Annotated in this window: 55 protein-coding genes and 1 pseudogene (1 of these 56 running past the window's edge); 52 read left to right on the top strand and 4 right to left on the bottom strand. The window is 36.9% G+C overall.

The features are described 5' to 3' along the window. The 36 genes and pseudogenes from pnp to BMZ04_RS00105 form a co-directional block, all read left to right on the top strand. Positions 1-1,808, top strand: partial view of a polyribonucleotide nucleotidyltransferase gene (pnp, locus tag BMZ04_RS00295; protein ID WP_093263054.1) — the 3' portion only. The gene continues 313 nt to the left of window position 1, outside the view; 1,808 of the gene's 2,121 nt are visible here — the last part of the coding sequence; its start codon lies beyond the left edge, outside the window; it ends in the stop codon at positions 1,806-1,808. 284 nt (positions 1,809-2,092) lie between these two features. Next, complete coding sequence (locus BMZ04_RS00290) at positions 2,093-3,355, top strand: M16 family metallopeptidase (protein WP_369802606.1); 1,263 nt, start codon at positions 2,093-2,095, stop codon at positions 3,353-3,355. Positions 3,356-4,498: 1,143 nt separating this feature from the next. Beyond that, positions 4,499-4,771 (top strand): YlmC/YmxH family sporulation protein, encoded by a 273-nt coding sequence (locus BMZ04_RS00280; protein WP_093263045.1) that lies wholly within the window; start codon positions 4,499-4,501, stop codon positions 4,769-4,771. Further along, positions 4,768-5,556 carry an NAD(P)-dependent oxidoreductase gene (locus tag BMZ04_RS00275; RefSeq protein ID WP_093263041.1) on the top strand — a complete coding sequence of 263 codons (789 nt, stop codon included), beginning with the start codon at positions 4,768-4,770 and terminating at the stop codon, positions 5,554-5,556. Before BMZ04_RS00280 ends, BMZ04_RS00275 begins: the two co-directional genes overlap by 4 nt. Positions 5,557-5,572: 16 nt before the next feature. Continuing rightward, positions 5,573-6,160: a dipicolinate synthase subunit B gene (locus BMZ04_RS00270; protein WP_093263036.1), complete on the top strand. Its 588-nt coding sequence runs from the start codon at positions 5,573-5,575 to the stop codon at positions 6,158-6,160. A 78-nt stretch (positions 6,161-6,238) separates the two neighbouring features. After that, the gene (locus BMZ04_RS00265) at positions 6,239-7,285 is read left to right on the top strand and encodes an aspartate-semialdehyde dehydrogenase (RefSeq protein ID WP_093263032.1); all 1,047 of its coding nucleotides are present in this window, start codon (positions 6,239-6,241) and stop codon (positions 7,283-7,285) included. Between the two features lie 4 nt (positions 7,286-7,289). Next, positions 7,290-8,171: a 4-hydroxy-tetrahydrodipicolinate synthase gene (gene dapA / locus BMZ04_RS00260; protein ID WP_093263027.1), complete on the top strand. Its 882-nt coding sequence runs from the start codon at positions 7,290-7,292 to the stop codon at positions 8,169-8,171. 155 nt (positions 8,172-8,326) lie between these two features. Continuing rightward, positions 8,327-9,994 carry a ribonuclease J gene (locus BMZ04_RS00255; RefSeq protein WP_093263024.1) on the top strand — a complete coding sequence of 556 codons (1,668 nt, stop codon included), beginning with the start codon at positions 8,327-8,329 and terminating at the stop codon, positions 9,992-9,994. Positions 9,995-10,384: 390 nt separating this feature from the next. Further along, a complete protein-coding gene (locus tag BMZ04_RS00250) occupies positions 10,385-12,676 on the top strand; it encodes a DNA translocase FtsK (protein ID WP_093263020.1) in 2,292 nt (763 codons plus the stop codon). A gap of 338 nt (positions 12,677-13,014) precedes the next feature. Then, entirely contained in the window at positions 13,015-13,743 is a 729-nt protein-coding gene (locus BMZ04_RS00245) for a GntR family transcriptional regulator (protein ID WP_093263017.1), read from the top strand. A gap of 47 nt (positions 13,744-13,790) precedes the next feature. Continuing rightward, complete coding sequence (locus BMZ04_RS00240; RefSeq protein ID WP_093263014.1) at positions 13,791-14,873, top strand: BMP family lipoprotein; 1,083 nt, start codon at positions 13,791-13,793, stop codon at positions 14,871-14,873. A 192-nt stretch (positions 14,874-15,065) separates the two neighbouring features. Further along, a pseudogene (locus tag BMZ04_RS00235) lies at positions 15,066-15,773 on the top strand (DNA translocase FtsK); the annotation flags it as partial. Between the two features lie 154 nt (positions 15,774-15,927). Continuing rightward, a complete protein-coding gene (locus tag BMZ04_RS00230; protein WP_093263009.1) occupies positions 15,928-16,656 on the top strand; it encodes a GntR family transcriptional regulator in 729 nt (242 codons plus the stop codon). Positions 16,657-16,703: 47 nt separating this feature from the next. After that, positions 16,704-17,783 carry a BMP family lipoprotein gene (locus BMZ04_RS00225; RefSeq protein ID WP_093263004.1) on the top strand — a complete coding sequence of 360 codons (1,080 nt, stop codon included), beginning with the start codon at positions 16,704-16,706 and terminating at the stop codon, positions 17,781-17,783. A 133-nt stretch (positions 17,784-17,916) separates the two neighbouring features. Then, the gene (locus tag BMZ04_RS00220; protein ID WP_093262998.1) at positions 17,917-19,455 is read left to right on the top strand and encodes an ABC transporter ATP-binding protein; all 1,539 of its coding nucleotides are present in this window, start codon (positions 17,917-17,919) and stop codon (positions 19,453-19,455) included. A 1-nt stretch (position 19,456) separates the two neighbouring features. Next, a complete protein-coding gene (locus BMZ04_RS00215) occupies positions 19,457-20,503 on the top strand; it encodes an ABC transporter permease (protein WP_093262993.1) in 1,047 nt (348 codons plus the stop codon). A gap of 1 nt (position 20,504) precedes the next feature. Further along, positions 20,505-21,464: an ABC transporter permease gene (locus BMZ04_RS00210; RefSeq protein ID WP_093262988.1), complete on the top strand. Its 960-nt coding sequence runs from the start codon at positions 20,505-20,507 to the stop codon at positions 21,462-21,464. 214 nt (positions 21,465-21,678) lie between these two features. Then, positions 21,679-22,956 carry an EF-P 5-aminopentanol modification-associated protein YfmF gene (gene yfmF, locus BMZ04_RS00205; protein ID WP_093262983.1) on the top strand — a complete coding sequence of 426 codons (1,278 nt, stop codon included), beginning with the start codon at positions 21,679-21,681 and terminating at the stop codon, positions 22,954-22,956. Continuing rightward, positions 22,949-24,253, top strand: coding sequence for an EF-P 5-aminopentanol modification-associated protein YfmH (gene yfmH / locus BMZ04_RS00200; RefSeq protein WP_093262978.1), 1,305 nt, complete (start codon positions 22,949-22,951; stop codon positions 24,251-24,253). The genes yfmF and yfmH overlap by 8 nt, the downstream gene beginning before the upstream one ends. Further along, positions 24,246-24,977 carry an elongation factor P 5-aminopentanone reductase gene (gene ymfI, locus BMZ04_RS00195; RefSeq protein WP_093262973.1) on the top strand — a complete coding sequence of 244 codons (732 nt, stop codon included), beginning with the start codon at positions 24,246-24,248 and terminating at the stop codon, positions 24,975-24,977. Before yfmH ends, ymfI begins: the two co-directional genes overlap by 8 nt. Positions 24,978-25,103: 126 nt before the next feature. Next, on the top strand, positions 25,104-25,910 hold the full coding sequence (locus tag BMZ04_RS00190) for a DUF3388 domain-containing protein (RefSeq protein WP_093262969.1): 807 nt from the start codon (positions 25,104-25,106) through the stop codon (positions 25,908-25,910). 16 nt (positions 25,911-25,926) lie between these two features. Then, complete coding sequence (locus BMZ04_RS00185; protein WP_093262964.1) at positions 25,927-26,784, top strand: helix-turn-helix domain-containing protein; 858 nt, start codon at positions 25,927-25,929, stop codon at positions 26,782-26,784. A gap of 50 nt (positions 26,785-26,834) precedes the next feature. Beyond that, entirely contained in the window at positions 26,835-27,413 is a 579-nt protein-coding gene (gene pgsA / locus BMZ04_RS00180; RefSeq protein WP_093262960.1) for a CDP-diacylglycerol--glycerol-3-phosphate 3-phosphatidyltransferase, read from the top strand. A 13-nt stretch (positions 27,414-27,426) separates the two neighbouring features. Then, positions 27,427-28,674, top strand: a complete 1,248-nt coding sequence (locus tag BMZ04_RS00175) for a competence/damage-inducible protein A (RefSeq protein ID WP_093262956.1) — start codon at positions 27,427-27,429, stop codon at positions 28,672-28,674. 215 nt (positions 28,675-28,889) lie between these two features. Continuing rightward, positions 28,890-29,927 (top strand): recombinase RecA, encoded by a 1,038-nt coding sequence (gene recA, locus BMZ04_RS00170; protein WP_093265394.1) that lies wholly within the window; start codon positions 28,890-28,892, stop codon positions 29,925-29,927. 1,073 nt (positions 29,928-31,000) lie between these two features. Further along, a complete protein-coding gene (gene rny / locus BMZ04_RS00160; protein WP_093262950.1) occupies positions 31,001-32,563 on the top strand; it encodes a ribonuclease Y in 1,563 nt (520 codons plus the stop codon). Positions 32,564-32,615: 52 nt separating this feature from the next. Next, positions 32,616-33,413: a TIGR00282 family metallophosphoesterase gene (locus tag BMZ04_RS00155; protein ID WP_093262947.1), complete on the top strand. Its 798-nt coding sequence runs from the start codon at positions 32,616-32,618 to the stop codon at positions 33,411-33,413. A gap of 85 nt (positions 33,414-33,498) precedes the next feature. Next, the gene (locus BMZ04_RS00150; RefSeq protein WP_093060206.1) at positions 33,499-33,765 is read left to right on the top strand and encodes a stage V sporulation protein S; all 267 of its coding nucleotides are present in this window, start codon (positions 33,499-33,501) and stop codon (positions 33,763-33,765) included. Between the two features lie 335 nt (positions 33,766-34,100). Then, complete coding sequence (locus BMZ04_RS00145; RefSeq protein ID WP_093262944.1) at positions 34,101-35,843, top strand: 2-oxoacid:acceptor oxidoreductase subunit alpha; 1,743 nt, start codon at positions 34,101-34,103, stop codon at positions 35,841-35,843. Beyond that, a complete protein-coding gene (locus BMZ04_RS00140; protein ID WP_093262941.1) occupies positions 35,843-36,709 on the top strand; it encodes a 2-oxoacid:ferredoxin oxidoreductase subunit beta in 867 nt (288 codons plus the stop codon). Before BMZ04_RS00145 ends, BMZ04_RS00140 begins: the two co-directional genes overlap by 1 nt. A gap of 568 nt (positions 36,710-37,277) precedes the next feature. Beyond that, positions 37,278-38,825, top strand: coding sequence for a tRNA (N6-isopentenyl adenosine(37)-C2)-methylthiotransferase MiaB (miaB, locus tag BMZ04_RS00135; protein ID WP_093262938.1), 1,548 nt, complete (start codon positions 37,278-37,280; stop codon positions 38,823-38,825). Further along, positions 38,825-39,259 carry a YlbF/YmcA family competence regulator gene (locus BMZ04_RS00130; protein WP_093262934.1) on the top strand — a complete coding sequence of 145 codons (435 nt, stop codon included), beginning with the start codon at positions 38,825-38,827 and terminating at the stop codon, positions 39,257-39,259. The genes miaB and BMZ04_RS00130 overlap by 1 nt, the downstream gene beginning before the upstream one ends. A gap of 143 nt (positions 39,260-39,402) precedes the next feature. Next, entirely contained in the window at positions 39,403-40,419 is a 1,017-nt protein-coding gene (locus BMZ04_RS00125; RefSeq protein WP_093262931.1) for a LytTR family transcriptional regulator DNA-binding domain-containing protein, read from the top strand. A 119-nt stretch (positions 40,420-40,538) separates the two neighbouring features. Continuing rightward, on the top strand, positions 40,539-41,387 hold the full coding sequence (locus BMZ04_RS00120; RefSeq protein WP_093262928.1) for an ABC transporter ATP-binding protein: 849 nt from the start codon (positions 40,539-40,541) through the stop codon (positions 41,385-41,387). Beyond that, positions 41,384-42,091, top strand: a complete 708-nt coding sequence (locus tag BMZ04_RS00115) for an ABC transporter permease (RefSeq protein ID WP_093262924.1) — start codon at positions 41,384-41,386, stop codon at positions 42,089-42,091. Before BMZ04_RS00120 ends, BMZ04_RS00115 begins: the two co-directional genes overlap by 4 nt. Positions 42,092-42,601: 510 nt before the next feature. Further along, positions 42,602-43,426, top strand: a complete 825-nt coding sequence (locus tag BMZ04_RS00105; protein WP_093262918.1) for an alpha/beta fold hydrolase — start codon at positions 42,602-42,604, stop codon at positions 43,424-43,426. 109 nt (positions 43,427-43,535) lie between these two features. On the opposite strand, the gene BMZ04_RS22645 is transcribed toward BMZ04_RS00105, so the two are convergent. Next, positions 43,536-44,456 carry a hypothetical protein gene (locus BMZ04_RS22645; protein WP_255367739.1) on the bottom strand — a complete coding sequence of 307 codons (921 nt, stop codon included), beginning with the start codon at positions 44,454-44,456 and terminating at the stop codon, positions 43,536-43,538. 230 nt (positions 44,457-44,686) lie between these two features. Between BMZ04_RS22645 and BMZ04_RS00095 the strand changes: the two genes are divergently transcribed. The 8 genes from BMZ04_RS00095 to BMZ04_RS00055 all read left to right on the top strand — a co-directional run bounded on the left by BMZ04_RS00095 (position 44,687) and on the right by BMZ04_RS00055 (position 49,840). Continuing rightward, positions 44,687-45,310 carry a trimeric intracellular cation channel family protein gene (locus tag BMZ04_RS00095; protein WP_093262915.1) on the top strand — a complete coding sequence of 208 codons (624 nt, stop codon included), beginning with the start codon at positions 44,687-44,689 and terminating at the stop codon, positions 45,308-45,310. Between the two features lie 184 nt (positions 45,311-45,494). After that, positions 45,495-45,692: a hypothetical protein gene (locus tag BMZ04_RS00090; protein WP_093262912.1), complete on the top strand. Its 198-nt coding sequence runs from the start codon at positions 45,495-45,497 to the stop codon at positions 45,690-45,692. A 550-nt stretch (positions 45,693-46,242) separates the two neighbouring features. Continuing rightward, positions 46,243-46,446, top strand: coding sequence for a hypothetical protein (locus tag BMZ04_RS00080; protein WP_093262906.1), 204 nt, complete (start codon positions 46,243-46,245; stop codon positions 46,444-46,446). 172 nt (positions 46,447-46,618) lie between these two features. Next, entirely contained in the window at positions 46,619-47,536 is a 918-nt protein-coding gene (locus tag BMZ04_RS00075; protein WP_093262902.1) for an MBL fold metallo-hydrolase, read from the top strand. Between the two features lie 28 nt (positions 47,537-47,564). Beyond that, complete coding sequence (locus BMZ04_RS00070) at positions 47,565-47,948, top strand: hotdog domain-containing protein (RefSeq protein WP_093262898.1); 384 nt, start codon at positions 47,565-47,567, stop codon at positions 47,946-47,948. Positions 47,949-48,401: 453 nt separating this feature from the next. Beyond that, positions 48,402-48,848, top strand: coding sequence for a hypothetical protein (locus tag BMZ04_RS00065; protein WP_093262895.1), 447 nt, complete (start codon positions 48,402-48,404; stop codon positions 48,846-48,848). A gap of 1 nt (position 48,849) precedes the next feature. Next, positions 48,850-49,083: a helix-turn-helix transcriptional regulator gene (locus BMZ04_RS00060; RefSeq protein ID WP_093262892.1), complete on the top strand. Its 234-nt coding sequence runs from the start codon at positions 48,850-48,852 to the stop codon at positions 49,081-49,083. A gap of 31 nt (positions 49,084-49,114) precedes the next feature. Then, on the top strand, positions 49,115-49,840 hold the full coding sequence (locus BMZ04_RS00055; RefSeq protein ID WP_093262888.1) for a DUF4386 domain-containing protein: 726 nt from the start codon (positions 49,115-49,117) through the stop codon (positions 49,838-49,840). 554 nt (positions 49,841-50,394) lie between these two features. On the opposite strand, the gene BMZ04_RS00050 is transcribed toward BMZ04_RS00055, so the two are convergent. Both BMZ04_RS00050 and BMZ04_RS00045 read right to left on the bottom strand, forming a co-directional pair. Next, on the bottom strand, positions 50,395-50,757 hold the full coding sequence (locus BMZ04_RS00050) for a hypothetical protein (protein WP_093262885.1): 363 nt from the start codon (positions 50,755-50,757) through the stop codon (positions 50,395-50,397). A 95-nt stretch (positions 50,758-50,852) separates the two neighbouring features. Next, positions 50,853-51,419 (bottom strand): hypothetical protein, encoded by a 567-nt coding sequence (locus tag BMZ04_RS00045; RefSeq protein ID WP_093262881.1) that lies wholly within the window; start codon positions 51,417-51,419, stop codon positions 50,853-50,855. A 373-nt stretch (positions 51,420-51,792) separates the two neighbouring features. Between BMZ04_RS00045 and BMZ04_RS00040 the strand changes: the two genes are divergently transcribed. From BMZ04_RS00040 to BMZ04_RS22630, 5 genes are all read left to right on the top strand, one after another. Beyond that, on the top strand, positions 51,793-52,329 hold the full coding sequence (locus BMZ04_RS00040) for a DUF3967 domain-containing protein (RefSeq protein ID WP_093262878.1): 537 nt from the start codon (positions 51,793-51,795) through the stop codon (positions 52,327-52,329). A 230-nt stretch (positions 52,330-52,559) separates the two neighbouring features. Next, a complete protein-coding gene (locus BMZ04_RS22640; RefSeq protein WP_255367738.1) occupies positions 52,560-52,862 on the top strand; it encodes a hypothetical protein in 303 nt (100 codons plus the stop codon). Positions 52,863-52,884: 22 nt separating this feature from the next. Then, positions 52,885-53,367 carry a GNAT family N-acetyltransferase gene (locus tag BMZ04_RS00030; protein ID WP_093262874.1) on the top strand — a complete coding sequence of 161 codons (483 nt, stop codon included), beginning with the start codon at positions 52,885-52,887 and terminating at the stop codon, positions 53,365-53,367. Positions 53,368-53,545: 178 nt separating this feature from the next. After that, positions 53,546-53,932, top strand: a complete 387-nt coding sequence (locus tag BMZ04_RS22635; protein ID WP_255367737.1) for an aminoglycoside phosphotransferase/kinase family protein — start codon at positions 53,546-53,548, stop codon at positions 53,930-53,932. An 83-nt stretch (positions 53,933-54,015) separates the two neighbouring features. After that, a complete protein-coding gene (locus BMZ04_RS22630) occupies positions 54,016-54,642 on the top strand; it encodes a phosphotransferase (protein ID WP_255367736.1) in 627 nt (208 codons plus the stop codon). Positions 54,643-54,915: 273 nt separating this feature from the next. On the opposite strand, the gene BMZ04_RS00020 is transcribed toward BMZ04_RS22630, so the two are convergent. Further along, positions 54,916-55,755, bottom strand: coding sequence for a tyrosine-type recombinase/integrase (locus tag BMZ04_RS00020; RefSeq protein WP_093262871.1), 840 nt, complete (start codon positions 55,753-55,755; stop codon positions 54,916-54,918). Positions 55,756-56,005: 250 nt separating this feature from the next. Here BMZ04_RS00020 and BMZ04_RS00015 point away from each other — a divergent pair, with 250 nt between their 5' ends. The 3 genes from BMZ04_RS00015 to BMZ04_RS00005 form a co-directional block, all read left to right on the top strand. Beyond that, the gene (locus BMZ04_RS00015; protein WP_177184263.1) at positions 56,006-56,923 is read left to right on the top strand and encodes a serine hydrolase domain-containing protein; all 918 of its coding nucleotides are present in this window, start codon (positions 56,006-56,008) and stop codon (positions 56,921-56,923) included. A gap of 223 nt (positions 56,924-57,146) precedes the next feature. Further along, positions 57,147-57,464 (top strand): helix-turn-helix domain-containing protein, encoded by a 318-nt coding sequence (locus BMZ04_RS00010; protein ID WP_093262864.1) that lies wholly within the window; start codon positions 57,147-57,149, stop codon positions 57,462-57,464. After that, a partial coding sequence (locus BMZ04_RS00005; RefSeq protein ID WP_143128249.1) for a helix-turn-helix domain-containing protein occupies positions 57,449-57,671 on the top strand: 223 nt, incomplete at its 3' end. The genes BMZ04_RS00010 and BMZ04_RS00005, both read left to right, overlap by 16 nt.

Below are 57,671 nucleotides of genomic sequence, written 5' to 3'. Positions count from 1 at the left end.
GTTTCCGTAATGAAGTACAAGTAATCTCGATCGTAATGTCCGTCGATCAAAACTGTTCATCTGAGATGGCTGCGATGCTAGGCTCTTCTTTAGCACTTAGTGTGTCAGATATTCCATTTGACGGACCAATTGCGGGAGTTCAAGTTGGTTTAATTGATGGCGAGTTCATCATTAATCCAACGGTAGAGCAAATGGAATTAAGTACTTTAGATCTAGTTGTTGCAGGAACAAAAGATGCGATTAATATGGTAGAAGCAGGAGCGAAAGAAGTTTCGGAAGAAGTCGTATTAGAAGCAATTATGTTCGGTCATAACGAAATCATTAAATTGATCGAGTTCCAAGAGCAAGTTGTCGCTGAAATTGGTAAAGTGAAAAAAGAAATCCCTCTTTTTGAATTAGATAAAGAGCTTTTTGAGGAAGTAAAAGGCATTTGCGAAACAAAACTTGTACAAGCTATTCAAGTACAAGAAAAACATGCTCGTGAAGATGCTATTACGGAAGTAAAAAATGAAGTATTAGAACAATATACAGAAAAAGAAGCAGATGAAGCAACGTTTAAACAAGTAAAAGAAATTTTGGATGCAATGGTGAAGGAAGAAGTTCGCCGTCTAATTACGGAAGATAAAGTTCGCCCAGATGGTCGTGGGGTAGCAGAAATTCGTCCGCTTTCTTCAGAAGTTGGCGTTTTACCTAGAACACATGGTTCCGGATTATTCACGCGAGGACAAACACAAGCATTGAGCATTTGTACATTAGGTCCGCTTGGAGATGTGCAAATTATTGATGGGCTTGGTTTAGAAGAAACAAAACGTTTCATGCATCATTACAATTTCCCACAATTCAGTGTTGGGGAAACGGGCCCAATTCGTGCTCCGGGTCGTCGTGAAATCGGACATGGTGCCCTTGGTGAGCGTGCATTAGAAGCGGTAATTCCAGACGAAACAGATTTCCCATATACACTTCGTTTAGTAGCAGAAGTATTGGAGTCAAATGGTTCTACGTCTCAAGCAAGTATTTGTGCTTCGACACTAGCAATGATGGATGCTGGGGTTCCGCTAAAAGCACCGGTTGCTGGTATTGCAATGGGTCTAGTGAAAAAAGGCGAACATTACACGATTTTAACGGATATTCAAGGTATGGAAGATCATCTTGGAGATATGGACTTTAAAGTAGCTGGTACATCTAAAGGGATTACAGCACTTCAAATGGATATTAAAATCGATGGATTATCTAAAAACATTTTAGAAGAAGCACTAGAACAAGCAAAAATCGGTCGTTTGCAGATTTTAGAAAGTATGCTTGCAACAATTAACCAACCACGTGAGAAATTATCTAAATACGCACCAAAAATTACAATGATTAAAATTAATCCGGACAAAATCCGCGATGTAATTGGACCTGGTGGAAAACAGATCAATAAGATCATTGATGAAACTGGAGTGAAAATCGATACAGAACAAGATGGTACGATTTATATTGCATCTCCAGATGAAGAAATGATTGCACGTGCGAAACAAATCATTGAAGATATCGTTCGCGTAGCCCAAGTTGGCGAATATTATTTAGGAAAAGTAAAACGAATTGAAAAGTTCGGTGCTTTCGTAGAAATATTCAACGGCAAAGATGGACTGCTACACATTTCAGAAATTCAAGAAGAACGTACGAAAAATGTAGAAGATGTACTTAAACTAGGGGATGAGCTTCTAGTAAAAGTAATCGAAATTGACAATCAAGGTCGCGTAAACCTATCTCGCAAAATCGTATTAAAAGAAGAAAAAGAACGCGAAGAGCAAAAAGAACAACAATAAATAAATTGTTTATTGTAACAAAATAGGTTGACCGTAGGCATATAATAACTACGGCAACTTTTTTTTGAATTGATTTAACAAAGAATTAAACCCTTGTTGAATCAATCCAAAGCCTCCGGCGGATGTCACAGGTTTTGAAAAGGATGGGAAAGGATGCTAGCCTAAATAAGTTGTATCCATGCAACTTATTTAGGCTAACTGACCTGCATCACCTCGGCCTAAGCGCGGGTTCAAAATCTGCACGCAAATACGCCAGGGTGTATTTGATTGACAAGAATAACTTAATGAATAACAAAGACAGAGGTGCAATATTGATAAAGAAAATTACTTGTAATAACGGACTTCGAATTGTTGCAGAACATATTCCACATGTACGATCTGTAGCAGTTGGAATATGGGTGCAAGCTGGTTCTAGATATGAACTGCCAGAAGAGAATGGGTTAACGCATTTTATCGAACACATGTTATTTAAAGGGACAGAAAAAAGAACGGCAAAACAAATAGCGGAGGAATTCGACCGCATTGGTGGAAATATTAATGCATTTACATCGAAAGAAAATACTTGCTATTACGCAAAGGTGTTAGATCATCATGCAACCCATGCCGTGGAAATACTTGCAGACATGTTCTTCCATTCTGTATTTGACCCAATCGAAATTGAAAAAGAACGACAAGTCGTTTTAGAAGAAATAAATATGGTAGAAGACACGCCAGATGATATCGTGCATGAATATTTATGGAAAGAAATGTATGGAGATCATCCATTAGGTGCACCAATTTTAGGAACAGAGGAAACGCTAAATAGCTTTACTAAAGAAATGATTTTGTCGTATATGGAAAAGCATTATATCCCTGAAAATGTCGTTATTTCCGTAGCAGGTAATATTCCAGAAGATCTTACGGAATACATTGAATCGCTATTTGGTCAATTTACGTATAAGAAGTCACAGGATAATGCAGACTTTGCTACTCCATTGATGAACCCCATTTTTACGCAAAATAGTAGAGAAACAGAACAAGCACATATTTGTTTAGCCTATCCTGGATTAGCAGTAAAGGATGATAATATTTATAGTTTAGTCATCCTTAATAATATTTTAGGTGGAAGTATGTCATCTAGATTATTCCAAGAGATCCGAGAAGACAAAGGGCTCGCTTATTCCATTTATTCGTATCATTCGTCATATGAGGATACGGGGATACTCGCAATTTATGGAGGTACTTCTAGTAATCAATTAAACGAATTAAAGACTTCTATTTCGGATACGATTCAAACGATTGTTCAGAATGGTTTCACAGAAAACGAAGTTGCAAGTGCAAAAGAGCAATTAAAAGGGAATTTGTTATTAGGTCTAGAAAGTACCAATGCACGGATGAGCCGCAATGGTAAAAATGAGTTATTATATGGAAAACATCGCTCACTAGATGAAGTGAGTGAAACAATAGATGAAGTAACGCTAGCATCTGTGATGGATTTAGTAAAAGAAATCTTTTCACATAAACCTGCCATATCCATTATTATGCCAAAAAACGCCGATCAACAATGATCGGCGTTTTTTTATACTATTTGAAAGTTTATCTTATCTAATAAAGAAAAACGATGGTTTGTAGTTATATGCTTCGGTTCGCTTTGTAGAATAGTACGCAACAAATAGATACCACTAGGATTTCCGCTACAGGCGGACGATTTCCGCGGGGTGAGCGATGAGCCATCACCACAGCTCTCGCGTACGTTGTGATGGCTCATCTGTCTCAACAGAGGAACGAAGGCTAAATGCGCCACATCGTGTGGCAACGCCTTCGTGACCAACATCCTGTTGGCCTCCGCTGGAGTCGCCGCCCTTCCGCTCCAATCAATGAGAACTTCTTGCTAATTGAGCGTCTGCAGTTATCGGAGATTAAAATTTATCAGGTCAACTTCGCAATGGTCATTAAACCTAATTAGAAAATGCCGTTTCCAAATAAGAAGAGTTTTGTTCAACCATCTATTGGAATTGTACCTCGTAATTATCGTCGTCTTACTTCATGTAAATTTGTTATTATAAGAAATTAGTGCTTTCACTCGCAATTTGGTTGTTCTCCGAATAGAACTGGTAGCTTTCCATAACTGATTGATTGCTCTTAGCCATTTACTGGATTCTTACATATCAAAATACTACGTATAGAATAATGTGTCTAATCATTGGCGTCTCACTTTATGTGAACTTGTTATTTTAAGAATTGGTTGCTCTCTTGCTGATTTAGTTGCTTTCCGAATAGAATTGATTGCTTTCAATGACCGGTTTGTTGCCCTAAGCCATTTTCTGGATTCACAGAACTGAAAAATTGTTTAATATTTGTTTTTAGTGAGTTGTTATTAATAAGTAAGCAATTTTCTTGGTTGAAGCGCAAGGTGGCGACTCCAGCGGGAATAGCATGAGCTGAAGATCCCGCAGGAGCAAAGCGACGAGGAGGCTGAAGCCATGCCCGCGGAAAGCATCCGCCTGGAGCGGAAACCCTAGTGGACACTTAATAGAGCCACTTTAGTGCGCATTATTTGTATTTAGCGCAACATTTATCAAGCAGCCGAATCTTCGCCCGCTTAGCTTCAGACATCAAGTTGCACTTAAAGTGTGATTGCTTTATTTCTTATTCACTTTGCTTAATTATATGGCATATACATAAATAGAAAGAAATAAGGAGGGAAATGATTGTTACTTTCGGAACTGGCAGAAAAAGAATTAATCCAAGTGAAAGACGGCGCGAGATACGGAAAGCTAGCAGACACAGAACTACTTTTCAACCCAAAGACAGGGAAAATTGAAGGTTTTGAAGTGTTACAGAAGACAGCATCATTTTTCCAAGCAAACAAAGCAAATAAGAAAAAAGAATTTATTGCTTGGGAAGAAATCATCCTTATTGGAAAAGATCGTATTCTATTCAATGAAACAGATTCTTCCAGTGAAGCAAGTGAATTTTCATGAAAAAGAAGTGTGTCATTATTGGAACTGACCTACGCTTGTCCTACTTTCACACTGCGATTAGCAGAGACTTAAATACAAAATTAGTTGCCACGATGACGTGGGATGAAGAACTAAAAGATGCGATCAATCAATTTGAACCACAAATTCTATTCTTGCCAATTCAACCACTTAAAATGGAACGTCCCTTTATCCTACCTGATTCATGTGAAGTACTATTTGTTGGCAAAAAAAATGAAGAAATCAACCAAGAAATAGAGCGTAGAGGAGACATTCAAGTTTTTTCCTATTTAGAAGATGAGCAGTACATTTGGGATAATGCGAATCTGACTGCTGAAGGATTTATTAGTTATTTTTATACACATGAAAAACAAGCGATTTATAATAAGCAATTTATCATTACAGGCTATGGGAGAGTAGGGAAAAGGCTTGCTTATGCTTTGCATCACTTAGGGGCAAAAGTGGTCATTTCTGTGCGATCAGAACATCAATTATTTGAAGCAAAAAGCTACGGTTATGCTATAGAAACGTTAGAAAATTTATTGGATAAACCAAAAAATAAATCTGCCTATTTGATCAATACGATACCATCCAGATGGTTAGAAAATACACAGGCGGCTTCCTTTAAACGAGTTTTCGATCTTGCTTCTAATCCGGGGTGTTTAATCGATTCAGAGGGAAATATCCCGACCAATTACTCAATTTCTACTAGTTTACCAGGCATGTATTTCCCGCAAGATGCAGGTTTACTTATCGCCCAATCGGTTCAAAATCATTTGTCTTTTTAAAAGGAGGAAAAATCTAGTGTTGAAAGATCTTAGAATAGGTCTTGGCATTACGGCATCTCATTGTACGTATGAGGAAGTAATACCAATGATTAAACAATTTACGGATTTAGGCGCTACTGTAGTGCCTATTATTACGTATTCTGTGTTAACAGCAGCGACCCGTTTTGGAACGGGAGAAGAATGGATTGAAAAAATTGAAGGAGCAAGTGGCAGTAAAGTAATTTCTAAAATTGTAGAAGCAGAGCCTTTTGGGCCGACGAATCCACTCGATTGTATGGTCATTGCGCCGATGACTGGAAATTCAATTAGTAAACTTGCGAATGCGCAAACCGATTCACCGGTATTAATGGCAGCAAAAGCAACATTACGAAATGGAAAACCAGTAGTCCTGGGTATATCCACAAATGATGCATTAGGATTAAATGGGATGAATATCATGAAACTTTTATCTACTAAAAATATTTATTTTATTCCTTTTGGTCAAGACAATCCTCACTCCAAACCAAACTCGCTAATTGCTGATTTCACAAGGATTGTACCTACTGTGGAGCACGCTATTCAGAAAAAACAACTGCAACCTCTACTCATTACACATTCATTATAAATATAAATAGAGATGTATTTTCATGTATAATATGATACAATATCGCCAATATGTTTTGATTTTAGGAGGAGAGCTTTTATGTCACAAGGTTATACAGTAGCAGTAGTAGGAGCGACAGGTGCTGTCGGTCAAAAAATTATCGAAAAGTTAGTAGAAAGAAGCTTTCCATATTCAGAGTTAAAGCTTTTAGCTTCCAAACGATCTGCAGGTAAAGAAGTGGAGGTTAACGGTTTAACATATACGCTTGAGGAAGCAACACCAGCATCATTCGAAGGAGTAGATATTGCCTTTTTCTCGGCAGGTGGCTCTATTTCGAAGGTACTTGCAAAAGAAGCAGTTAGTCGTGGAGCAATCGTAGTAGATAATACTAGTGCTTTTCGAATGGATAAAGACACACCGCTTGTTGTTCCAGAAGTAAATAAACAAGCATTACATGAGCATCAAGGGATTATTGCTAATCCAAATTGTTCTACTATTCAGATGGTTGCCGCTCTTGAACCAATTCGCAAACAATATGGTTTGAATAAAGTCATCGTCTCCACTTACCAAGCGGTTTCAGGTGCAGGTGCAGCGGCTATCGATGAGCTAATAACACAAAGTGAAACGATTAAAGAAAAAAATCCGAATCCAGCTATTTTACCAGTGAAAAGCGATGAGAAGCATTACCCAATCGCAGGTAATGTAATTCCACAAATTGATCTGTTCGAGGAAGATGGATTTACATTTGAAGAGCATAAAATGATGAATGAAACGAAGAAGATTATGACACTTCCGGGGCTTTCAATTGCGGCAACTTGTGTCCGGGTACCTGTTGTAACAGGTCATTCTGAATCTGTATATATTGAGATAGATAAAGAGAATGTAACAGTGGATGAGTTGAAACAATTACTTTCGAATACAAAAGGTATCACTTTGCAAGATGCGCCTGAAAAACAACAATATCCGATGCCTTATTTTGCAACAGATAAAGACGATGTTTTTGTCGGCCGTATAAGAAAGGATCCTTCTAATAATAACGGCTTCCACATGTGGATCGTATCTGATAATCTATTAAAAGGAGCAGCACTTAACTCCATTCAAATTGCAGAAGCATTAATTGAGGAACGTATTTTAAAAGAGGTGTAAGAAAATGAATATTGGTCATATTTCAACAGCGATGGTTACGCCGTTTTCAGAAGATGGTTCCATTGATTTTATCGCAACAGAAAAGTTAATCGAACATTTACTAGCGACTGGAACGGAATCACTCGTTGTTTGTGGAACAACTGGAGAATCTCCAACATTATCAACGGATGAGAAGTTAGAACTCATTCGGTTTGTAGTAGAGAAAGTAAATAAACGAGTTCCCATTATTGCAGGGACGGGGAGTAATAATACTGCAGCATCGATTGACTTGTCGCAAAAAGCAGAAGCGCTTGGTGTTGATGCCTTGATGCTTGTTACCCCTTATTACAATAAACCAAATCAACGTGGAATGATTGCACATTTTGAAGCAATTGCGCATGCTACAACATTGCCGATTGTTGTGTATAATATTCCAGGACGTTCGGTAGTAAATTTAGAAGCGGACTCCATGATTGCGTTAAGTAAAATTCCATCCATTCGAATCGCAAAAGAAGCGAGTGGGAATTTGGATCAAATGACTAAAATTTTAGCTGGTACAGGAGACGACTTCCGGGTATATAGTGGAGATGATGGTTTAACTTTACCGCTACTTGCACTAGGGGGTTCTGGTATTATTTCGGTTGCTTCTCATATTATTGGGAACGATATGCAAGAAATGATACAAGCATTTCTTGCTGGAGATCAACAAAAAGCTTCGAAGATTCATCAAGCGATCTTACCAGTTATAAACGGATTGTTCGTACATCCTAATCCAGTAGTAGTGAAATATGCACTTTCCAAAGTAGGAGTCGAAGTAGGCTCACTTCGATTACCACTCGTAGAAATGACAAATAACGAGAAAAAAGCATTCGATTTAATCTGGGAAGAATATTTGAAAAATAAATAATTTCTACTAAAAAGACTGAGGAAAGCTAAAGTGTACCCTTCGCTCGGGGCATTTTAATTTTCTTTCCGTCTTTTTTTTATTTGTGTGATTCGTTGTCGTTCGATATAATAAAAAATAGTGGATGTTGGTCGGGTTAATAATTAGGAGGAAAAGATTTGGTTAAAGTAAAAAATGAACTTATTCGCATTATCCCACTCGGTGGAGTTGGGGAAGTCGGAAAAGCAATGTATGTAGTAGAAATAGATGAAGAAATATTTGTCGTAGACAGTGGGCTTATGTTCCCTGAAAATGAAATGCTGGGAATTGATATTGTCATTCCAGATATTACGTATTTAGAAGAAAACAAGGACCGGGTAAAAGGAATCTTTTTAACGCACGGACATGAAGATGCAATTGGATCTATTTCGTATTTATTGCAAAAAGTACAAGCACCTGTCTATGGTTCTAAATTGACGATTGCTTTAGCAAAAACGCATATAAAAGCATTACCTACGAAACAAGCAGTAAAATATTTCGAAGTAACAAATAAAAGTCGTATGAATTTTCAAAGTACGCATGTAACATTCTTCCACACAACACATAGTATTCCAGATTCACTTGGAATTGTTTTTCATACGTCGGAAGGTGCAATCGTACACACAGGCGAATTTAAATTTGACCAATCTGCCAAAGGGAAGTATCGCCCGGATATCGCTAAAATCGCTGGGTTAGGAGAAGAAGGAGTATTCATTCTTCTATCTGATTCAACCGAAGCAGAAAGACCAGGTTATACAACTTCTGAAGCTGTTATTGAAAACCAGTTATCCGAAACATTCCACGCTGCACGTGGTCGTATTCTAGTAGCTTTATATGCATCTAATTTTATCCGTATTCAGCAAGTATTAGATAAAGCAGCTGAAACAGGTAAAAAAGTAGCGATTGCTGGAAAAACGTTAGAAAATACTTTCCAAATTGGATTGGATCTAGGGTATTTCACTGTGCAAGAAGATACACTTATTTCAATAAAAGAAATTTCGAAGCTTGAAGATGAAAACGTCGTTGTTATTGTCTCTGGCAATCAAGGTGAACCATTAGAGGCACTTGAAAAAATGATTCGTAAACACCACAAAGATATTAAAATTAAAGACACAGACACTGTGCTAATTACTTTCACTCCTTCACCTGGTATGGAAGTAGGCATGTACCAAACGATGAACCAAATTGCAAAAGTAGGCGCAAAAGTATTAACTGCTAGCAAAAATGTTCATGTATCTGGACATGGTAGCCAAGAAGATTTAAAGATGATGCTAAACTTAACGAAGCCAACGTATTTTATCCCGATTCAAGGGGAGTATCGTATGTTAATGGCTCACTCGAAAGTAGCGCAAGACATTGGTATGACAAAATCTGAAATATTTATTGCGGATAAAGGAGATATTGTCGAATATAAAAACGGTAAAATGCGAATGAGTGGCAGAGTTCAAGCCGGTAACGTACTAATTGATGGAATTGGTGTAGGAGATGTTGGGAATATCGTTTTACGTGATCGTAAGCTTCTTTCCCAAGATGGTATTTTTATCGTAGTAGTTACATTGCACCGTGCGCAAAAGAAAATAGCGTCCGGTCCAGAGATTCTTTCGAGAGGTTTCGTCTATGTACGAGAATCAGAGGAACTAATGGAGGAATCGGCGCAACTAGTTCGAACAATTGTTGAAAAATATGTGAATAAAGAAACGTTTGAATGGACAAACATAAAACAAGAAATCCGTGATACGCTAAATTCATATTTATTCCAACAAACTAAACGCCGTCCAATGATCATCCCGATTATTATGGAATATTAATATGAATAATAGAGGGATTTCCTTTCCGAACTCGGAGGGAAATCCCTTTTTATAAGAGATAAGAAAGTATAAACTTTTTTACTCAGTATCTATCCAGCTCCAGCGCCTTGCTCCAGCGCACAGCTCGTCGCAGGAGAACGTTCCCCCTCGGGGTCAAATGGAAAAAAGCTGTGGTGGCTGAGGAGTTGCCTCATGGGGCCCCACGATGCGGGTCATGCATCCATTGCCACGGGATGTGGCGTACTTAGGATGCCTTCCCACCCCATTTGCCTGTGGGAGGGCTGCACGAAGCAGGTCATACAGTCGTTGCGACACGACGTCGCGAACTTAGACTGTATTCCTCTAGTATAGGCGCTTGCGCATTTTTTATTAGGAAAGCAGGTGTTATCGATGGCACAACAGAAAAGAAAAACAACTAAAAAAACAGCACCGAAAAAAAAGTCCATGCATCCGCTAATGTTTGAAATTATCGGATTACTCGTAATAGGACTAGCCATCATTGCCTTTTTTGAATATGGTTTAGTCGGTCGGGGACTCGCTTATATGGGTTATTTCCTATTTGGAAACTGGCATATCGCTATTCCATTTATCTTTATCGTATATGCACTTATTATTATGATGAAGCAAACTTTTCCCCCATGGAATCACCGTCTCTTATTGGGAAGTGGGTTTATTTTAAGTAGTTTATTGCTATTTAGTCATTTAGCTCTATTTCAACAGTTATTTGAAGGAAAAGGATTAATGACAAATTCGGTTTTAAGGGAGAGCTATCGTGTATTAGTGGAAAGTGGAGGTATTACAAATCAAACGAGTTCCCTTGGCGGAGGCATATTAGGGGCTATTTTATTTGCTTCGTTTCACGTTTTATTTGATTCCGCTGGAGCGAGGATTGCCGGATGGCTTTTGTTATTAATAGGAATAATTTTATGGACTGATAAAGCGCTTGTACCGTTAGTTATGGAATTAGTACCGAAACTAAGAGAAAAGTTAATAAATCGAAAGAAAAAGAAAAAACCAGCACCAGCTAAAAAGACAGGAAGACGTTCGAAAAAAGAAACACTGCAGGAAGAAGCGGTGACCGTCCACGAAGAAATACTCACGATTCAGGAACAAGAGGTGGAACAAGTTACAGCACCTATCATATCTGCCTTTACAGAACGGATCGTGAGAAAAGAAGAAAAAGTTATAGAACCAGAAGAAATAATTGAACCAATTGAGATTAATATGGATGCAGAAGTAGTAGAAAATGAAGATTATCAGTTACCGCCAATCACTTTGTTAGATGCACCTGCACATAGTGATCAAAGTGGCGAGTTAAATGCACTCCAAGCAAACGCACTAAAACTAGAAAAGACGTTTTTAAGCTTTGGCGTTAAAGCAAAAGTAACGCAAGTACATTTAGGTCCGGCAGTGACAAAATACGAAGTGCTACCTGATGTTGGGGTAAAAGTGAGTCGTATTGTTAGTTTACATGATGATTTAGCGCTGGCGCTTGCTGCAAGAGATATTCGAATTGAAGCGCCTATCCCTGGTAAATCGGCTATTGGGATAGAAGTGCCGAACACAGAAGTGGCAATCGTTAGCTTGCGAGAAGTATTAGAATCGGAAGAAAATGATAAACCAAATTTAAAACTACTCATTGGATTCGGACGAGATGTAACAGGACAGGCAGTGCTAGCGCAGTTAAACAAAATGCCGCATCTACTTGTAGCAGGCTCGACTGGTAGCGGAAAAAGTGTATGCATCAACGGAATCATTACAAGTATTATGATGAGAGCAAAGCCACATGAAGTTAAAATGATGATGATTGATCCGAAAATGGTAGAGCTAAATGTATATAATGGAATACCGCATTTACTCGCTCCAGTAGTGACGGATCCTCGGAAAGCATCACAAGCATTAAAAAAAATCGTATCCGAAATGGAACGAAGATATGAGTTATTCTCCCATACCGGTACACGGAATATGGAAGGCTATAATGAGTATATTAACAAATGGAATGATGAAAATGATGAAAAACATCCGAAGCTTCCATACATTGTTGTCATAGTTGACGAGTTAGCCGATTTAATGATGGTTGCATCCAGTGATGTAGAAGATTCCATTACACGTTTAGCACAGATGGCACGTGCTGCTGGTATTCATTTGATTATTGCAACACAAAGACCGAGCGTAGACGTTATTACTGGAATTATTAAAGCGAATATTCCTTCTCGTATTGCGTTTGCTGTATCTTCCGCTATCGATTCGCGCACCATACTGGATATGGGTGGAGCAGAAAAGCTATTAGGACGAGGAGATATGTTATTCTTACCAGCAGGAAGCTCAAAACCGGTTCGTGTGCAAGGTGCTTATTTGTCAGACGCAGAAGTAGAACGCATGGTAGACTTTGTCATTGAACAGCAAAAAGCAAATTATCAGGAAGAAATGATTCCGGATGAAGTGGAACAATCGCAAGAACAAGTAGATCGAGATGAGCTTTATGATGAGGCTGCACAATTAGTGACAGATATGCAAACTGCATCGGTTTCACTTATCCAAAGACGGTTTAGAGTAGGCTATTCTCGAGCGGCAAGAATCATCGATCAACTCGAATTGGGTGGAATAGTAGGGCCATATGAAGGAAGTAAGCCACGTCAAGTACTCGTTCCAAAAAACGCAATAGATCAGGATCCTATCTGACAAGTCGATACAATTTAGTAAATTCAATTTTTAAAATAATGATAAAAGTATTTATTTCACCCATTCGAGAGCGGCAAGGATCATCGATTAACTCGAAATGGGTGGAATAGTAGGTCCTTATGAAGGAAGTAAGCTACGCCAAGTACTTGTTGCCAATAATGCATTAGATTAGGATTCTATATGACAAAATGATTACAATTAGATGAAGTTTCTGTAAAGTCAATAGTTAAAATATTTATAAAAGTATTTATTTTGAAGATTTAAAGTGTTATAGTATGACTGATTAGTAGGAATGTTTTACATCAGAGGTCTGCTCTCAAAAAATGGTGGTGTTTTATATGACAATAAAAGTAGATCATCGTCCTTTATATCTTCAAGTGATTGATCGAATCAAAGAAGACATTGAAAATGGCATATTCAAGGAAAAGGAAAAGCTTCCTTCTGAATTTGAATTAGCAAAATCACTAGGTGTTAGTCGTGCAACTTTAAGAGAAGCTCTACGTTTATTGGAAGAAGAAAATGTAATTGTCAGACGACATGGAGTTGGGACATTTGTCAATTCAAAGCCTGTTTTTACTTCGGGCATCGAACAGCTTACAAGTGTGTCCTCCATGATTAGAAGCGTGGGGATGGAACCTGGTACTATTTATTTGAGTTCTATGCAATCGCTTCCAACTGAAGAAGATATTAAGCGCTTCCAATGTAAAGAGGAGCAATCAATTATTTCAATGGAACGAGTCCGTACTGCAAATGGAGAACCAGTTGTGTATTGTGTCGATAAAGTTCCAAAGAATTACTTGCCTAATGATTTTCTCATTAGAGAAGCCGGCTCTATTTTTACTGCCCTGGAGGAATCTGGTGATATACGTGTATCTCATGCGGTCGCATTTATAGACCCTGTTGGATACCATGAAGTTGCTTCACCGACTTTGAATTGTGAACCGGAAACTTCTTTGCTTGTGTTAAAACAACTTCATTATGACGAAAACGATCGTGTTGTTTTGTATTCGAAAAATTATTTTCGAGCAGATAAATTTAGCTTTCATGTTGTTCGAAAAAGGGTGTAAAATGTTTTCAATTACTGCTAATAAGAAAATTAACGGAGGTTTTCATTTTGACAAAACGTAAATTTGGTTTAGGTCTATCATTTGTATTAGCTGCCGGTACTATCCTTGGAGCTTGTGGTACAAAAGACGAAGAAACAAAAACTTCAACAGGTTCAGAAGGCACAGATACTGGAACTACAGAAACAAAAGATTTCTCTATCGCTATGGTAACGGACGTTGGTGGAGTAGATGATAAATCTTTCAACCAATTAGCATGGGAAGGTATTGAAGCATTCGGTAAAGAAAATGGCCTTGAAAAAGGTGACGGTGGCTATGATTATCTTCAATCTAAAGGCGATGCTGATTATATGACAAACTTAAACAGCTTAGTACGTCGTGATTTCGATGTAGTTTATGGAATCGGTTTCTTAATGGAAGAACCAATTGGTACTATTGCAGACCAACAACCGGAAGCACAACTTGCTATCATCGACGGTATTGTTGATAAACCTAATGTTGCTTCTGTAATGTTTAAAGAGCAAGAAGGTTCTTTCTTAGCGGGTGTTGCAGCTGCATTGATGTCTGAATCGAAACATGTTGGTTTCGTTGGTGGAATGGAGATTCCAGTTATCGAACGTTTCCATGCAGGTTTCGTTGAAGGTGTAAAAGCTGTAGATCCAAGCATCAAGGTAGATGTTCAATATACAGGTAAATTTGATGATGCAGCTCTTGGTAAAACAACTGCTAACCGTATGTATTCTTCAGGCATTGATATTATTTTCCACGCAGCCGGTGGTACTGGTAACGGAGTATTCGCGGAAGCAAAAGAACGTAAAACAAAAGATGCGAATGCAAACGTATGGGTAATCGGAGTTGACTCTGACCAATACGAAGAAGGTGCGGTTGGTGATACTAACATTACACTTACTTCCATGCAAAAACGTGTAGACGTTGCAGTACAAACAATTGCAAAAGAAACAATGGCTGGAAACTTCCCTGGTGGGAAAACAGTAACTTATGGTTTAGCAGAAAAAGGGGTACAGCTTGCTGACTCTCGCGGAGCTATCCCACAAGATATTCTAGACCAAATTGAAGAATACTCTAAAAAAATCATTGATGGCGAAATCACTGTTCCTGAAACAGTAGAATAATTTGTTTTTCTAACATCATAAAGGCCGATGCTTATCGGTCTTTATGATGTTTTATTTAATAGAAGAAAGACTTTAAAAATTTAAAGTATTCATTGAATTTTATAGAACTTTAACTTTAACTTACAAGATTTAAGGTCTTTCCTGTATTAATTTTGTACTAGTATAGTAGGGAGTGAATTCATTGGATTATGTAATAGAAACGCTAGGAAACTACTCATTGGATTCGGTCGAGATGTAACTGGGCAAGCTGTGCTTGCGCAATTGAACAAAATGCCCCATCTACTAGTGGCAGGTTCTACCGGTAGCGGTAAGAGTGTTTGTATTAACGGCATCATCACAAGTATTACGTGCAGCTGGTATTCATTTGATCATTGCGACTCAAAGACAGAGCGTTGACGTTATTACTGGAATTATTAAAGCAAATATTCCTTCTAGAATTGCATTTGCTGTATCATCTGCGATCGATTCGCTCACAATATTAGATATGGGTGGAGCAGAAAAACTTTTAGGAAGAGGAGATATGTTATTCTTACCAGCAGGAAGCTCGAAACCGGTTCGGGTGCAAAGGGCTTATTTGTCTGATGTAGAAGTAGAGCGTATGGTAGACTTTGTTATCGAACAGCAAAAAGCGAATTATCAGGAAGAGATGATTCCAGATGAAGTGGAAGAATCAAAAGAACAAGTAGATCGGGATGGGCTTTATGATGAGGCTGCACAATTAGTGGCAGATATGCAAACTGCATCGGTTTCGCTTATCCAAAGAAGGTTTAGAGTAGGCTATTCTCGGGCTGAAAGAATCATCGATCAACTCGAATTGGTGGAATAGTAGGACCTTATGAAGGAAGTAAGCCACGTCAAGTACTTGTTCCCCAAAATGCTTTAGATCCTGATTCTATATGACAAAATGATTACAATTAAATGAAGTTCACGTAAATTCTTTATTCAAAAAATTAATAAAAGTATTTATCTCGACCATTAAAAGTGATATAGTATGACTGATTAGTAGGAATGTTTTACATCAGAGGTCTGATCTCTAATAATGGTGGTGTTTTTTATGACAATAAAAGTAGATCATCGTCATTTATATCTTCAAGTGATTGATCGTATAAAAGAAGACATTGAAAAAGGTATATTCAAGGAAAAAGAAAAACTTCCTTCAGAATTTGAATTAGCAAAATCACTCGGTGTCAGTCGTGCAACATTAAGAGAAGCTTTACGTCTTTTAGAAGAGGAAAATGTAATCGTTAGAAGACATGGAGTTGGGACTTTTGTCAATTCGAAGCCGGTCTTTACGTCGGGCATCGAACAGCTTTCCAGTGTTTCTTCGATGATTCGAAGTGCAGGCATGGAACCAGGTACTATTTACTTAAGTTCGATGCAATCGCTTCCAACTGAAGAAGACATGAAGCGTTTTCAATGTAAGGACGAGCAATCGATTATTTCGATGGAGCGTGTCCGTACGGCAAATGGCGAGCCAGTTGTGTATTGTGTTGATAAAGTTCCAAAGAATTACTTGCCCGGGGATTTTCTCATTAGAGAAGAAGGTTCTATTTTTACAGCGTTGGAGGAATCTGGGGACATTCATGTATCCCATGCGGTTGCATACATCGACCCTGTTGGATATCATGAGGTAGCTTCACCCACATTGAACTGTGCACCAGAGACTTCATTGCTTGTGTTAAAACAACTTCACTATGACGAAAATGATCGTGTGGTTTTGTATTCGAAAAATTACTTTCGAGCAGATAAATTTAGCTTTCATGTTGTTCGGAAAAGGGTGTAAAATGCTTTAAATTCCTGCTAATAAGAAAATTAACGGAGGTTTTCATTTTGACAAAACGTAAATTTGGTTTAGGTCTATCACTTGTATTAGCTGCTGGAACTATTCTCGGAGCTTGTGGTACAAAAGACGATGAAAAAACATCAACAGGTTCAGAAGGTACTGAATCTGGTACAACAGAATCAAAAGATTTCTCTATTGCAATGATTACAGACGTTGGTGGAGTTGACGACAAATCATTCAACCAATCAGCTTGGGAAGGAATCCAAGCATGGGGGGCAGAACATGGTCTTGAAAAAGGCGATGGCGGATATGATTATCTTCAATCAGCTGGAGACGCTGACTATGTAACAAACTTAAATAACTTAGTCCGTCGTGACTTTGACTTAGTATATGGAATTGGTTTCTTATTAGTAGAACCGATAGGAACAATTGCTGACCAAAAACCAGATAATAAATTTATCATTGTTGATGGTGTAGTAGAAAAACCAAACGTAGTTTCTGTAATGTTTAAAGAACAAGAAGTAGCATACCTTGCTGGTGTTGCAGCTGCTCTTATGTCTGAATCTAAACAAGTTGGTTTCGTCGGTGGAATGGAAATTCCAGTTATCGAGCGTTTCGAAGCAGGATTCGTAGAAGGAGTTAAAGCTGTAGATCCATCTATTAAAGTAGATGTACAATACACTGGTAAATTTGATGATGCGGCACTTGGTAAAACAACTGCTAACCGGATGTACTCTTCAGGAGTAGATATTATCGCACACGCTGCTGGTGGTACTGGTAATGGTGTATTCGCGGAAGCAAAAGAACGTAAAACAAAAGATGCTAATGCAAACGTATGGGTTATCGGAGTTGACTCTGACCAATACGAAGAAGGTGCTGTTGGCGATTCTAACGTAACACTTACATCTATGTTGAAAAACGTAGGAACTGCAGTTCAAAACGTTTCGAATGATGCAATGGCTGGTAACTTCCCAGGTGGTACTACAGTAACTTATGGTTTAGCTGAAGAAGGCGTTGGTCTTGCTGATTCACGCGGCGCTATTCCACAAGAAGTTTTAGACCAAATCCAAGAGTATACAGATAAAGTTGCTTCTGGTGAAATTACTGTTCCTGAAACAGTAGAATAATTTGTTACACTAACATCATAAAGACCGGTATGTATCGGTCTTTATGATATTTTAATTAATAGAAGAAAGATTTTAAAAATTTAAAGTCTTTCCTGTATTAATTTTTGTACTAATATAGTAGGGAGTGAATTCATTGGATTATGTAATAGAGATGCTTGGCATTCGAAAAGAGTTTGGATCATTTGTTGCGAATGATAATATTACCCTCCAATTAAAAAAAGGAGAGATTCATGCTCTTTTAGGAGAAAATGGAGCTGGGAAGTCCACTCTCATGAATGTACTATTTGGTCTATATCAACCGGAAGCCGGAGAGATAAAAGTGAATGGGAAGACTGTAGAAATTACAGATCCGAACGTAGCAAATGATCTTGGAATTGGTATGGTTCATCAGCATTTTATGCTTGTGGAAAATTTCACAGTGACAGAAAATATTATTTTAGGGAATGAATTAACGAAAAGCGGCATGATCGACATTAAAGATGCTGCGAAAAAAATTCATTCATTATCAGAGATGTATGGTTTGGCAGTGGATCCATACGCTAAAATTGAAGATATATCTGTTGGTATGCAACAACGTGTAGAAATTTTAAAAACACTATACCGTGGAGCAGAAATATTAATCTTCGATGAACCGACCGCATCTCTCACTCCTCAAGAAATAATTGAGCTCATTCAAATTATGAAGCGACTAATTCAAGAAGGAAAATCGATCATTTTAATCACACATAAATTAAAAGAGATTATGGACGTTTCGGACAGAGTGACCGTTATCCGTAAAGGGGAAGGTATTGGAACGGTTATTACTTCAGAAACAAATCCAAATGAACTTGCTTCCCTAATGGTTGGTAGACAAGTTGATTTTACAACGGTTAAAGTCGATGCGAATCCTACAGATGATGCTTTAGTTGTAAAAAATCTAGTCGTTACCGATTTTCGTGGCGTTGAAAAAGTGAAAAACTTAAGTTTAACGGTACGTAAAGGTGAGATTTTAGGTATTGCTGGAATTGACGGAAACGGTCAATCGGAGTTAATCGAAGCTATTACAGGACTAAAAAAATCAAAGAGTGGATCTATTTCGATCAATGGGCGAGATATTACGAATAAGAGACCTCGTAAAGTGACGGAATCAGGCATTGGACATATTCCACAAGACCGTCATAAGCATGGGTTAGTACTAGATTTCCCAATCGGGCATAATATTGCTTTACAAACTTACTATGTAGATCCCATTTCTAAAAATGGTATTATGAACTACGGAAAAGTTTCGGAGCTAGCGCAGAAAATTATTAAAGAATATGATGTACGAACACAAGGTGAACACACACCAGCACGTGCTTTATCTGGTGGTAATCAACAAAAAGCGATTATTGGACGAGAAATCGAACGTAATCCAGAATTATTAATCGCTGCACTTCCGACTAGAGGATTAGATGTTGGTGCAATTGAATTTATTCATAGCCGATTAATCGAACAACGTGATAAAGGGAAAGCGGTGCTTTTACTATCGTTTGAACTAGATGAAGTCATGAATGTATCGGACCGTATCGCAGTTATTTATGATGGACAAATAGTCGATACATTATTGCCAAAAGAAACTACTGAGCAAGAACTAGGTTTATTAATGGCAGGTCAAAGTACGAAAGAAAATGTTGCAACACAGGGGGATAAATAGCATGCCTAATAGAGTAGTTAATATACTTGTCCCTGTTATTTCCGTTATTTTAGGTTTACTTGTAGGAGCAGTAGTTATGTTAATAAGTGGCTATGATCCAGTTGCAGGTTATTCCGCATTATGGAACGGTATTTTTGGGGACGCCTACACAATAGGAGAAACCATTCGTCAAATAACTCCTTATATCCTTTCAGGATTAGCGGTTGCTTTTGCTTTCCGTACAGGGTTATTTAATATCGGTGTAGAAGGACAATTGTTAGTCGGCTGGTTTGCAGCTGCATATGTAGGAATTGCTTTTGATCTGCCGATGTATATCCATTTACCACTTTCCATTTTAGCTGCTGCAGTAGCAGGTGGGTTATGGGCATTTTTACCTGGTCTTTTAAAAGCTAAATTACAAGTACATGAAGTTATTGTTACGATTATGATGAACTATATTGCGCTTCATACGACCAATGTACTTATTCGAATGGTTGCAAATGGTGGAGAAACGACAGAAGCGATTAAAGAAACAGCTTCACTGAAATCTGCTTTTTTTGAAAGTATGACAGATTTTTCAAGATTGCACTACGGTATTTTCATAGCACTTGCTATGGTGCTAGTTATGTGGTTTATTTTAGAAAAAACGACGACTGGTTTTGAATTGAAGGCAGTCGGATTCAATAAGCATGCATCTGATTATGCTGGTATGAATGTAAACAAAAATATCATTCTATCGATGGTTATTTCAGGAGCATTTGCAGGGTTAGCTGGTGCCATGGAAGCGCTTGGTACATTCCAATATGCGAGTGTAAAAGGTGGCTTTACTGGAATTGGATTTGACGGGATAGCAGTAGCACTACTAGGAGCAAATACTCCTTTAGGGGTTGTTTTCGGTGCAACATTATTCGGTGCGTTGAAATTTGGTTCATTAAATATGCCGAATGCAGCCGGTATACCAGTTGAAATCGTTTCAATTGTTATAGCACTTATTATATTCTTTGTAGCATGTGGTTACATTATTCGCTATTTCCTTGTAAAGAAGAACAACAAAAAGGAGGCGAAATAAGATGAGCTTTTTAGAGGTTCTATATTTCATCGTTCCGTCGGCTATATTTTATGCCGCCCCGTTAATCTTTACTGCGATCGGTGGGGTTTTCTCGGAGCGTTCAGGTGTTATTAATATCGGACTAGAAGGTTTAATGGTAATGGGGGCATTTATCGGGATTTTGTTCAACCTAACATTTGTCGGGACATTTGGTGCGATGACTCCTTGGGTTTCCATACTAGCTGCAATGGTTGTCTCCGGTATATTCGCGATTATGCATGCTGTAGCAACGATTTCTTTCCGAGCGGATCAAACGATTTCAGGGGTAGCGATCAATATGCTAGGTGTTGCGATTGCATTATTCTCTGTTAAATTGATTTATGGTAAAGGACAAACAGATTATATTCAAGAACGCTTTATACGATTTGATATTCCTTTTTTAAGTGATATTCCAGTTCTCGGACCTATGTTTTTTAAAGATGTCTATTCTACGTCGATTTTAGCTATCATCGTAGCGATAGGTGCATGGTTTGTTATTTATAAAACACCGTTTGGTTTACGTCTTCGTGCCGTAGGGGAGCACCCAATGGCTGCGGACACAATGGGTGTCAATGTAACGAAAATGCGCTACGTAGCGGTTATTTTATCTGGGATGCTTGCAGGTATCGGTGGCGCAGTTTATGCACAATCCATTTCTGGTGAATTTAGTCATTCTACGATCAATGGACAAGGGTTTATGGCGCTAGCTGCTATGATTTTCGGTAAATGGCATCCACTTGGAGCAGCTGGTGCTGCATTATTCTTTGGATTTGCGCAAGCATTAAGTATAATTGGTGGGCAAATTCCATATATTGATCAAGTACCAAGCTATTACTTGCATATTTTACCGTATGTATTGACTATACTAGCGGTTGCTGGATTTATCGGGAAAGCACATGCACCGAAAGCTAGTGGTATACCATATATCAAAGGAAAACGTTAATTTGAAATGCGGATTGACGCCGTTTAGCTGCGACAACGTTCTTCTGCGACGAGCTTTGCGCAGGAGTAGCTGGCTTCTAGAGCTAGACATAATTGAATAGAACAGCAAATTTCAAACTTTGTATTTGGGGACCAATTAAATTTGGTCCCTTTTTGTTTTATGTATAGTAAAATGGTATAAGAGATAAACTAGAAAGAAAAAGGGGGATAACAATATGTTCCAACAATTTGAACTTGCGCAAGGCGTTAAGCTTTATGTAAGACCGACAGAACAATTTAAAACGATTAATATATCGTTCAAATGGAAACAGCAATTAACCGAGGAACAAGCAGCAATACGCTCCGTTTTAGCTAACGTCTTGCAGTATAGCAATGATGTGTTTCAAACAAATGCAGAATTTCGAAAACGTTTAGATGACTTATATGGTGCTGTCTTATATTTTGATACGGGAAAGAAAGGAACCCATCATATTTTTTCATTGAATGCGGAAACTGTAAATGATGCTTATCTATCCAATGAAAAAGTAGTAGATGAAGTCTTCAACTTATTACATACCGTCTTATTTAAACCAAAGCTGGTAGATGGAAAATTTGTAGATTCGATTGTCAATAGAGAAAAAGATCAAGTCATTGAACGTATACAATCGATGTATGACGATAAAACGAGATATGCTCAGCAGCGTTTGCTAGAGAATATTCGCCCAAATCACGCAGCTTCTATTTCTGCCAATGGGACAGTCAAAGCTGTAAAAGCAGTAACAAATGAACAACTAGTAGCAATGCACCAAACGATTCTCACAGAAGACAATTTGTCTATTTATATTGTAGGGGATGTCAATGCGGAAGAAATAAAAGAAAAAATAGCTAGCCATTTTCCATTTGCGGATAGAACCTTAGAACTAGTACACGACGTAGAAGTAGTAAAAGCTTCCACAGAAAATGGATTTTTACATGAAATACAAGATATGAAACAAGGAAAGTTGCATATAGCCTATCGTACACCAATCACTTTCTTCTCAGAGGAGTTTCCGGTTATGCAGATGACGAACGGCATATTAGGAGGCTTTTCACATTCCAAAATATTTATGAATGTGCGAGAAAAAGAAAGCATGGCCTATTATGCATCTAGTAGTTATTCTTCTTTATATGGGTTGATATTCGTCTTAGCAGGAATTGATGCTAATTTACAGGAAAAAGCGGTCAAGTTAATAGATGAACAGCTAAAAGTGATGCAAGAAGGAGATATTACTGATTTAGAGATAAATCAAACAAAATCAATGCTATCCAATCAATTAAAAGAAGCATTGGATTCTGCCCGCGCACAAATTGAAATTTACGATCAATATAAAGAAATAAACGAGTCATTCACAGTAGAAAACTGGGTTGCCAAATGGTCCAATGTAACGAAGGATCAAATCAGTCAAATGGCTCAGAAAATAGAGAAGGAATTCGTCTATTTCCTATCTGGTAAGGAAGGTGCAGGCAATGAATGAATCATATTTTAAACAATTAGAAGAAACGCTATACCACGAGCAATTGCCAAATGGTTTAGAGGTATATATTTTACCGAAAAAAGGATTTTCCAAAACATTTGTCACTTTTTCAACGAAGTATGGATCAATCGATCGTGAATTTATTCCGCTTGGTAAAAAGGAAGCGGTAATCGTTCCAGACGGTATAGCCCATTTTTTAGAGCATAAGATGTTCGAAAAAGAAGAAGGAGACGTTTTTCAACAATTCAGTGAAAAAGGTGCTTCTGCTAATGCGTTCACTTCTTTTACTAAAACGACTTACTTATTCTCGTCCACTAATCATGTATTAGAAAATACGAAGACATTGCTTGATTTTGTACAGCAGCCTTATTTCACGGAAGAAACGGTGGAAAAAGAAAAGGGTATCATTGCCCAGGAAATAACGATGTATGACGATCAGCCTGATTGGCGTTTATACTTTGGTGCGATTGAAAATATGTATAAAGAGCATCCAGTAAAAATTGATATTGCTGGAACTGTAGAATCCATTGACAAAATTACTGCGGAACATTTATATGAGTGTTACAACACGTTCTATCACCCATCTAATATGACGGTCTTTGTTGTTGGTGCGGTGAATCCACAGGAAATGATGGACTTTATCAAACAAGATCAAGCGGCGAAAACATTCGAAGCCCCACAAGACATTCAACGCTTTTTCCCGACTGAACAACCGAATGTTGCTTTTGAGAAGCGCAGTTTACAAATGGATGTGCAAAAACCAAAAGTTATTTATGGTATTAAGTCAACGAACACCGATATTTCCGGAAAAGAAATGCTGAATTTTGAGTTATCGATGCAAGTAGCAATTGAACTCTTATTCGGCAGAACATCTGCATTTTATCAGGACGTTTACGAAAAAGGATTAATCGATGAATCGTATTCTGCAGACTTTTCGATGGAAAAAGGCTATGGGTTTACAATGATTGGCTCTGATACAGTAAATGCGGAACAACTTGCAGAGAAGATTAAACAATCCATCAAAGAGCAAGCAAAAGAGGGGCAGTTTACGGAAGAGGATTTAAAGCGAGTTACACGTAAAAAAATTGGATTTTTCTTACGTGCATTGAATTCAATTGAATATATAGCAAACCAATTTACAAGATACTCATTTAACGATATGAATTTATTTGATGTTGTCCCTGCACTTGAAAATCTAACGTTGGAACAAGTGATGCACGCATTGGAATCATTAAAGGATGAACAGAAACATACTGTATTTACCGTAGTTCCATTCGAGAAAAATGGTAATGAGTAAAAAGTTCACATTAGTGTTAGGAGCTTCAGGAGAAATAGGGGATACCATATGTCGTAACCTAGCTGAAGCAGGTTGGTCCCTATACCTACACTATTCAAGCAATAAAGCACGTGTAAACGCGCTAATGGACGAACTGGAGCAATTATACCCGGCACAAGAATTCATGCTTATACAAGCTGATATGCGAGAAGCAAGCTCTATAGAAAAACTAGCCAATTCAATTTTTTCCCTTCACTCCATCGTTTTCGCCCACGGGCATAGTTTATATAAAGGGTTGGAAGATACTACGCTGGAAGAAATACGCCTATTATTTCTAGTGCATGTGGAACATCCGATGTTCCTATTAGGGAAATTGACACCGAAGCTTCGAAAGCATAAGCATAGTTCCATTATTTTCGTTGGATCTATTTGGGGGGAAACAGGGGCTTCTTATGAAGCGGCTTACTCTGCTGCTAAAGGAGCCCAGCATGCATTTGTGAAAGCTTATGCAAAAGAAGTTGCGCATGCAAGAATTACGGTAAATGCGGTAGCCCCAGGATTCATCGACACGAAAATGAATATCCATGTGGAAAACGAAGCGCGCACGCTTATTTTGGAAGAAATACCTGCTGGTGTTTTCGGTACGACACAAGACGTTGCTAATGCGGTCGTCTTTTTGGCTAGTGAAAAAGCAAATTATATAACAGGTCAAATCATCCGTGTAAACGGCGGATGGTATATTTGAGAATGGTTCCTAGAAAAGAGAGATGTTGTGCTCTTTTCTTTTTTTCTTTTATTCAGCTAAGAATTCATATATGATAGAACTTATAATGGGTAAATAACGTCATCTAACGAGAGAGGACAGATAGTTATGACAAGTGAGTGGTTTTTTGAATATGAAATTCAAATAAATCGTCCAGGACTTTTGGGAGACATTTCTTCTTTACTTGGTATGCTTCGCGTAAATATTGTTACGATTAATGGCGTAGATGAAGGTCGTCGTGGTATGCTTATAAAAGCGGAAAAAAAGGAAAATATAGAACGCTTTGAACATATTGCTTCGACAATGGAAACGATTCAGTTAACTAAATTTAGAGAACCGAAGCTGAGAGATCGTCTGGCAGTGCGACACGGTCGCTATATTCAGCGGGATGCTGATGACAAAAAAACATTCCGATTTGTCCGCGGGGAGCTTGGAATATTAGTGGACTTCATGGCCGAAATTTTTAAACAAGATGGTCATAAGCTTATTGGCATAAGAGGAATGCCACGGGTCGGTAAAACAGAATCGGTTGTTGCAGCAAGCGTTTGTGCAAATAAAAAGTGGATTTTTCTTTCTTCTACCATGATTAAACAAACCATTAGAAGCCAACTTATAGGGGACGAGTTTAGCGATCGCAATATTTTCATCCTTGATGGTATTGTGACTAGAAATTCAAATGATGAAAAACATCAAATGTTAGTTAGAGAAATGATGCGAATGCCTACAATTAAAGTAGTAGAGCATCCGGATATGTTCATTCAACACTCCGAGTATTCTATTGATGATTTTGATTATATTATTGAGCTTCGTACTAATCCCGAAGAAGAGATTTCGTATGAAATGATGGAGAAAAACCACAGCATGTCGGACAAAGGAATGAGTGGTTTCGGCGGATTTGGTGGATTTAATTTTTAACGGGCAGGTGTTTTAGTTGACTGAACTTGGCGCTCGCTTAAAAGAAGCGAGATTAGCAAAAGGCTATAGTATTGATGATTTACAAGAAATAACAAAAATTCAAAAAAGGTATTTGACAGGTATTGAAGAAGGAAATTATGCCACAATGCCAGGAGCATTTTATGTGCGGGCATTTATTAAGCAATATGCAGAGGCAGTCGGTTTAAACGGCGACGAACTTTTGGAAACGTATAAAACCGATATTCCTTCTCCTTCAAATGACGATGTTTCGAAAAGCATTCCTGCAACGCCATCTAGAAGAACTCTAGGGGGGCGCTCGTCGAACAAATTTATGGAAGTTTTCCCGATGATCGTTGTTGCACTATTTGTCATCGCAATTATTGTAATTGTTTGGACTTTATATCAAAGTAAACCTGAAGATTCCAAAGATCTTGTAGAACCAAGTGATGAAGTAGTGATTGAACAACAGTCTCAATCAGAGCAAAACTCAAAGGATCCAGTAGTGGAGGAACAAGAAGAGCCAGAGGAACCTGTTGAGGAAGAAGTAGAAGAGCCGGTGCCTGCGCAACAGCTTACTTTTGTGGAAACGCAAGGGGAAACATCTACTTATGATTTAACTGGTGCAGAAAATTATGTAGTGAAATTGGTAGCAACGAATAATACTTGGTTGAATATTAGAGACCAAGATAACAAAATTTTGGTTGACCAAGCAATAGTAGCTGGCGAGACTTTCGAATTAGATGTGGCTAGTTCATCCAGAGTTCGCGTACGTATTGGTTCAACTCCTGGTAATACAGTATATATGAATGGCCAAGTAGTTGAATTCCCAACCGATAGACCTACGCAAAATTTAGTTATACAGTTTCAAAAATAGTCATCTTTTAGATGGCTATTTTGTTTGAAAACGAAAGGAGTTACATATAAATGAATATACCGAATCAAATTTCGATGTTTCGTATTTTTTTAATACCAGTATTTATGTTTTTTATGCTTGTGCCTTTTAACTGGGGTGATATTAGTTTTCTCGGTGCGACGATTCCGATTGCACATTTAATCGGAGCTATTATTTTCATAATCGCATCGATTACGGATTTTATTGATGGTTATTATGCAAGAAAATATAATTTAGTAACGAATATGGGGAAATTTTTGGACCCATTAGCAGATAAATTACTTGTGTCTGCTGCGCTCATTATTTTAGTGCAACTGGGAACAGCACCAGCTTGGGTAGTTATTTTAATCATTAGCCGTGAATTCGCAGTAACTGGACTACGATTAATCCTTGCAAACGAAGGAGAAGTAGTAGCTGCCAATCAACTTGGTAAGATTAAAATGTGGACACAAATTATCGCGGTTTCGTCTTTATTATTAGGAAATGTATTTTTTGAAATGTTCCATATTCCGTTTGATATGATTATGTTATATGTTTGTTTATTCTTTACTTTATGGTCCGGATTCGATTATTTTTATCTAAATCGTAAAGTATTACTTGACTCTAAATAGGAAGGAAGTTCTTATGAAAGCAGAAATTATTGCAGTTGGTTCCGAATTATTATTAGGTCAAATTTCCAATACAAATGCTAGATTCATCTCTTCTCAACTAGCAGAGTTAGGAATTGATGTTTATTATCATACTGTTGTAGGTGATAATCCTAATCGATTAGTAGACTCTATCAAAATTGCGGAGAATCGAGCAGATTTAATCATTTTTACAGGTGGTTTAGGACCTACCAAAGATGATTTAACGAAAGAGACGATCTCAAGACATTTAAACAAAAATCTCGTCTTAGATCACCATGCATTAATTTATATTGAGGATTTCTTCAAACGTATGAATCGAAAGATGACAGAAAACAATAAAAAACAAGCACTTGTTTTAGAAGGTTGTACAGTTTTAGAAAACAAGCATGGAATGGCACCTGGAATGTTTTTATCAACCAAAACGCATTCGTATATTCTACTACCAGGACCTCCAAAAGAAATGGAGCCAATGTTCCAATTCGAAGCAAAACCTATTCTAACAAAGCTTCTACATAATGAATCAATCATTAAGTCCCATGTCATGCGATTTTATGGAATTGGGGAAGCAGAGTTAGAAACGGAAGTCCAAGATTTATTGTATAATCAAACGAATCCAACGCTTGCACCACTTGCTTCTGATGGGGAAGTCACCTTACGATTAACGGCTAAAAGCGATACAGAAGAAGAAGCTTGGAAACTTATTGATACACTACAAAAGGAGATTTTCGATCGAGTAGGAAAGTTTGTGTATGGCTATAATAATGATTCCCTTGCATCGAAACTTCGAGATATACTTATCGAAAATAATTTAACCATCTCTGCTGCCGAAAGTATGACAGCAGGACTGTTTCAATCAGAACTTGCTGCTGTTCCAGGTATGGGGGTGGCATTAGTTGGTGGTATGATTACGTATACAGAAGAAATAAAAATAAAGCATCTAGGTGTCCAAGAATCGACGATCAAAGAATATAGCGTCGTTTCAAGCGAATGTGCAGAAGAAATGGCCATGCGAGTGAGAGAGAAGTTTGGCACTAATATTGGTGTTGGGATTACGGGAGCAGCTGGTCCGGACGGTCACGGGGGACAACCTGCAGGTACAGTTTGGATCGGTATTGCTTTTGACGATTCGGCACCTATTTCATACAAGTTAAACCTATCAGGTATGAGGAATACAAACAGATTACGAGCTGTAAAGTTTACGATCCATTATTTAATACGTTTACTGCACGACCGAGGAATGTAGGTATATAGAATTTTGAACATAAAAACCGGCCCAAAATTGATTTTTGGGCTATTTTTAGCGCTCAAAATAAAATAGTCTCAAAAAATAACGAATAAACGTTCGCTTTTTTCTTGTATATTTCTCAAAAACCTAGTATAGTAAACATAGAAATAAAAATCAGATTATCTTCTAAGGAGGAAATATAGTTGGCTAATGATCGTAAAGCGGCGCTTGAAATGGCGTTAAAACAAATAGAGAAGCAATTCGGTAAAGGTTCTGTTATGAAATTAGGAGAAAAAACAAGTCTTGAAATTTCTACTTCTTCAAGTGGTTCTTTAGCATTGGATGCAGCCTTAGGAATAGGCGGATATCCAAGAGGACGTATTATTGAGATATATGGTCCAGAGAGTTCAGGTAAAACAACTGTCGCTCTTCACGCGATTGCAGAAATACAAAAAACTGGTGGTCAAGCAGCATTTATCGATGCAGAGCATGCATTAGATCCAGTTTATGCACAAAAACTTGGTGTAAATATCGATGAATTACTTTTATCTCAACCAGATACAGGGGAGCAAGCGCTTGAAATAGCAGAAGCACTTGTACGTAGTGGAGCAATTGAGATTTTAGTAATTGACTCGGTAGCTGCTTTAGTACCTAAAGCTGAAATTGAAGGAGAGATGGGAGATTCTCATATGGGTCTTCAAGCTCGACTAATGTCTCAAGCATTACGTAAACTTTCAGGTGTTATTAATAAATCGAACACAATCGCCATTTTCATCAACCAAGTTCGTGAAAAAATTGGAGTAATGTTCGGAAATCCGGAAACTACACCAGGTGGTCGAGCACTTAAATTCTATAGTTCTGTCCGTTTAGAAGTAAGACGTGCAGAAGCAATCAAACAAGGTACCGATATTATGGGGAACAAAACGAAAATTAAAGTAGTGAAGAACAAAGTTGCTCCACCATTTAGAACTGCAGAAGTAGATATTATGTATGGTGAAGGGATTTCTCAAGAAGGAGAAATTGTCGACATTGGTTCAGAGTTTGATATTATCCAAAAAAGCGGTTCTTGGTATGCCTACAATGAAGAGCGCATAGGGCAAGGTAGAGAAAATGTAAAACAATTCTTAAAAGAAAACCCATCTATCAAAAATGAGATTTCTTTAAAGATTCGTGAATCGCTAGGAATGGCTGCAAGTGCCTTAACAATCGGTGGTCATGAAGTAGAGGAAGAAGACGACCCAGAGTTTGAATTATTGTTAGATAAAGAATAAAATAATCAAAGTCTCTCAACTTGTTGTTGAGGGACTTTTTTTATGGACTAGAAAGTATGTAGATTTTGTAAGATAGGAATCCAGTTCTTATGAATTCGGTATTTCTAAGTGTCCGCTATGATTTCTGCCGGGTGAGCGATGAGCCATCACCTCCGCTTCGCGTTCGTTGTGATGGCTCATCTGTCTCACTCATCCGGCTGGAGTCGCCGCCTGCTGCGAAAACCAATGGAGCTTGCTTGCTGACAAATAAATAGCTAAATCGAATAAAGCACTAAGTTTATCAACGTCCTCCTAGCATCTGTTAAATCAAGTTGACATGTTCAGTGGTAACTTTGTCCCATTAAGCCATTTATTGGATTTTACTTTTGAAGAAATAGTATAAAAAATCGAATTTAATGTTGCTATATTAAGCTAAGATGCTAATTAGTCAGCACATTTTTTTGATTGAAGCGCAAGGCGGCGACTCCAGCGGGAATAGCAGATGTTTTTTGCACCGAAAGCGAAGCGTCAGGTGCATGAGCTGAAGACCCCGCAGGAGCGAAGCGACGAGGAGGCTGAAGCAATGCCCGCGGAAAGCGTCCGCCTGGAGTGGAAATCAACTACCTCCATGTTAAATCCAAGGGGTAACTCGGTAACTCCTTATGACGCAATATTTTATCAAGTAAAGTTCTAATAAAACTGAAACTGCTAATGAACCGTTTATTTATCTATCGTATATAATTTGAGAGCAATAGCACATTTCTTGTTCCAATTTAATAGGAAGTGTCATATCTTTAAGTATTTTTCTTGTTGTTATTTAAAGCTTGCTAGGGCTCCCAAGAAGGAGAGCGGTAAGATTTGATAAAAACAACGGAGTGGACAACAAGTTACACCTATCGAAAACTTGTACTTTTTTAATAAAAAACCTTGTAAAATCAATAATATTCCTATCGTTTCCTTGACAGAGTATTTCTACATCTATACAATTAAAATTGTATAATTTCTTTATAAAATGATGAAAAGGCAATACATGTATGTATTTGCATATATGAGCCGACTGAAACTTAAAAAGAATAGCAATAGGGGGTGTTCGAATGCCATTATTTGAAATTATCATCTCCGCTTTGCTTGGTCTGATCGTCGGTGCCGTTGTTGGTTATATTTATCTGAAAAACGTGAACGATTCAAAAGTGACTGGTGCAAAACAATCTTCTGCACTCATCTTAGATGAAGCAAAGCGAGAAGCAGAAGCATTAAAGAAAGAAGCACTATTAGAAGCCAAAGATGAAACTCACCAATTACGAAATGAAGCAGAATCTGACATCCGTGAACGCCGTATGGAACTGCAAAAACAGGAAAATCGGTTATTACAAAGAGAAGAGAACCTTGATCGTAAGGATGATGCTCTAAACAAGAGAGAAGTAGGTCTTGAGCGTAAAGAAGATGCTCTAACCGAAAGACAACAGCATATCGAACGGAAAGAAAGTAAAGTGGACGAGCTTGTTGATAAACAACAAAGTGAACTTGAACGAATTTCTACATTAACACGTGAAGAAGCAAGAGCAGTTATTCTTCAAGAAGTAGAAAATGAGCTGGCTACGGATATAGCTGTTATGACAAAAGAATCAGAGACAAGAGCAAAAGAAGAGGCAGATAAGAAGTCTCGAGAAATTCTTTCACTCGCGTTGCAACGATTCGCAGCTGATCATGTAGCAGAAACAACTGTTTCCGTTGTTAATCTACCGAATGACGAAATGAAAGGTCGTATTATTGGCCGTGAAGGACGGAACATTCGCACGCTCGAAACTTTAACTGGAATCGATTTAATCATTGATGATACACCAGAAGCTGTTATACTATCAGGATTTGATCCGATAAGAAGAGAAACTGCTCGTCTAGCACTAGAAAAATTAGTGCAAGACGGAAGAATCCATCCAGCCCGTATCGAAGAAATGGTAGAAAAATCGAGACGGGAAGTAGATGAGCAAATTCGAGAAATCGGTGAACAAACTACATTTGATGTAGGAGTTCATAATCTACATCCTGACTTGATCAAGATTCTTGGAAGATTGCGTTATCGTACAAGCTATGGTCAAAACGTATTGAAGCATTCAACAGAAGTAGCGGTTTTAGCTGGTCTACTTGCTGCTGAACTTGGAGAAGATGTGACACTTGCAAGACGAGCAGGATTACTTCACGACATAGGAAAAGCGATTGACCATGAAGTAGAAGGAAGTCATGTGGAAATTGGTGTCGAGCTTGCGACGAAATACAAAGAACATCCAGTCGTTATAAATAGTATTGCTTCTCACCATGGTGATACAGAAGCTACTTCTGTTATTGCTGTATTAGTTGCAGCTGCTGATGCTTTATCCGCAGCACGACCTGGTGCGAGAAGTGAAACATTAGAAAACTACATTCGTCGTTTAGAAAAACTGGAAGAAATTTCGGAATCCTATGATGGCGTGGAAAAATCTTTTGCCATTCAAGCAGGAAGAGAGATTCGTATTATGGTACGTCCAGATCAAATTGATGATATTACTGCTCATCGTTTGGCAAGGGATATTCGTAAACGAATCGAAGAAGAACTTGATTATCCTGGTCATATTAAAGTGACGGTAATTAGAGAAACAAGAGCTGTAGAATACGCAAAATAGAAGGAAGGCTTCTAACAAGAAGCCTTTTTTTCGTTAAGGAAGTGGTTGAATAATGAAGATTTTATTTATAGGGGATATCGTTGGTTCGATTGGTAGAGACACACTAGAAAGTTATTTACCAAGATTAAAGAGAAAATATAATGCGGATGTCGTTATTGCAAACGGTGAAAATGCTGCAGCAGGTCGTGGAATTACAAAGAATATTTTTCAAGACTTGCTCCATATGGGTGTGGATGTCGTAACGATGGGGAATCACACTTGGGATCAAAAAGAAATTATGGATTTTATTGATGATACGGATTATTTGATTCGTCCTGCAAATTTCTCAGAGGATGCGCCGGGCAAAGGAATGACGTCTGTTACAAAAAATGGGCATACCATCTCGGTAATTAATATGCACGGTAGAACATTTTTACCACCTCATGACGACCCGTTTAAAAAAGCGACAGAGCTAGTAGAAGAAGCGAAGAAAGTATCGCCGATTGTTTTTGTTGATTTTCATGCAGAAGCAACAAGTGAAAAAATTGCTTTTGGATGGCATCTGGATGGAAAAGCATCCGTTGTTGTAGGAACGCATACCCATGTACAAACAGCCGATTCTCGCATATTACCAAAAGGGACTGCTTATATAACGGACGTTGGTATGACGGGACCTTATGATGAAGTTTTAGGGATGAAAAAAGAGGATGTGCTATATCGTTTTCAAACGAATATGCCAACTCGTTTTGAAGTGCCGAAAAGTGGACGTTCCGTATTAAGTGGGTTTTTCGTAGAGGTAGATAATTCTACGGGGAAAGCAATTTCTCAAGAGCGAGTATATATTAATGATGACTACCCATTTCAAGCGTAAAAGAGTCTAAAAAATCCTTGCGAAGCATAAGGTAGGTTATGGACGAAAGCAAGTTCATAATCTAGCTATAAAAGGAGAAATGATAGTGGATTCTTTAAAAGTATCTTCTCGTTCAAACCCTAATTCGGTTGCTGGAGCACTTGTTGCAGTAATTAGAGAACAAGGGTATGCAGAGATGCAAGCAGTAGGGGCAGGTGCACTAAATCAGGCGATTAAAGCAATTGCCATTGCAAGAGGATTTGTTGCACCTAGTGGTACAGACTTAACTTGTTCACCTGCTTTCACGGATATTATTATTTCGGGTGAAGATCGGACTGCTTTAAAGTTATTAGTAGAGAAAAAGGTAAAATAAGCGTGAAGTCGCTGCTGTAATAAGTAGCGACTTCATTTTGTGTTTTTACGAATATATTGTGACGATTTGATTCCGTCAAAGGTCTGATTTTGACGAAAAACATCGCGAATACATAGTGAATCGCACTACTTCATGGTAAACTAGTGAAGGTAAAAAGCATTTAAAGAACATTAAAAGTATTCAACTTTGTTTAGTAGGGTATCGAGTCCCTGCTAAACGAAGTTAAGGCTTACGGCGTATGTTACAGATTTTTTAGATTTTAGCTTGCTTTATTCAAAATCTGAACACATATACGCCAAAGACATATTCGATTATGACAGTAAGGAGATGTTTATATGTTGCAACAGCTTTCTTGGAAAGTAGGAGGGCAGCAAGGAGAGGGTATTGAAAGTACTGGGGAAATTTTCTCAATGGCAATGAATCGCCTTGGATATTACTTATACGGTTACCGTCATTTCTCTTCTCGTATTAAAGGTGGTCATACAAACAATAAAATCTGTGTACGTCCTACACAAGTACGTACAATTCCAGATAATTTAGATATTTTAGTGGCATTCGATCAAGAAACAATAGATGTGAACTACAAAGAACTAACAGAAAAGAGTGTTATTTTAGCAGATGCTAAATTTTCACCAGTCGCACCGGAAGATTGCTTAGCACCGATGTATATTGTTCCATTTACAGAAGTCGCTGCAGAACTAGGTACGTCGCTTATGAAAAACATGGTGGCAATAGGAGCTACATCTGCATTATTAAACTTAGATAAGGCAGTTTTCCAAGAAGTCGTTGATGAAATTTTCGGTAAAAAAGGACAAGAAGTCGTTGAAAAGAATATGCAGGCAATTCAACAAGGCTTCGATACGATGGCTGAACAACTAGGAGACCGTTTAGGTGAGTGGGAATTGGTTCCTGCAGACGGCAAACACCGATTGTTCATGATCGGAAACGATGCAATTGCGCTTGGTGCTTTGGCTGCAGGTGTTCGATTTATGGCGGCATACCCAATTACGCCAGCTTCGGAAATTATGGAATATATGATTAAAAAGCTTCCGTTATTTGGTGGAGCTGTTATTCAGACAGAAGATGAAATTGCAGCAGCTACAATGGCGATTGGATCTAATTATGGTGGTGTTCGCTCGTTTACTGCATCTGCGGGTCCTGGTCTTTCTTTAATGATGGAAGCAATTGGTCTTTCAGGTATGACAGAACAGCCACTTGTCATTGTCGATACGCAACGTGGTGGTCCATCTACTGGACTTCCAACCAAACAAGAGCAATCGGATCTAATGCAAATGATTTATGGTACGCATGGGGAGATTCCGAAAGTAGTTATTGCTCCTAGTACTGGAGAAGAAGCGTTTTTCGATACAATTCAAGCTTTTAATATAGCAGAAGAATTACAACTTCCAGTTATTATTCTATCGGATTTACAGCTTTCACTCGGTAAACAAACGGTAGATCCATTTGATTATTCGAAAATAGAAATTCGACGCGGTAAATTAGTGCAAAATGAAGAAATTCCAGAAGCAATAGATAAATCATATTTCAAACGCTTTGAGGTAACAGAAGATGGCGTATCGCCACGAGTATTACCAGGAACAGAGCATGCCATTCACCACGTTACAGGTGTAGAGCATGATGAAACTGGTAAACCTTCAGAAGCGGCATCTAATCGTAAAGCTCAAATGGATAAGCGTATGAAAAAGTTACAACATGTAAACTTTAACGAGCCGGTCTATGTAAGTGCTCCTTATGAAGAAGCTGACATTCTATTGGTAGGTTTTAATTCTACGAGGGGTGTTTTAGAAGAATTACAACAAACACTTATTGCTCAAGGGATGAAAGTCAATCATGCACATATCCGGTTGATCCACCCATTCCCTTCGAAAGAAGTACAGCCACTAGTAGCAAATGCGAAAAAAGTAGTAGTAGTTGAAAATAATGCAACAGGACAATTAGCAAACATATTAAAAATGAATGTTGGCGGTCATGATAAAGTGATTAATGTACTGAAATATGATGGAACACCATTCTTACCATTACAGCTTGAAAAACAAGTAAAGGAGTTGCTTAACTAATGGTGACATTTAAAGACTTTCGTAATAATGTAAAACCAAACTGGTGCCCAGGATGTGGCGACTTTTCTGTTCAAGCAGCTATTCAGCGTGCGGCAGCCAATGTTGGTATTCAGCCTCACGATCTAGCAGTAATCTCTGGTATTGGTTGTTCAGGACGTATTTCAGGGTATATCCACTCGTATGGTTTCCACGGTATTCACGGACGAGCACTTCCGATTGCCCAAGGATTAAAAATGGCAAATAAAGATTTGCACGTCATCGCTTCTGGTGGAGACGGAGATGGATTTGCAATCGGTATTGGTCATACGATCCATTCGATTCGCCGTAATATCGACTTAACGTATATCGTAATGGACAACCAAATTTACGGTTTAACAAAAGGGCAAACTTCTCCGCGTTCAGCTGAAGGATTTAAAACAAAATCGACGCCGGGCGGAGCAATTGAGCCTTCTCTTAAACCACTTGAACTAGCGCTTACTTCAGGAGCTACTTTTGTAGCACAAGGGTTCTCTTCTGATATTAAAGAGTTAACTGCAATCATTGAAGCTGGAATTAACCATAAAGGTTTTTCTTTCATCAATGTATTCAGTCCTTGCGTCACGTACAATAAAGTAAATACGTACGACTGGTTCAAAGAAAACTTAACGAAGCTTTCCAATGTCGAAGGGTATGATCATACTAATCGCGAAGAAGCAATGCAAGTGGTTATGGAAAATGAAGGATTAGTGACGGGAATCATTTATCAAAATGAAAATGCACCATCCTATCAAGATCAAGTTCCCGGATACGCACCAACGCCACTCGTAGACCAAAACTTGAAATTAAGTGAAAAAGAATTTAATACTTTATTGCAAGATTTTATGTAAAAGACAAAAAAACTACCCACACAAAAAATGGGTAGTTTTTTATTGCTTAACATAAGGTCAATTTACTATTAGAAATTAAACATCCAGAGTAGGAAAACATCATCGAATCGCAAGATAGTATGTCCAAATCGCAAGATCCCACCCCCGAATCACAAGATAGTGCCAGCGAATCGCAAGCTCCTCGCCCCAGCATAGCAAATCGCAAGATAACCTCATCAAATCGCAAATTCCCGCCTCTAAATCGCAACATAGAGCCAGCAAATCACAAGATATCCACCCCAGCATAGCAAATCGCAAAATAACCTCATCAAATCGCAAGATCCTAACTCCGAATCGCAAAATAGAGCCATCGAATCGCAAGGCCCCACCCCCGAATCACAAAATACAGCCTTCAAATCGCAAGATTCCACCCTAAGACAAGAGCCCAATTCTCAATATTAAAAAGATTACATATTATGACCAATTAAGCACTTTTAAGCTTTATACCTTGTAGCGCATGTCTTCTATTCAGTATAATAGGTTGATGGGTATTCGTATTAGTTACGAACGAAAGAAAGGAGCGTCTTCTATGAACGAAGAATCGCGTTTACAAAGTACACAAGTGAAAGAACCTAATTCTCCGGACAAAAAATCCGAGAAGGATTATGGTCAATATTTTCAAGCAGTTTACACCCCACCATCCTTAAAAGAAGCAAAAAAACGAGGTAAAGAAGAAGTTGCCTACCATAATGATTTTGCCATAGCAGAAGAATTTAAAGGAATGGGCCAAAATCGTAAATTTTATATTCGTACGTATGGCTGCCAAATGAATGAGCATGACACAGAAGTGATGGCAGGAATTTTCATGCAACTTGGATATGAACCTACGGACACGGTAGACGATGCAAATGTTGTTCTTCTCAACACATGTGCCATTCGTGAAAATGCAGAGAACAAAGTATTTGGTGAGCTAGGTCATTTAAAACATTTAAAACAAAATAATCCAGACGTATTAATCGGTGTTTGTGGATGTATGTCTCAAGAAGAATCCGTAGTTAATAAAATATTAAAAACATATAACCAAGTAGATATGATTTTTGGAACGCATAATATTCACCGACTACCTAATATTCTAAACGAAGCGTATCTTTCGAAAGAAATGGTCGTAGAAGTTTGGTCTAAAGAAGGCGATGTTATTGAAAACTTGCCACGAGTGAGAAAAGGTTCGATCAAAGCCTGGGTGAACATTATGTATGGCTGCGATAAATTCTGTACATATTGTATCGTTCCATACACACGAGGAAAAGAACGTAGCCGTCGCCCAGAAGATATTATACAAGAGATCAGACATCTAGCTGCACAAGGATATAAAGAGGTGACATTACTTGGTCAAAACGTAAACGCTTACGGAAAAGACTTCGAAGACTTAGATTATCGTTTTGGTGATTTAATGGATGATCTTCGCAAGATTGACGTAGCACGCATTCGTTTCATGACAAGTCACCCTAGAGACTTCGATGATCATTTAATCGAAGTACTCGCAAAAGGCGGAAATTTAGTAGATCATATTCATTTACCAGTTCAATCGGGATCTTCTGATATTTTGAAAATAATGGCTCGTAAATATTCAAGAGAGCATTATTTAGAGTTAGTTCGTAAGATTAAAGCTGCTATACCAAACGTATCGTTAACAACGGATATTATTGTAGGTTTCCCTAACGAAACGGATGAGCAATTTGAGGAAACGATGACTTTATATAAAGAAGTAGGATTTGAAATAGCATACACATATATTTACTCACCACGTGAAGGTACTCCAGCTGCTAAAATGGTAGATAATGTACCGATGGAAGTGAAAAAAGAACGTCTACAACGTTTAAATAAATTAGTAAATGATATGTCAGCAGAAGCTATGAAAAAATACGAAGGTCAAATTGTAGAAGTACTAGTAGAAGGGGAAAGTAAAAATAACCCGGATGTACTCGCAGGATATACGCCTAAAAGCAAGCTAGTTAACTTCGTTGGTCCAAAAGATATTATAGGAAAGCTTGTACAAGTGAAAATTACAGATGCCAAGACATGGTCGCTTACTGGAGAGCTAGTAGAAGTACCAAAAGAACAAGAGGTGGGAATATAATGACTACAAAATATACAAGAGACGATATTATTGAAAAAGCAAAAGAAATCGCAACGATGATTGCTAATACAGAAGAAGTAGATTTCTTTAAACGTGCAGAAGCACAAATTAACGAAAATCAAACAGTACGCGAAAAAATTGCGAGTCTTAAAAGCTTACAAAAACAAGCGGTTAACTTTCAACATTTAGGAAAAGAAAAAGCGTTGAAAATGATTGAAGGAAAAATTGAAGCAATCGAAGCGGAAATTGATGATCTGCCAATCGTACAAGAGTTCAAACAATCACAAGGTGACGTGAATAGCCTTCTACAATTAGTGGCAAACTCAATTTCGAATAATGTAACGAACCAAATTATTGAAGCAACAGAAGGCGATTTATTAAGAGGCGAAACTGGCTCAAAAGTAAAAAATACGACTTATGATAGCTGTTCATAAAAAATAGCAAGAACAAGAACATGCATTTAGCCTACAATGGTTTAATGCATGTTCTTTTCATTTTGTGAAAGAACGCCTTCATTTTTCCATATAGTTACTGATATAATTATAAAGTTGAGAATAATAGAAATGAGGATATTGCAATGTCTTTGAAATTTATTGGTACGGAAAAACATATGCATGATACGATCGTTTTTCCGGCTTTCGATTTAACCATAACAGCTGGGGAAGTTGCTGCAATTTGTTCGAATGTGAATGTACGGGAGCAACTTATTGATATTTTATTAGGAAAAAAATTATTATCTAATGGCGAAATACAATATTCCGATGAAAAAAAGTTGGCGTTCTTTTTTCTAAACGAAGGCTTACATGAGCTTCTTACAGTCCAGGAGCTCCTTAAATTTTACCATCAATTGTATCAATCAAAACAATCGCTCGAAGAGATTACTCGTTTAGTCCAACTTGACTCAAAGAAAAACATTAAAATTAAAAATCTTACATACTCCGAAAAGAAACGTGTCCAGCTGGCATACATACTTATTCAAAATGCTGAAACTTACATAATGGAAGAGCCTGATCAAAACTTAGATATAGAATCAAAACGAATATTTATCGCGGTTTTTAACGAACTTCGAAAGTTGCAAAAAACGGTACTTGTATTAACGAGTCACTTAGAAACAGCAGTAACCCTTGCGGATAAAATCGTTCGTTTGGACGACAATGGACTTCATGTAATCCAAACCGAAGAGGGGGAGTCGGAGGAAACACCAAAAGAAACCGTAATAGAAGATGAAATCGAAGAAAAAATAGTACAACCAATTCGATTTGAAAAAATACCAACAAAAGTAAACGAAAAAATCGTCCTATTTGATCCACCAGAAATTGACTATATTGAAAGTACGGAGGGGCAAACTTTTTTACATATTAAAGGAGAAAATTTCCATTGTAGTTTTACGTTAAATGAATTAGAGGAGAGATTATTGCCATTCGGATTTTTCCGCTGTCACCGTTCCTATATTGTCAACTTACAAAAAGTACGAGAAGTAATCACATGGACGAGAAATAGTTATAGCCTGGTACTAGATGATGGAGAAAAATCATCTGTTCCTTTATCCAAAACGAAAATGGCCGATTTAAAGGGAATGTTGGGCCTTAAATAAGCTCCATTCACCCCGAAAATGACTCCTTTCACCGTAAATATGATGTAATCCATATGAAAAAGCCCTAATGTTAGTGGTGTAGAAACGAAATATGCAACTAACCATTTAGGAGGATGAATATGGAAAATGCAATTGAAGTAAAAGGTTTAGCAAAATATTTTGCTAATTTTAAAGCGATTGAAGGCGTCGATTTTCATGTGAAGAAGGGTGAAATTTTTGGGTTTCTTGGTCCAAGTGGATCGGGAAAAACAACGACGATAAAAATATTAACAGGGCAACTAGATCCAACAGAAGGAGAAGCGTTTGTTTTTGGAGAGAATGTTTCCCATTTAAAAAATCCAAAAGCACGCAAACGTTTTGGGGTATTAACGGATAATAGTGGGTTATATGGAAGATTGACAATTTATGAGAATTTAAAATTATATTGTGAACTATATGACCTTCCGCTACATAAAATTGACGAAGCACTTGGGTTCGTTAATTTAAAAGAAGAGAGCAAGAAAAAAGTCTCTACATTATCAAAAGGGATGACCCAGCGTGTTATTTTGGCAAGGGCTATTCTGCATGAACCAGAGTTATTATTTTTAGATGAACCGACCTCTGCACTAGATCCTGTGAATACACTTCATATATATGAGGGATTACGTGCGCTAAATAAAAAAGGAACGACCATTTTTTTAACGACACATGATATGCAGGAAGCAGACACATTATGTAATAGGGTTGCCTTTTTAAACAAAGGAAAGATCCGCTTGCTCGATAAACCAAGCGAGTTAAAAAAGCGATATGCGGACTCCACATTAACAATAGAACTAACGAATGATGAAAAAATACAACTACGTAAAGATGCAGCAGGAGCGGAAGAAATGTACCAATTAATGAAAGAAAATCGTGTAGTAACGGTACATTCTAATGAACCAACCTTAGGAGATATTTTTGTGAAGGTAACGGGAGGAGAATTAATATGACATTTTCATGGAAGCGTGTGAACGCAATACTACAGAAAGATTTTAAAGATTTTTCAAGAAATACAGCTGTATCGATCGTCATTTTTTTACCGATTATTTTAGCAGCAGTATATGGTCGGATGGGACTCGACTCAATTCAAGCACATTATATGAATATTAATATGACGTTTGCAATGGTTGGTACATATGTGCAGTGCTGTTTAATAGCAGAGGAAAAAGAGAAAAATACATTAAGAGGGCTAATGCTGTCTCCTGCTAGTACACTCGAAATTCTTGGTGGAAAAAGTTTACTAACATTTTTATTAACGATCATTATTGTATTTTTTAGTGCATTTCTATCTGAATATAAACCTGCAAATATTACGATTGTAGCATTCGCTATTGTTTTATCGACGTTATTTTATATTGGTATTGGTACGTTATTAGGGCTTGTTGCAAAGTCTGTAATGGAATCATCTGTTATTGTACTTCCGGTTATTGGTATATTTACTGTTGGTTCATTTGTAACTGCGTGGACAGAAAAATATCCAATATTAAAAGTGGCAGAGTTTTTACCAAACGTACAATTAATCGAACTGGCAGAAAAAGTAGAACAAGGAGCAGGTTTCGTCCAAGTGTTTTCTAATTTGGGTATCATCGGTATATGGGTTGTCGTAGTGTTTGCGTTGACGGTAGTTGTGTATAGAAAACGTATGATTGATTAAGTACTGTTTAGGAATAATGCGTAACAAAGGCCGCCTAACTCGTAACATAACTCTGCTAGATTGGTTTGTCCTGTTCAGCGGTCGCTTTGTCGCGCGTTCGTGATGTGGTTTGTCGTGTTCGGAGGGGAGTTTGTCGCGTTCACAGTATGTTATGTCTCGTTCAACCATTTATTGGAATTTACTTTCGGGAATCCAAGCGGCAAATTAATTAGAATTAGCTTATTCGGTTTTGTTACTATCGGTCGTCAGATTATTTATGTAGTTTCGCATTTAATTGAAAAAGCTCAATTCTACATTAAAGGTTTAGATGAATAAATAGGTAATAATAGGAAATAAGTGTCTTCGTCTACAGACTTTGTAGAAAGAAGACATTTTTTGATTTTGTCTCAACTAATCTGCTCCAATATTACTCTATATTTTTTATAGTTTCAAAAAATTGTATTTAATAATTTAGAATACTACAATAAATAAGAGAGACAATATATTTCCAACAAAAAGGGAGGAATTGAGATGGCATTTTTTGAAACGAGTGACGGAGTGAAATTGTATTATCAGCAAAAAGGAGAAGGCAATACAATCGTGTTAATCCATGGCTGGTCCGCGGATCATACGTCTTTTGATCAGTCTTTTGATGAGTTGAGTAGAAACTATCAGGTTGTTTCCTTTGATCTAAGAGGACATGGTAGTTCTGATCGGCCAGAAAAAGGTTTATCATTAAAAAGATTTGCGACAGACCTTGAGGAATTGATGGAATATTTAAATCTTCAAGATGTCACATTAGTTGGACATTCGATGGGAGCATCCGTCTCATTCGAATATGTAAAAATTTATGGTGTTCAAAGATTGAAATCTGTTTCCATTTTTGATATGACTCCAAAATTGGTCAATGATGGCGATTGGAAACTTGGACTCTATCACGGAAAATATACAAGAGAAGATTCTCTAAAAGACTTGACTGTCATCAATGAGGATTTCAGTGAATTTGCAAAACCATTCTTCAAAATCACTGTGCCTTATTTAACAGAGGATCTTTTAAACGAGCAGCTCGATCAAGTAATCAATAACAATACTCCACATGTTCTATCTGCGATGTGGCATGCGATGGCGGTTTCTGATTTTAGAGATGTGCTGCCAAACATCACAGTTCCTACGCAAATAGTGTACGGTGAGAAGAGCACGCTATATTCGAAAGAGACTGCTGCCTATTTAGCATCGCAAATTCCTGATGCCAAAGTGGTACCTTTTGAAAGCTGCACTCATCTTTTAATAGTAGAAAACCCTGGAAAAACAACACAGGTAATTGAAGAAATCGCTCAATTATCATACAACCTTTAATAAGAGAGGTTGTTTCTCAAAGGAAATCATTTGAATTCTGGCCCAAACTAAAATACATAACGCATTTGCAAATGTAAATGAAAGAGCTTAGTTCACCTGAGCTTTTTCATTAATTTATTCGCTTATTATCTTTACCTCTAATAATAACTTCATATGGCAATTCTTCGACTGATAACTCTTTACTTTTTAGTTCAATTATTTCATGTACATATTTTTCAATTTGCTCGGCTTTTTTATTCGAATTCCAAGCCCACTTAGATTCGCGTAAGTCTGTTTTTATAACAATTTGCAAAGGTTCGGGATGGAATGAGTATGCAAATCCTCTATATTCGTCAAACTTTTTATCCGTTTCTTCTCTTATTGCACTAAAAATCGGTTGCCATTTTTCTTCTCTTATATCATTCTCAGTTCTTCTTGTTATTTTAACTTCAAAGTTTATTTTTGTATTTGAAGAAACAGCATTGGATACAAGTTGTTGGATATCATCTTTTACTTTGTCATAATACTCTTTTGTTCCGTCTATTCTTATGTCAATAGATGGATTCGAGGTTTTTGGCTCTATCATCATTGCATTTATGGAATATCCGTTTTCGTTCATTGATTCAGATGTTATTTTGGAAACTTCGTGTATTAATTCGTTTAATTTTTTGTCTTCCTCGCTCATAGCACTGTCCGTATTAAAAGCTTCAAATTGAATGTTAATAGCATCCATCTTTTTTTCTTTCACGATATCATTAATAAGCGATTTTAATTTTTTTTCGTTTTGATCTAAAAAAGCTTGATTTTTAACCTGTACGGTAAGTAAACGTCCTTCAAAAGAAAAGGTCAATCCTATTTCACCATAATCTTTTTGGTCTAACGTTTGCTGTATTTTTGTTAAGAGCGCTTCAATTTTCTGCTGTTCCTTTTTAGTTTCTGCTATACTTTCAGCTAATGTCATTTCAGTGTTTTGAGATTGAACAAACAAAAAGGAAAGGATAATAATCCAAGCCAGTACTACTCCTAACAATGTAAGAGATTTTTTCTGCATTTCTTCCACCTCCATTAATCGCGATGTTAATACATTACTATGTTTTGAAAAAATGAAAAGAACAAAACGCTTCTTCCAGCCCATTATACATTGGAATTAGTTTAAGAGCACTAATTTTGGGTATTATGAATGTAGTATGCAAAAATAAGACAGTAGAGTCGTTCAAAATTTCCTATTTGAACGACTCTTTTGCGATTAAATGGGTCAAATGAAGAAAGGAGGAATAACCTTTGACATGGGACATTCTTAACATTATTGGTACCGTTGCTTTTGCGATAAGTGGTGTGCTTATCGCTATAGAAGAGGATTATGATCTATTCGGTATGTATGTATTAGGGTTTACGACAGCATTCGGAGGCGGTCTCATACGTAATATATTAATTGGGATACCAATTGAAGACTTTTGGTTACAAGGTTATTTATTTGAAATTGCATTTTTGGCTATTACTTTAGTCTATATATTGCCGAATAAATGGATTCGTAATTGGAAAAATTCTGTGGTGTTTTTTGATGCAATTGGTTTAGCAGCATTCGCTATTCAAGGTGCAAATTATGCTATTTCAATTGATGCCCCATTAATTGTCGTAGTTATTGCAGCTTGCATGACAGGTACAGGTGGTGGAATGTTAAGAGATGTATTCGCAGGTCGAAAACCGATGATTTTTAGTTCTGGAATTTATGCCTTTTGGGCAGTATTAGCTGGTCTTGTCATTGGTTTAGATTTTGTCCGTGGCCCTTATGCTACATTTGTCCTCTTACTCATAATCGTTATATTAAGGATTTTGTCCGTCTATTTTAATTGGAATCTGCCTCATAAAGGTTATAACAAAAGAAGTCTGGACAACAAAAACTAATGCGTTAGTTGAAGTACATGGGTTGCTTAGGCAACTCTTTATCTTTTTATTAATTGTGTAATTAGAAATTTCCGAAACTTTATCAATGACTATCCGTAGATAATATAAAGGGAAAAAACGTGGTTCTTCATCACTTAGAACCATCTTTTACTAATCACAATTTATTATGAAGGAGTTGATTTGCTTGTTACTCTTCGCAGAAATTTTACGTGCTTTTTCTATAGGTGTGCTAGTTATTACTTCCTCTTTTTATCTTCGCTATTTAGTAAAAACTAAGAAACAAAGAAAACTATCAACTTTTGAAAATATCACGTACATAACAATTGAGGTAGCTTATCTATTATTTGCAATAAGTTTACTAATTTCTATATTTGTTGATTAATTGCTGAAAGCGATTCAACTAAAAAAAGAAATAGTCATCGTTAGGTGGGAAAGAACCATTTATCTCGAATTAATATTAAGTTTCCTCTACAGCATTCTATTCTAGCTAATAATGCTGTTGTAACTGCAAGAGTATGTACGAAGTCGAGCTCTCTCTGTATTGGACAAACATCCATAATGACAAGGGGATTGGTTAAAGATTAAGGCGAGGTGGTTAATTGAGATTATTCAGCTTGATGCAATTATTAACTGCTATGGTTGTGTTCGGTATTTATTTTTACTTTATTGAACTTGTAATTATAGAGAATATATGGTTTAAACTTTTAATATTTGTACTACTTTTCTTAGCTCTGGGTTATTTTTTCAAATTGTTTGAAGGACATTTTAAAATTTTTAATAAACGTATTGATAATCAAACAAGTGTATGGATTGTAGTTGCTTTAATATTCATTCCATTATTCTTTGTTTTTTGAACTCACATTTATTAAACTAAAGTGCAGGAATTTTATTGTCATATTTAGGGAAATATCCAAATAGTCGAGGTGAAACTAATGAAGAAGTTTTTATCGAATAATATACATTGGCTATTATTTATCGTTGTAGGGATAAATTTGATTGTTGGTTTTATTAACTTTACATATTCAAAACAAGATTTTATAGCAATATTTTTTGGAATAGTTGGAGTACTAGGAATTACTTATCTTGTTATCCATATAGAAATCCGGAAAAGAAGGCGACCAAAGGAAGAAGAATGAAACAGGCTAAAATTCAATGATAAAAATATTTAATTTAAAATATTCAGAAATAATGTATAATAATAGTTGAGTGAACGCTCAATCACACTATTTAGTCATTGAATTTTAGGAGGGATAGATTCTGAACAAATCCAATATTATTTTCTTTGAAAGGAAATTTCCAAGCGCAAACATGGTTCTTATTAAGGATGAGCTCCCAATTCTTATCGATACTGGTTTTGGTAGTGATGTGAAAGAGACGGAACAGTTAATAAAAGAAGTAGGTGTTTCACCAGAAGAATTACACCTTGTTGTGAACACTCATTATCATAGTGACCATGTGGGCGGCAATTTTTATCTACAAAAAAATTATGGCGTTACGATTGCTGCTCATAAATGGGAAGCTGATTTAATTAATGCTTGTGACCCTGAAGCCTGTAGTGCAGAATGGCTAGATCAACCAGTTGAACCATATAGAGTCGACAGAAAACTCTCAAATAATGATGAGATTCATACAGGAAGCAGAACCTTACAAGTGTTGCACACACCAGGACATACGTTAGGGCATATTTCATTGTATGAACCGGAAGAAGAGACTTTAATTACCGGGGATCTCTTCCATAGTAATGATATTGGATGGTTAAATATCTTTCGCGAGGGCGTTTCATCTATTCAACGATCTTTAGAAAGTTTGGAGCGGCTGTCTATGCTTAAGATCAAAAGGGCTTATTCAGGACATGGACCAGAAATAGAGAATCCTCAAGCTGCCATGGATTCGGCAAGGAGAAGGTTTGAAAAGTGGATTAAAATGCCAGAGAAAATTTCATGGCATGCTTGCAAGAGAATTTTTTCATTCACATTAATAATGAAAAACGGATTGGCAAAAGAAGAAATCGATAACTACCTGTTACAGTGCGGTTGGTTCCAGGATTTTGCGCGCTATTCTTTCCAGGTTCAACCGGAAGAATTTATTCAAATCCTGCTCGATGAAATGATTCGCTCCGGAGCAGCAATCTGGCATGATAATTATTTAATCGCTACCGCTCCATACCAGGTACCAGAAAAGGAATGGATAGAAAAGAATATAAAACCCAGAGAATGGAAGGTTTAGTTAAAGACATTTTAAAGGGGAAATGTATATGTCATTAAAAGTGGGAGATCTAATTACGTTTGAGCGTGATTTTACAGTAAGGGATGTTGAGTTATTTACGGAAATATCGGGAGATGAAGGGATTCATCATTTAACCCCAGATGAACAGGGAAGACTGGTAGTTCAAGGGTTACTGACGGCAACTCTGCCAACAAAAGTGGGTGGAGATAATAATGTACTGGCCCGTAAAATGAATTTTGAGTTTTTAAGACCTGTGTTTACGGGAGATACGATAATCTGTGAAGTTAAAATTGAAAAATTCGAGAGACAGGAGAACAAAAATAATAGAATAGCTATAACTGCTTCTTTTATATGTAAAAATCAGAATGAAAAAGAAGTATTGAAAGGCGATTTTTCAGGCGTAATACTTTAAATTCTTATTATACTTTAAGGTTAATAAATACTTTTAGTTAGCTAATTGTTACGTCATAACCTATAACGACTTATCGTTTTTTGAAAATAAATCAAAACGCTCACCCCGCAAAACGCGTCCGCCTGTAACGGAAATCAGTAGTATTATAGGACAGATCCTATTCATCAAAATACTTGGAACACTGAAAATATGAAACAAAAAATATTAAACTTATTTTATAAAAAAGCATTGCTGTCTCTTAGCATTGCTTTTTTTGATGTTATGAAGAAGTTCAGAAAATCATTTATTCTTAGTTCGTTCTTGAGCTTTCCTAACCGTTTGGATCTTCATTTATACTTTCTCATTATTCATTGAATAAATTTTATTTCATGTATAGTCAACCTTACATAATGTATAGCATACAATACAATATGTAAAACAGCACTTACTTAATTTTAAAGGGGGTATGTAAGCATGACTTATCAAGAAAAGAAAAGCATTGTCTCGTTAATCAGCGCTATTTTCATTTTTATATCCTTTTGTTTGTATATGTATCCACAGTATCCAGAAGGGGGACTAGACTCGTCCGAAACTTTTCGCTATTGGGGTTTCTTCGTTCTCACTTTAACTGTGGTCTCTATAGTAGCACACATCGTAATTAGTATTATTTTTAACATTTTGTTTAGAATTACAACAAGAGAAAAAGAACCATCATTCGCAGACGAATTGGATAAATTAATTGACTTAAAAGCAAAGCGAAACTCTTTATTTGTGTTTATCATCGGTTTTGTTACTGCAATGGGGTCGTTAATTTTTAATCCATGGTCACAGATTATGTTTATTATTTTAATTGCTTCAGGATTCATCTCAGATGTGGTTGGCTCTTTATCTAAGCTATATTACTATCGGAAAGGTGTCTAATATGAGCAAAAATCTTGTCGGTAATCACATCCGAAAATTACGGTTTAACCATGATGAAATGACCCAGCAGCAATTAGCTGACAAGGCAGGTGTTACAAGACAAACTATCGTGGCTCTCGAAAAAGGAAACTACTCGCCATCACTAGAACTGGCCTTTCGCATTTCCTTAGCCTTTAACTTACCATTAGAAGAAGTTTTCTTTTACGGGGACACCACATACTTGAAAAAACAATAACGTTTTTGAATTTTAAAAAAGGGGATAAAAAATGAATTCAAATCAGAAAGCAGCAAAAATTGCGGGAGTACTGTTTTTACTTGCAGCATCTTCGGCAGTAATTGGCCTTTTATTGTACGATCCGATCCTAAATGGTTCCGATTACTTAATTAAAGGTTCTGCTCATGCAAATCAGGTGACACTAGGAGCACTTTTAGAGTTAATTCTGGTCGTATCAGTGGTGGGAACGGCAACGACAATGTATCCAATTTTAAGAAAGTATAATGAAACTATAGCTCTTTGGCATGTTTACTTCAGGTTTCTTGAAGCCGTTATAATTACTGTTGGTATAATTAGCGTACTGTCTCTATTGACGTTAAGCCAGAACTTTGTAGCAGCTGGAGTTGCGAATCCTGCCTCTTATCAAGCTTCAGGAATTTTATTAAAAGCTATACATGACTGGACGTTTATGCTTGGACCTCTTTTCATGTTAGGTATCAACACAATTATGTATAGTTATATATTTTATAAATCCAAGCTTGTACCCAGATTTTTATCTATCTTGGGTATGTCAGGAGCAGTGATGGTATTTATTAATGCCTTGTTAGTACTGTTTGGAATAGTTGAACAACTTTCTGCTTGGGGTATTTTGGCGCTTCCAATAGCAGCATTTGAAATGATATTAGCTGTATGGCTCCTTGTTAAGGGGTTCAATGAATCTGCACTTTCTGCCTTTTCAAAAATAGCAAACGACAAGAGATTAGCTCAGGCAGATTGACTGCATTAATACAATAAAAGAGTACAGGATTATGACATTGTCACAATGCAGTACTCATTGATAGGCAGTCAAAAAGTGAATGTTGATTGCCTCTAAAATACTTTGCGTTATCAGCGGGAAATGGACACATGTTGTAGTGATTCGCCAACATATTGATCCTTCATTTGGTTCTTCTTCCTCACCTAGGATACGTAACATGCTGAATTCGCTAACTCATCACCTAGAAGAATTATTTTGTCTTCTTTATTCATCAATACGTGAAGACATTTTATTTAACTTAAACTAACGCAGCAGTTTAGTTGAAGAAGTAAATGATAAAATAAGGTGTAATATGTATTTAATTTAAGGAGAAGTTAGATGAAAATTACAAAGATATGAGACCAAAATGTCCTAAGTGTGATTATGAAAAATGTACAACAAAGGTTGTAGTTGATAATCCAAAGTATCCCTCAGGTGTTATTTTAAGATGTAAGAATGCAAATCTATATTTTCAAGGGAGAATGAAGAGTGGGTATTCTTCAAAGGGTGGTATTAGAGTTTTTAATGATTTTTCACTAACGGTTGCTTTCTCTCTCTTTAAATGTTCGTGTTATACCCCAAAATAAGAAACGATATAAAATTGCAAAACTAGCAAATAAAAAAACGAATTCAAAAAGAGTGAAAGGCTCATAATCAATTAAATAAGAATTAATATAAACTAATACTAAAGATATTAATTCTATTAAAGAATCTTTAAATCCATTTTTTTTATACAATTTTTTAGAACTTTCTAGATTTAAAAAATTACTTTGAGTGTTACTAAAAAAACCTTTAAGAAAGCCAAATGTCACTAAAAAAATTCCTAAAGCAGGTCCATATGAAATATTTATAAGTTGTGTTATAAAACAATAAACTATTGTGAATAAAATTAAGTACATTTTAAATAAAACACCTCTTTTTTATTTACTAACTATAAAATCAACAGTGAGAGAAAGTGAATATTGTAACATTCACTTTCTCTGTTTTTAAAAAATTATGGAATATCCACGTTGTAAGCCAAACTTAAACCTGGAATATTTGAACCAATAGAAACCCGTTTAAGATTTTTTTCAACTGCATCTTTTACAACAAGAACTGTGCTAGCAGTAATAAGAGCGGCTACACCGGCAGTAACCGGATTAACAGCAAATGTTTTGGCATACCATCCTACATAACCACCTGCAAATGCACCTGCTGCCCATCCACTCATTCCTCGAACTTTAGGACCTAAATTAAGGTGCACTCCAACAAATCCATATGCTTGCATTTGTGGTTCTTCAGAAGGCACTAATTCAGTAGCTGCTTGAATCATCAAATCAGCATCTTCCTCTGATACTCCTAACTCATTAACTAAGGTATCACGATCAGCATTAAAGATAATATTCTCATTTTCATCTACAGAAAAATAACTAGAGATTTTTTCTGCTGCTTTAATCATTTTTTTCTGAGCTCTTAAATCTTCAAACTCAGTAGTACTAGCATAGCTCGTACTACTAAAAGAGAAAAGACCACCAGACAATACAAGTAAGGCACTAAATACAACAAAGATTCTTTTTAACATCTTATTTCCTCCTAATCTATTATTTTTTCAGAGCACTCTAGCGCCATTATTCCATTTATTCTGAAAATAGTATACCGTAATTTACAAAACAGTTAAAAAGAAAGGGTGCTATGGGAAATTTTTCCCTGGTGGGGTATCATTTCAATTTCTGTAGTAGTTTCTTAAGGTACTTTAGTAATATAGCCCCTTTTTCTTTTCAACTAAAGCGGTATTTAAGAAGGGAAATTAAATGTGATGGAGAAATAAATAAGATAGAGGGAATTTCACTTATATTTAAGTATATTCTACTATTGGTGCCTATTTTTCTAATAGTTATTCAAATCTGGGTGTATAACGGTATGAAATACGTTATAACAAGAAAGAGGTGTGCGCTATGTCGGATAAAACCCAACAAATACAAGCGGTTTATAGTTCCAGTGATGTAGCTGGAACTTTAAAGATACAGGAAAGTACCTTAAGAAAATATTGTTTAATCTTAGAAAAAAACGGCTACAAGTTTCTTAAAAATGAACAAGGACATCGTGCATTTTTCGATGCGGATAGTATTGTTTTAAAGAAATTTATAGAACTTAAAAATGGTAGTGATATGACGCTAGAACAAGCAGCGAAGTCAGTCGTAGCATGGAAAAACGGAACCGATATAACGGAGGGTGACACAGAGGATTCTCGATATGGCGCACGTTATAGCGATTTATTAGAGGAATTTGCATCTTTTAAAGAAAACCAAGAAAATTTTAATAAGGAGCTTTTAAAACAATTACAGCAGCAACAGGAATACATAAGTAATAGGTTAGAAGAACGTGATCAGAAGTTGATGCTGGCATTAAAGGAAACGATGGAAACCCAAAAACAACTTGCAATCGCTTCTGCAGAAGAACCAAAAAAGAAATGGTGGGAGTTTTGGAAGTAATGTTATATAGACCTTAACTTTTCACTAACGAAGCAGGTTAGCACAAAAAAATGAATATAGGTATTTATAATAAATTTCATTAATGGGGTGTAAAAATGAATGATAATAAAGATAAATCTAATGTTGGATATACGATTTTTAAACCAACCTGAGTACGTCATGAATATCCTCATGTTGATTTAGTAAAACAACAAGTAACCTGTATTGTTTTATACAAAGTAGAAACATATATGACTGTTATTGTTGATTTAAAAGATGATAATGTACAAGTTCAAGGAGACGTTGATGAATTAGGAGATTTAACCACTAGTGGGGATTCTTACATTGATATGTTTAAAAATCAGGCAAAGTTCTTTATTGATAACAATATTTCTAATCCCAAAAAGCCTTATGATGAATTAATAAATAATCAATCAATCAATCTTCCTAAACAAACGGGTGCTTTACTTCAAGAAGGGGTAAAGCACTTTTTCTTATTGAACAAACGCATCAGTTTAGTTGAAGAAGGATTATCCTCCAGATTATCGAATTGATATATGAGAAGGGGTGTAGAATATGAAATTATTTATACAAAATATGAATGAAGAAATAGCAAAAGATATACTTAGCTGGGAATATGAAAAACCATATGATTTCTACAATAATGTATTAACAGATGAAGAAATTAAGGAAAGACTCGATGGTTCATACTATGCACTTGTTAATGATAAGAAAGAATTATTTGGATTTTTTTGTACTGGAGAGAATGCTCAAGTTCCTGTTGGGAAAAAAAATGGTGTTTATTCAGATAACTCAATTGATATGGGACTAGGTATGAACCCTAAAATTGTAGGTATAGGTTACGGTTTTGAATTTTGTTCTTTTATTCTTCGTTATATTGAAAAAAACTATATAGGTAGTCCAGTTCGATTAACTGTGGCAAAGTTCAATCAAAGAGCTATTCATCTATATGAAAAGCTTGGTTTTGTTAAGAAAGACGAATTTAGCACGGATTTTGAAGAATTCATGACGATGGTTAAAAATACAAATTATAGGTAGTTAAAAAGCAATTCTTATTAAACTAACGGGTGCTTAAGCGGAACAAGAGCTATTAAGGGACAGACTAGAACATTATTCAACTAATGGGCAGTTTAGTTGAATAAGAAGGTTTTTTTGGATAGGTGTTGAATAAGTTAAAGCATGTAAACTTTTGAACAAACACCCGCCTTGGGTGAAAATGAAGTCAGTTGGAGGAGATATTATTAATCATAATGAAGTTGCTGAAATATACGAAGCTTATTTAAGTCCACTAGTATCAGAGTTGTACGTGTTGGAAGGCTATGAAACAAGTCTAATTAATGCTCATGCCGGAGGGCGGAATGTCGTTTATAACTGTGAGAAAGAGGGCGCTAGTGCAAAAATACTCAGAATCGCCTATTTAAATGACAGGAGCCGAGAGGATTTGTTGGGCGAAGTTGAATATATCCAATATTTATTCGAGCATGGCGGTAGTGTCTCGAATGTAATCAGCTCCCGGAAGGGAAATCTACTGGAAGAGATTACTCATAATAATCACACCTTTTTGTCTGCCTGTTCGAAAAGGCTAGGGGAAAAATGCTTGTAGAAAATCATTATCAGTATCGCGAAGGAGTTCCTATTACGGAATACTATTATAACTGCGGTAAAGTTCTCGGGAAGCTGCACCAATTGTCGAAAGGCTATGCTCCTGTTCATCGCCGGTATAGTTTCTTTGATAAATATAATGTCGAGTATATCGATAATCTGATACCGGGTACGTTACCACTGCTTAAGGAGAAGATGGTAGAGCTTCTTAAAACCTTAGAAGGATTGGACAAGAACTCTGAGTCTTTCGGTATGGTACATTTTGATTACAATGATGGTAATTATATGATTGACTTTGATACCGGACAAATCACTGTATTTGATTTCGATAACTCTTGTTTCTGTTGGTATATGTATGACTTGGCGAATGTCTGGATGCTCGGATTAGGCTGGATACAATTCGAACCAGATGCCGGTAAACGAAAAGACTTTATGGATGATTATTTCAAAACAGTACTCGAGGGATACACATCTGAGACCAAAATTGAAGATTCGATGTTGAATAATTTGTCCTTATTTATCCAAATTACCCTCATGGAAAATATTATAGATGCATTCGAGGTCATGCGGAACAACGGTGAAGAGCTGAAGTGCGATGAGGAGTTGTCATATAGCATAAAATGCCTCGAAGAAGATATCCCGTATAAGGGATTTTTCCATGAAGTGTTCTCGTGCGAAGAACCTTTCGAGTGTGAGGAACTAAATATTTAATCCACCAATTTCCGAAGATGACGACTAAATAATCATAGAACAATAGCAAGGTTGTAGTACTGTCCGTTGCATTACTACACCAGTTAACGAGGGTTCTATCTCATTTCATAAATCAATGGGTTTTTCCGTATCCTTAAAAACTGATTATGGTGGTCCGGGACAAGACCGTATTTTATTTTCTATAAATATTGCTACTTAAAATTATTCTTATTCAACTAACGGGTGCTTTAGTCAAAGAGAGCAACGTCCTTTAATACGTTGCTCCTTTTCCATTTAAAAGTACTTCTGATAATACTCCTTTCTTAACCTTCCGCTCAGCTGAGCGTAGATCTTGGTGGTTTCACTCTTCTCATGCCCCATAAGACTTTGTATGACTTCAATAGGAGCTCCATTATTCATTAAATGAGTTGCGTAGCTGTGTCTAAGTTGGTGTGGATGAATTTCTTTATTAATTTCCGCACGATTGGAGATCCGCTTGATGATATATCGCATTTGAGCGACACTCATTTTATGTGGTTGCCTTGTTGTCACAAAGATAGCTGAATTATAATCATTACGGCTTTCCATATAGCGTTTAAGCCATATATCGCAACGTGTATTAAAATAAACTTCCCTTTCCTTATCGCCTTTTCCTCTCACGATCGCGGATTGATTGGACCAATTAATATGGTTCTTTTCTAACGAAACTATTTCTCCAATTCGACAACCGGTAGAAAACATGAATTCGAAAATTGCTTTTTCTATTGGGGAATGACAGGATTCACGAAGGTGTTCAATACCCCGTTCGGTTAAATATTTGGGTATCCGGTTCCCTACTTTGGGTTCTTTAATTTTGGAAGTTGGATTCTTACTCAGGTAGCCTTCTTCATGGGACCAACGAAAAAATGATTTCATAAAGCGGATACGATGTGCAAGACTGGCAGGTTTTAAATGCTTGCCGGATATAGCGAGATATTCCTTCAGTTGATTTGTATCCAGCAATTCCATCTGTACATCTTTAAAGTAACCAATTAGTAGCAAAGACTGTAACTGGTAGGCCTTCAAGGTTTGTGGCGAAAAGCCCTCTATTCGCTTATCAGCTTCAAACGAAGCCCATGCTTTTGACAGTAACAATTCCATTCCCCCTAAAATAGTAATATTAAAAGGATTATTGCCAATTTAATAGAATTATAGACATAGGGTGTATTTTTACTAACGCGGCAGTTTAGTTGAAGAGTGTTGTTTAACTGTTGTTCAGCAATCGGGCCATTTAATTGAATAATGTCTTTCGTAAAAGTACGGAATTTATGTTAAAATTTAGGTTGACTTATAAAGTGATGCACATAAACTAATGACGAAAGTTAGTGGAAGAGGGATTAGAAGTATGAGTGAAATATCTTTTAATGAGTTAGAGAAGAAGGTCAAAAAGATTAAAATTGAAGCTTTTGTCATTCATAAAGGAAATACACGGATCTTTGAATATTTAAAGAATAAAAAAGTCGTAGAAAAGCCGTCAAAGGTTTATTCCATTACAAAGAGTATTATATCTATATTAATTGGAATTATGGTCGATAAAGGGCTAATAAAAAATATTCACGAACCTATTCATCACTACTTTCCAGAAATACTAGAATTTAATGACCCAATGAAGGAGGAAATCACACTATTTCATTTGTTGACTATGACCTCGGGGTTACAAGTAGGAAATTTTCAAGGTTCAAAAAACTGGGTTAAGTTCATATTAGATCAACCAATGATACATAAACCGGGTTCAACCTTTCAATATCATAATGGAAACTCTCATTTATTAAGCGCAATTATCCAAAAAATTTCCGGTACTTCTACCGCATCGTTTGCCGAGAAGTATTTATTCCATCCATTAGGGATCAATAAATACATTTGGGTAAAGGACCCTCAAGGAATTCACGGAGAGGGCTTTAGTATTTCATTAAATGTAGAGGACATGGTGAAGCTTGGATTTTTATTTTTAAACGAAGGGCAATTTAATTCAAAGCAGTTGATTTCATCCGACTTTCTCCAACAAATGATAAGACCGTACAAACAAGTCGATACTACTATTGAAGGAACACGTGGATATGGTTATCAGTTATGGACCTATGAAAGTACTAATAATAACACCCAAATGGAATATTACTATGCTAGTGGGTTATACGGACAATATATATTTATTGTACCGAAGTTAAATATAATGGCTGTAGTAAAAAGCCATCTACAATATGACCAGCAATCTGCGCCGAGACTCTTTTTCGAAGAACTTTTAGGTAGTTGGATGGATGAGTGAGACATTTATACAAATCAAAAGGGGTTTATCTCCTCTTCCGAGATCATAAAAGTATCTTGTAAAAAGGAGAAATCACTATCTTGATATTCAACAATCGGGCGCGATTGTTGAATAAGAGTCCCTTTTCTTATTCTGCACTGACCTAAACAAATGAGACAAATAAAAGCACCTTTCGTTGAAAACGGGTATACAATACCTAAATTCATTGCGGAGGTGTTTTTTTATGGGGACAAGAGTCAGTTATCCAGTAGAAGTGAAAATGAAGGCGATTGAAATGCGATTAGCTAAGGTACCGGTAAAGGAAGTAATGGAAAAATTGAGCATTCGAAACAAAACGCAATTGAAGAGATGGATGCATTGGTATCGAAATGGAGAAATACACCGGCTTAAACAACCAGTTGGTAAACAATATGCCTTCGGCAAAGGACCGGAATATGAAAACGAGACAGCCAGGCTACAGGCAGAGAATCGGGATTTGAAGCAACAGATTGAAGTTTTAAAAAAGTACGCGGAATTGGAAAGGGAGTGGCGCAAAAAGTAGTAATTCAATTAGTCGAAGAATTAAAGGATATTATGCCAATTGGCGAGATTTGTCGTCATCTAGGTGTAGGACGCTCGTCCTACTATGGTTGGAGAAAGAATGCGGATCAATCCACACAAAAGGAGATTCGAGATCAGCAGATTGGCGACTTGTGCAAACAGCATAAATTCCGATATGGTTATCGAAAGATTGCCGCTCTGTACCCAG

The sequence above is a fragment of the Psychrobacillus sp. OK032 genome, assembly GCF_900111345.1.
GTDB lineage: Bacteria > Bacillota > Bacilli > Bacillales_A > Planococcaceae > Psychrobacillus.
The sequence above is the reverse complement of the archived record's forward strand: the minus strand, read 5'-3'. Positions and strand labels throughout refer to the sequence as shown.

What these genes read in the sequence shown, in the direction of transcription:
- BMZ04_RS00290 (WP_369802606.1), top strand. Translation starts at nt 2,093, where the DNA reads ATGAATAACAAAGACAGAGGTGCAATATTGATAAAGAAAATTACTTGT.
- BMZ04_RS00275 (WP_093263041.1), top strand. Translation starts at nt 4,768, where the DNA reads ATGAAAAAGAAGTGTGTCATTATTGGAACTGACCTACGCTTGTCCTAC.
- BMZ04_RS00265 (WP_093263032.1), top strand. Translation starts at nt 6,239, where the DNA reads ATGTCACAAGGTTATACAGTAGCAGTAGTAGGAGCGACAGGTGCTGTC.
- dapA (WP_093263027.1), top strand. Translation starts at nt 7,290, where the DNA reads ATGAATATTGGTCATATTTCAACAGCGATGGTTACGCCGTTTTCAGAA.
- BMZ04_RS00250 (WP_093263020.1), top strand. Translation starts at nt 10,385, where the DNA reads ATGGCACAACAGAAAAGAAAAACAACTAAAAAAACAGCACCGAAAAAA.
- BMZ04_RS00245 (WP_093263017.1), top strand. Translation starts at nt 13,015, where the DNA reads ATGACAATAAAAGTAGATCATCGTCCTTTATATCTTCAAGTGATTGAT.
- BMZ04_RS00230 (WP_093263009.1), top strand. Translation starts at nt 15,928, where the DNA reads ATGACAATAAAAGTAGATCATCGTCATTTATATCTTCAAGTGATTGAT.
- BMZ04_RS00215 (WP_093262993.1), top strand. Translation starts at nt 19,457, where the DNA reads ATGCCTAATAGAGTAGTTAATATACTTGTCCCTGTTATTTCCGTTATT.
- BMZ04_RS00210 (WP_093262988.1), top strand. Translation starts at nt 20,505, where the DNA reads ATGAGCTTTTTAGAGGTTCTATATTTCATCGTTCCGTCGGCTATATTT.
- yfmF (WP_093262983.1), top strand. Translation starts at nt 21,679, where the DNA reads ATGTTCCAACAATTTGAACTTGCGCAAGGCGTTAAGCTTTATGTAAGA.
- yfmH (WP_093262978.1), top strand. Translation starts at nt 22,949, where the DNA reads ATGAATGAATCATATTTTAAACAATTAGAAGAAACGCTATACCACGAG.
- ymfI (WP_093262973.1), top strand. Translation starts at nt 24,246, where the DNA reads ATGAGTAAAAAGTTCACATTAGTGTTAGGAGCTTCAGGAGAAATAGGG.
- BMZ04_RS00190 (WP_093262969.1), top strand. Translation starts at nt 25,104, where the DNA reads ATGACAAGTGAGTGGTTTTTTGAATATGAAATTCAAATAAATCGTCCA.
- pgsA (WP_093262960.1), top strand. Translation starts at nt 26,835, where the DNA reads ATGAATATACCGAATCAAATTTCGATGTTTCGTATTTTTTTAATACCA.
- BMZ04_RS00175 (WP_093262956.1), top strand. Translation starts at nt 27,427, where the DNA reads ATGAAAGCAGAAATTATTGCAGTTGGTTCCGAATTATTATTAGGTCAA.
- recA (WP_093265394.1), top strand. Translation starts at nt 28,890, where the DNA reads ATGGCGTTAAAACAAATAGAGAAGCAATTCGGTAAAGGTTCTGTTATG.
- rny (WP_093262950.1), top strand. Translation starts at nt 31,001, where the DNA reads ATGCCATTATTTGAAATTATCATCTCCGCTTTGCTTGGTCTGATCGTC.
- BMZ04_RS00155 (WP_093262947.1), top strand. Translation starts at nt 32,616, where the DNA reads ATGAAGATTTTATTTATAGGGGATATCGTTGGTTCGATTGGTAGAGAC.
- BMZ04_RS00145 (WP_093262944.1), top strand. Translation starts at nt 34,101, where the DNA reads ATGTTGCAACAGCTTTCTTGGAAAGTAGGAGGGCAGCAAGGAGAGGGT.
- BMZ04_RS00140 (WP_093262941.1), top strand. Translation starts at nt 35,843, where the DNA reads ATGGTGACATTTAAAGACTTTCGTAATAATGTAAAACCAAACTGGTGC.
- miaB (WP_093262938.1), top strand. Translation starts at nt 37,278, where the DNA reads ATGAACGAAGAATCGCGTTTACAAAGTACACAAGTGAAAGAACCTAAT.
- BMZ04_RS00130 (WP_093262934.1), top strand. Translation starts at nt 38,825, where the DNA reads ATGACTACAAAATATACAAGAGACGATATTATTGAAAAAGCAAAAGAA.
- BMZ04_RS00125 (WP_093262931.1), top strand. Translation starts at nt 39,403, where the DNA reads ATGTCTTTGAAATTTATTGGTACGGAAAAACATATGCATGATACGATC.
- BMZ04_RS00120 (WP_093262928.1), top strand. Translation starts at nt 40,539, where the DNA reads ATGGAAAATGCAATTGAAGTAAAAGGTTTAGCAAAATATTTTGCTAAT.
- BMZ04_RS00115 (WP_093262924.1), top strand. Translation starts at nt 41,384, where the DNA reads ATGACATTTTCATGGAAGCGTGTGAACGCAATACTACAGAAAGATTTT.
- BMZ04_RS00105 (WP_093262918.1), top strand. Translation starts at nt 42,602, where the DNA reads ATGGCATTTTTTGAAACGAGTGACGGAGTGAAATTGTATTATCAGCAA.
- BMZ04_RS22645 (WP_255367739.1), bottom strand. Translation starts at nt 44,456, where the DNA reads ATGCAGAAAAAATCTCTTACATTGTTAGGAGTAGTACTGGCTTGGATT.
- BMZ04_RS00080 (WP_093262906.1), top strand. Translation starts at nt 46,243, where the DNA reads ATGAAGAAGTTTTTATCGAATAATATACATTGGCTATTATTTATCGTT.
- BMZ04_RS00075 (WP_093262902.1), top strand. Translation starts at nt 46,619, where the DNA reads ATGGTTCTTATTAAGGATGAGCTCCCAATTCTTATCGATACTGGTTTT.
- BMZ04_RS00070 (WP_093262898.1), top strand. Translation starts at nt 47,565, where the DNA reads ATGTCATTAAAAGTGGGAGATCTAATTACGTTTGAGCGTGATTTTACA.
- BMZ04_RS00065 (WP_093262895.1), top strand. Translation starts at nt 48,402, where the DNA reads ATGACTTATCAAGAAAAGAAAAGCATTGTCTCGTTAATCAGCGCTATT.
- BMZ04_RS00060 (WP_093262892.1), top strand. Translation starts at nt 48,850, where the DNA reads ATGAGCAAAAATCTTGTCGGTAATCACATCCGAAAATTACGGTTTAAC.
- BMZ04_RS00055 (WP_093262888.1), top strand. Translation starts at nt 49,115, where the DNA reads ATGAATTCAAATCAGAAAGCAGCAAAAATTGCGGGAGTACTGTTTTTA.
- BMZ04_RS00050 (WP_093262885.1), bottom strand. Translation starts at nt 50,757, where the DNA reads ATGTACTTAATTTTATTCACAATAGTTTATTGTTTTATAACACAACTT.
- BMZ04_RS00045 (WP_093262881.1), bottom strand. Translation starts at nt 51,419, where the DNA reads ATGTTAAAAAGAATCTTTGTTGTATTTAGTGCCTTACTTGTATTGTCT.
- BMZ04_RS00040 (WP_093262878.1), top strand. Translation starts at nt 51,793, where the DNA reads ATGTCGGATAAAACCCAACAAATACAAGCGGTTTATAGTTCCAGTGAT.
- BMZ04_RS22640 (WP_255367738.1), top strand. Translation starts at nt 52,560, where the DNA reads ATGACTGTTATTGTTGATTTAAAAGATGATAATGTACAAGTTCAAGGA.
- BMZ04_RS00030 (WP_093262874.1), top strand. Translation starts at nt 52,885, where the DNA reads ATGAAATTATTTATACAAAATATGAATGAAGAAATAGCAAAAGATATA.
- BMZ04_RS22635 (WP_255367737.1), top strand. Translation starts at nt 53,546, where the DNA reads ATGAAGTCAGTTGGAGGAGATATTATTAATCATAATGAAGTTGCTGAA.
- BMZ04_RS00015 (WP_177184263.1), top strand. Translation starts at nt 56,006, where the DNA reads ATGAGTGAAATATCTTTTAATGAGTTAGAGAAGAAGGTCAAAAAGATT.
- BMZ04_RS00010 (WP_093262864.1), top strand. Translation starts at nt 57,147, where the DNA reads ATGGGGACAAGAGTCAGTTATCCAGTAGAAGTGAAAATGAAGGCGATT.